Here is a 57671-nt window from a genome sequence, read left to right on the forward strand (position 1 = left end):
TCTTTAATCACTGTTGAAGGCGACAAAGCTTCAATGGAAGTTCCAGCACCATTCGCTGGTACAGTAAAAGAAATCAAGATTGCAGCGGGCGATAAAGTCACGACTGGCTCTCTGATCATGACTTTCGTTGTTGAAGGCGCAGCTCCAGCACCTGTTGCAGCTCCAGCACCTGTTGCAGCTCCTGCTCAAGCAGCGGCACCTGCGGCTGCACCAGCTCCTAAAGCTGAAGCTCCAGCGGCAGCAGCTCCTGCAGCGACTGGTGATTTCCAAGAAAACAACGACTACGCACACGCGTCTCCAGTTGTTCGTCGTCTTGCTCGTGAATTTGGCGTAAACCTATCTAAGGTTAAAGGTACAGGTCGTAAGAGCCGTATCCTAAAAGAAGACGTTCAAGCTTACGTTAAAGATGCGCTTAAGCGTCTTGAGTCTGGCGCAGGTGCAGCAGCATCTGGCAAAGGCGATGGTAGCGCACTTGGTCTTCTACCTTGGCCAAAAGTTGACTTCAGCAAGTTCGGCGAAACTGAAGTTCAGAAGCTTTCTAAGATCAAGAAGATCTCTGGTGCAAACCTACACCGTAACTGGGTAATGATCCCTCACGTTACACAGTGGGACAACGCTGACATTACTGAGCTAGAAGCATTCCGTAAAGAGCAGAACGCTATCGAAGCGAAGAAAGACACGGGCATGAAGATCACGCCACTTGTGTTCATCATGAAAGCAGCAGCGAAAGCACTTGAAGCGTTCCCAGCGTTTAACTCTTCTCTTTCTGAAGATGGCGAAAGCATCATTCTTAAGAAGTACGTAAACATCGGTATCGCAGTAGATACGCCTAACGGTCTAGTTGTTCCTGTATTTAAAGATGTGAACAAGAAAGGCATTTACGAGCTATCTGAAGAGCTAATGGCTGTGTCTAAGAAGGCACGTGCTGGTAAGCTAACGGCTGCTGACATGCAAGGCGGTTGTTTCACAATCTCTAGCCTTGGCGGCATCGGCGGTACGGCATTTACACCAATCGTAAATGCACCAGAAGTAGGTATCCTAGGTGTGTCTAAGTCTGAAATGAAGCCTGTGTGGAACGGTAAAGAATTCGAACCACGTCTACAGCTTCCACTGTCTCTATCATACGACCACCGTGTGATTGATGGCGCGGAAGGTGCTCGCTTCATCACGTTCTTGAACGCAGCGCTATCAGATATTCGTCGTCTAGTTCTTTAATAGAAGTCAGATGGTTGAGAGGCGGCACATTTAGCCGCCTCTACTAATAATAATTACCAAACAATTTGATTGCAGACCTTAGACTCAATAAGGTTTTCTCAAGCGAATTGTTGTCTAGCTCACAGGCTAAATTGATTTACTTTTCACACCATTAACATCTCTGTAAACTGATGTCGGTCTGAAAATAACTGTTTAAAACAAACTGACTTGAACATAGTGAATCAATACCCACTCAGCCTGTTAGGGATTATGACTACAAGAGGTCAAAATGAGCAAAGAAATTAAAGCCCAAGTAGTAGTACTTGGTGCAGGTCCTGCTGGTTACTCTGCCGCATTCCGTTGTGCAGACTTAGGTCTAGAAACTGTTCTTATTGAACGTTACAGCACTCTTGGTGGTGTTTGTCTGAACGTGGGTTGTATCCCATCGAAAGCACTACTACACGTATCTAAAGTTATCGAAGAAGCGAAAGCACTTGCTGAGCACGGCATCGTGTTTGGTGAGCCACAAACTGATATCGACAAGATCCGTAAGTGGAAAGAAAAAGTTATCAACCAACTAACTGGCGGTCTTGGCGGTATGGCTAAGATGCGTAAAGTTAATGTGGTTAACGGTTTTGGTAAATTTACTGGTCCTAACACGATTGAAGTGGACGGTGAAGAAGGCAAAACAGTGGTTAACTTTGACAACGCGATCGTTGCAGCGGGCTCTCGTCCAATCAAACTGCCATTTATCCCACACGAAGACCCACGTATTTGGGACTCAACTGACGCACTTGAGCTGAAAGAAGTTCCTGGCAAGCTGCTTATCATGGGCGGTGGTATCATCGGTCTAGAAATGGGCACGGTTTACCACTCTCTAGGTTCTCAAATCGACGTTGTTGAAATGTTCGACCAAGTTATCCCAGCTGCGGATAAAGATATCGTGAAAGTTTACACTAAGCGTATCAAGAACAAGTTCAACCTAATGCTTGAAACCAAAGTAACAGCAGTTGAAGCGAAAGAAGACGGTATCTACGTTTCAATGGAAGGCAAAAAAGCACCAGCAGAAGCTGAGCGCTACGATGCTGTTCTAGTTGCTATCGGTCGTGTACCTAACGGTCAACTTCTTGATGCAGAAAAAGCAGGTCTAGAAGTCGATGAGCGCGGTTTCATCAACGTTGATAAGCAAATGCGTACTAACGTTCCTCACATCTTTGCTATCGGCGATATCGTTGGTCAGCCAATGCTTGCGCACAAAGGTGTGCATGAAGGTCACGTTGCTGCTGAAGTTATTGCTGGTAAGAAGCACTACTTCGACCCTAAAGTTATTCCTTCAATTGCTTACACAGAGCCAGAAGTGGCGTGGGTTGGTAAGACTGAGAAAGAAGCGAAAGCTGAAGGCATCAACTACGAAACAGCGACATTCCCATGGGCTGCTTCAGGCCGTGCAATCGCATCTGATTGTGCAGATGGTATGACTAAGCTTATCTTCGACAAAGAGACTCACCGCGTGATTGGTGGTGCTATCGTTGGTACTAACGGTGGTGAACTACTAGGTGAAATCGGTCTTGCAATCGAGATGGGTTGTGATGCAGAAGATATCGCGCTAACTATCCACGCTCACCCAACTCTACATGAGTCTGTTGGTCTAGCGGCGGAAGTGTTTGAAGGGACGATCACTGACCTTCCAAACCCGAAAGCGAAAAAGAAAAAGTAATTTTTCTTGAAGATTGATAGTAAAAAACCGCTGATAATTCAGCGGTTTTTTTATACCTGACAGAAATAAAAAAGCTGATACCTGAGTATCAGCTTTACCAGTAGTGAGTTTTGATCAGTGGTCACGTTTGTAGATGCACAGCATATCCAAGTAACTTTGGGTTAGCTTAGACAGTGCATCTGTGTTTTGTACACGATTGGCTTGTACAAACAGCGAGTAACAAATGCCGTGGAACAGTGTCGCAAGATCGGCTGGATCATGCTGGTCACAGACTTCACCACGTTCAATCGCTTTGATAAACATGTTCTGTACTAGAAGCTGATTTGTGCGGTTAGTGGTGACAAACAGTGGCCATACTTCATCGCGCGTTGATGCACTCCACTCAAACCACACTTTTAGCCAGTGGCAATCATTGGCAACGAGGTTCACCATTGCCGATGTGAGGTTCTCTAGGTTATCTTTCGCGTGAAGATCTAAATCAATATTGTCCGATAGAAAATTCGAGAACTGACGCACGACATAGTTCAGAACGTCATCAACGAGATCTTCACGAGTCGGGAAGTAGTTAAATACGGTTGCGACTGAAACCTGAGCGATTTCAGCAATGTCTGCGTGACCTCCGCGTCCGATGCCACGACGAGCAAATACCTCCAGAGAAATCTCCATCAGTTGCTGTTTACGTTTTTGCGGAGACAGACGCGTGCGCGGTCTTTTCGCTATTGAGTCCATATCAATATCCTTGCCAATTGAGTTGTTTGTATTGGGCTTTGCCCTATTTAGTATTTTATTATTTGCTTAGAAGCATAATGAGTGTAATGGTGCATATAAAGAAGGTCAACGTTTTCAGTACACTTTATAACCACAATTGTTAATATACGTGCGGAACGTCATAGGGTTTAGTTGATGTGTGTGGCTTTTCTGATGCATGAGACTCTTTCTTTGTTGTTCCGCAATCGTTAAACTAGGCGCTTGAAAACATCAGCTACTATTTCAGAAATGAATGTTAGCCCACGCGATAAATGAGATTGGTATGAAACATACAGTAGAAGTAATGATTTCTGAGCAAGAAGTCAGCGAACGAGTGAAAGAGTTAGGCAAACAAATCAGTGAACACTACAAAGGCAGCGAGGATCTTGTTCTTGTTGGTCTTCTACGTGGTTCATTTGTGTTTATGGCTGATTTGGCTCGTGCGATTGATCTGACTCACCAAGTCGATTTCATGACAGCATCGAGCTACGGTAATACCATGGAAAGTTCACGCGATGTTCGTATTCTTAAAGATCTTGATGATGACATCAAAGGCAAAGACGTTTTACTTGTTGAAGACATTATCGATACAGGTAATACCTTGAACAAAGTGAAAGAGATCCTGACACTGCGTGAGCCAAAGTCAGTTGAGATATGTACTCTTTTGGATAAACCATCTCGTAGAGAAGTGGATGTCGATGTTAAGTGGATTGGCTTCGAAATTCCTGATGAGTTTGTTGTCGGTGTGGGTATCGACTACGCGCAGAAATACCGCCATCTACCATACATCGGTAAAGTTGTGCCTCAAGAGTAAATCAGTTCAGTAAGACAGATGCAAAAACGCCCGTGAAAGGTTCACGGGCGTTCTTTTTCAGGCTTAGTCGTTATCGGCAAAGAAGCTGCTGATCTGAATTGAGAATAGATTCCATCGCTTTTTGATATGAGGTTTCGACACTTTCCCTTGAGCTAGAACGTACCCCCAAGTACTGCAACTTACCATCGCCAATGCCGTAGACAACGCCATGAATCTCGACGTCTTGGCCGCGCTCCCAAGCATTTTGCATAATCGTTGAGTTCCCCAAGTTATACACTTGCTCCGCGACGTTGATCTCTCCGAGCTTATCAGCTTTATCTTCAGGTGCCATGCGATCTAGGTAGTCCCTATGCTTGAAGTACAAATCGCGAATGTGCAACAGCCAGTTATTGATCAGCCCCAGTTGTGGGTTGTCTATGGCCGCATTGACCCCGCCGCAGCCATAGTGTCCGCAGACGATGATGTGTTTGACCTTGAGTACGTCAACCGCGTATTGAACAACGGATAAACAGTTAAGGTCGGTATGGATTACCTGATTCGCAACGTTGCGGTGGACGAACAATTCACCAGAATAAAGCCCCGTTAAACGTTCAGCAGGTACTCGGCTATCAGAACAACCAATCCAGAGGAATCCGGGGTTTTGACCTTCTTCAAGTTTCGTGAAGTATTCTGGTCGCTCAGCTTTAATTGACTCAGACCATTTCGAGTTATTTTCAAATAGCTGTTTAATTTCCGGCATCTCGTTCGCAATCCTTAAAAAATTCTTGCACCACTATACACAATGTTACAATTTCGTTCCTATGATAATTGCTCGAAAAGGCACTCATCTGACGTGTTTGAGCGCTAAAAATCATAAACTTAGCACTCATCCTAACCAAAGGTTATAAAGTATGAGTTATGAGATGTAATTAACACTTATCTCTACTAGATAACATTTGGTAAAGTGATGAAAATAGCGACATTTCGCAGCAAATCGCTAATATTTCTCGTTATGTTTCGCTACAAAAAGAGTGGTTATTGGACTCAATTTTTGAGCCTGTATAGGGTAACCCAGAAAGTAAGGTGTCGTAGCCAAATTTTAAGCATGGAGCTGAGTTGTGTTTGGAAGTCGTTTTGAAGATATCAATCTCAAAGGAGATCTGTTTGGTGGTGTGACTACCGCCATCATCTCTTTACCATTAGCACTAGCGTTTGGTGTCGCCTCAGGAGCTGGCGCTGAAGCCGGGCTTTGGGGAGCCATAATGGTGGGGTTATTTGCCTCACTTTTTGGTGGCTCGAATACGTTAATATCAGAGCCTACTGGCCCCATGACGGTGATCATGACTGCCGTTTTAACCAGTATGATGGCGAAGTACCCTGAGACGGGGATGGCAATGACGTTCACTGTTGTGATGATGGCAGGTGCGTTTCAGATCTTGCTGGGTACGCTAAAGTTAGGAAAATACGTAACTTTGATGCCATATAGCGTCATCTCCGGGTTTATGTCGGGGATTGGCGTGATTCTGATTATTCTCCAATTATCCCCCCTCCTTGGTCACGCTGCACCTGCTGGTGGTGTAATTGGCACCTTATCTGCGTTACCTGATACGGTCGCCAATATGAAATTTAGTGAGCTATTTCTTGGCTTGCTGACTCTCGGGATCTTGTTTTTCTTTCCTAAGCGTTATCGTAAGTACGTTCCAGCTCAACTGGTCGCGCTTGTCGCTGTCACACTGCTTTCCGTCATTCTATTTGATACAGACTCGATTCGTCGTATTGGTGAAATTCCTGCAGGACTGCCTTCTTTAGTGATACCGCACATCGATGCGTCTATGTTTACAGAAATGGTCATTGATGCTTTGGTGCTCGGTACTCTTGGTTGTATCGATACCTTGTTGACTGCGGTTATCGGTGACTCATTAACACGGAAAGAACACGATTCAGACAAAGAGCTTCGTGGCCAAGGCTTAGCGAACATGATTTCCGGTTTGTTTGGTGCATTGCCAGGCGCTGGTGCGACTATGGGGACAGTAACAAACATTCAAGTTGGTGCCCGTTCGCCTCTGTCTGGCGTAATTCGTGCGCTAATGCTTGCATTAGTTGTACTGGTAGCCGGTGGCCTAACTGAGCCGATTCCGATGGCGGTTCTGGCGGGTATTGCGGTTTATGTTGGTTTCAACATCCTTGATTGGAGTTTTATCCAGCGTGCTCACCGAGTCAGTTTTGCCGGTATGGCGATCATGTATGGCGTAATGCTGTTGACTGTGTTTGTCGATTTGATTGTGGCAGTTGGTTTGGGGGTATTTATCTCAAACATCATCATCATCGAGCGCTTGAGTCGTGAACAAGCTCGCCAAGTGAAGGCGATCAGTGATGCGGATGAAGATGACGTACCGCTGTCTGACAGTGAACGCGGCTTGCTAGACATGGCCAATGGTAAAGTACTGTTCTTCTATCTTTCTGGCCCCATGATATTTAGCGTGTCGAAAGCGATTTCACGTCAGCACACCAGTATTTCTGATTACGAGGTGATGATTCTTGATTTGACCGATGTGCCGATGATCGATGTGACTGTAGGGCTAGCCCTAGAAAACGCGATTAAAGACGCGCAAGACGCTAATTGTGAAGTGTATCTTCTGTGTCCAAATGAGAAAACGCGCCAGCAACTAGAGAAGTTCCATGTGCTTGATTTGGTACCTGCTGCCAACACTTATAAATTCCGCTATGAAGCGCTTAAAGCGGCTATTCGTCATGTAGATACAGGTGAAGGTCAGTCAGAGCTAGTTTAGCCGCTAATTTTTAGAGAATGTCACTCCACGCCGCAGATGCTTCTGCGGCGTTTTTTTTTGAATAATTTTTATATTTCTAAAATATTCGAAAGGTTTAATTGTAATCATCGTTACTCAACGATAAACTAATTTGGTTAATTCAAAGAAACGATAGTTTGTTATGTATGCATTAGAGATTGAACAGCTGCGTAAGACCTACGCAGGTGGGTTTGAAGCACTGAAAGGCGTCAGCCTAAATGTGGAAAAAGGGGACTTTTACGCACTGCTTGGTCCCAATGGCGCGGGTAAATCGACCACTATTGGCGTCATCTCCTCTTTGGTCAACAAGACATCAGGTAACGTTAAGGTATTCGGTTTTGATATCGATAGCGATTTAGAACTTGCAAAGCAAAACCTAGGCTTGGTACCGCAAGAATTTAATTTCAACCAATTTGAAACGGTGAAACAGATCGTCATGCAGCAAGCGGGCTACTACGGGGTGTCTAAATCACTGGCGGAAGAAAGGGCTGAAAAGTACTTAACTAAACTCGATTTGTGGGAAAAACGTAACGAACGTGCAAGAAATCTATCTGGCGGAATGAAGCGCCGTTTGATGATTGCTCGAGCGCTTATGCATGAGCCGCAGCTACTGATTTTGGATGAGCCGACCGCAGGGGTGGATATCGAGCTGCGTCGTTCAATGTGGGAGTTTCTTAAAGAAATTAACTCTGAGCAAGGGATTACCATCATACTCACCACTCACTATTTAGAAGAGGCGGAGATGTTGTGTCGCAATATCGGCATCATCAGTAAGGGTGAGCTGATCGAAAACACCACCATGAAAAGTCTGCTTAACAAACTGCAGGTGGAGACCTTTATTCTTGATTTGGAAGATGGTGCCCCTGAACCAAGACTCGAGGGTGTCAACAAGCAGCAGTTTAGCGCGGGCTCGTTAGAGATTGAAATTGAGAAAACACAAGGGCTTAACGGTATTTTTACTCAGTTGACCGAACAAGGGGTGAAGGTGTTATCAATGCGCAATAAGGCCAACCGATTGGAAGAGCTGTTCGTTAGCATTGTGAGAGAGGGGATCGAATAACATGTATCAGTTGTATTGGACCGCTTTTCGCAGTTTATTAGCCAAAGAGATCAATCGCTTTACCCGCATTTGGGTGCAAACCTTGGTTCCACCTGCGATCACCATGACGCTATACTTCATCATTTTTGGCAGCTTGATCGGCTCTAGAATTGGTGAGATGAACGGTTTTAGCTACATGGAGTACATTGTTCCTGGCTTGATTATGATGTCGGTGATTACTAACTCATACTCGAATGTAGCATCATCGTTTTTCAGTGCTAAGTTCCAAAAAAACATTGAAGAGTTGCTGGTTGCGCCTGTACCCAACTATGTGATCATTTTAGGATTTGTGATGGGTGGTGTAGTGCGAGGTTTGCTCGTCGGCACCATTGTTACTGTTGTCTCACTACTGTTTGTTGATCTTCAAGTTGAGCACTGGGGCATAATCATCGCGACCGTATTTATGACCTCTGTCGTGTTTGCTTTGGGGGGCTTGATCAATGCGGTGTTCGCGAAGACGTTTGATGATATCTCGATCATCCCGACTTTTGTCTTAACGCCTTTGACCTATCTTGGTGGCGTGTTTTACTCCATCAGCTTGTTACCTGAGTTTTGGCAGGGTGTGTCGAAAATCAATCCGATTGTCTACATGGTTAACGCATTCCGCTACGGCTTTTTGGGGGTATCTGATGTTGGTATTGTCACTTCATTTGGTGTGTTGAGTATTTTCGTTGTCGTGTTGTACGCGATCGCGCACTACTTAGTGACTAAGGGAATCGGCTTAAGAAGCTAGTTGACGAGTTCATTTGAATCAAAAAAGGCTTGGTGCGCAGCACCAAGCCTTTTTAAACGATAGTAGGCGATTACTCGCTCTTTTCATCAGAGGTTGACGCTTCTTCCTCTTCTTTTGTTTCCACTGTCATCTCAACCACTTGGTTATCGATAAGACGTGCCTTGCCTAAGAATGCAGACATCAGAATCACGGCTTGAGTGGTTTCGGCTGTAATCGCTTGGAGCGTGCGAGCATCGCGGATAAAGATTTCATCAGGCTGGAGACCTGCGGCACGCAGCTGATCGCTGGCATCTTCAATCACAGAGGCGTAGTCATCACGACCACCGCGGATTGCACTGCTGATCCAACGCATGGTACGAGCCAATACTGGTGCGCGCTGACGCTCATCTAGAGTCAACAGACCGTTGCGAGAGCTCATTGCAAGGCCATCCATTTCACGAACTGTTGGCACACCAATGATCTCGATATCGAGCGCTAAGTCTTCAGTCATTTTTCTAATGACGGCTAACTGTTGAAAATCTTTTTCGCCAAAGCAAGCCACATCGGGCTGAACAATGTTGAACAGCTTGGTGACTATTGTTGATACGCCACGAAAATGACCTGGGCGTGATGCACCTTCTAGAATGGTCGATAAACCTGGAACATCAACCGATGTTTGTTTATCTAGCCCTTCTGGGTAGATGATTTCAGGCGTTGGGGTGAAGACCAATTCTACCGCCTCACCGCTTAGCTTGGTGAGGTCATCTTCTAATGTGCGAGGGTAGTTATTGAGATCGTCAGCACGCTCAAACTGCATTGGGTTAACGAAAATACTCACCACAACCACATCAGCGTGCTCGCGAGCTTTGCGTACTAACGTTAAGTGACCTTCGTGTAGGTTGCCCATCGTTGGTACAAACGCGATTGTTCGGCCATCTCTTTTATACTGTTTAATTTGCTCACGAAGAGCAGCAATTTCAGCAAAAGTTTGCATGAACATTATCCTCAGGCAATAGTGTGTGCGTCGTCAGGGAACGCACCGCTCTCAACGTCTTGTTTGTATTTGGCAACAGCTTTACGCATGTCTCCGGTTTCAGCAAGGAAGTTTTTCGAGAACTTTGGCATGTAGTTAGCGGCAATACCAAACATGTCGTGCATCACTAAGATTTGACCGTCTGTCACGTTACCCGCACCAATACCAATCACCGGCACATCACACACTTCTGTGATGCGAGCTGCGAGCTCCTTAGGGACACATTCCAGTAGGATGATTTGCGCGCCTGCCTCTTGGAGCGCTAGGGCATCGCGAACCATGCGATCCGCTTTTTCTTGGTCGCGGCCTTGTACCTTGAAGCCACCAAAAATGTTGACTGACTGAGGCGTTAATCCAAGATGAGCACAAACTGGTACGGCACGCTCTGTCAGCATTTTTACGGTCTCGACTAACCAGTCGCCACCTTCGATTTTCACCATATTTGCACCCGCACGCATTAGCTTTCCTGCGTTCTTACACGCTTGCTCAGGCGTTGCGTAACTCATAAACGGCATATCAGCCATTAGAAGGCAGTTTGGGCTTCCTGCGCGTACACAGCGCGTGTGGTAGGCTAACTCTTCTACTGTGACTGGCAGCGTTGACGATTCTCCTTGAAGAACCATGCCAAGTGAATCACCGACGAGTAGCACGGGCATTTCTTGGCTTTCAAACAGCTGCGCAAAACTTGCGTCATAAGCGGTAGAAGTGGCAAATTTACGACCTTCCTGCTTCCATTTCATCAGATCGCTAATGGTTATTTTTTTCATGATTTTTCCTTATAGGAGTTGGCTATGATTGCCAAATACGCAGACCGTTTTGCTCAACGACTTTAAGTAAGTCTTCCAGTCTGGTCCCACATGGGAGGGTTAAATTTGGTGCGATTTCGGCAAGCGGGTAGAGCACAAACTCGCGCTCTTTCATTCCATAGTGGGGAACGACGAGACGCTCCGAATCAATCACCTCATTGCCGTAAAGAATGATATCGAGATCTAAGGTTCTTGGGCCCCAGCGCTCTTCTTTACGGACGCGCCCTTGTTCTAGTTCAATGGCTTGTGTGCAATCGAGTAGCTCAAGTGGCGTTAATTCTGTTTTTATTTCAACAACGGCATTAATGTAGTCAGGCTGATCCTGCGGCCCCATGGGCGTACTGCTGTATAAGCTAGAGGCTCGTACAAACTCTGAGCGAGGCAGGCTTTTGAGCGCTTGAATGGCTTCATTCGCTTGAGTAACAGGATCGGCAAGATTACTACCAACCGCAATAAAGACGGTGTTTATCATGATGCTTTCGACTTTTTCTTGCGATACGTTTTACGGCGACGCTGTCTTGGCTTTTCATCGCTGCTGGCATCTAAATCAGCCACCATGGCTTGACGCATGTTGCGACCCGCATTTTGGAAGGTTTCCCACCATTTGGCGAGTTGCTGGGTTTCGCCTTGCTCAATTTCACCGCGCATTTCTAAGAAATCGAAGCCCGCACGGAACTTATTGAGCTCCATTAGGCGGAACGCTCGTTTACCATTACGGCGAGGCATGCGAAGTTGCAGTTGCCAAATCTCGCGGATGGTTGCAGTGTGGCGACGTGGAATGGCGATGGAACGAACTTGATCATCGAGAACCTGGTTGCTCGCTTCCATGATTGCATCGTAGTAAGCGAGTTTGCGTTTCTCCATCAACTGCTGCGCTTTTGCTTGTAGCGGATACCACAGCATGGCGGCGAACATAAACGCAGGGTTGATACGTTTACCTTCTTCGATACGTTGATCGGTCGAATCGAAAACCAAATCTAGCATCTGCTCAGTTGGTGAGTCGTACTCTTCAGTGAAGAACTCGGCGATGGTTGGGAACAGCTGTTGAAACAAGTTGTATTCACGCATCAGGTGGTAGGTTTCTAGACCGTGGCCTGATTGCAGCATCTTGAGTGATTCTTCGTAGAGTCGTGCTGGTGGAATATCGCGCAGTAAGACTGCCATCTCTTCGATTGGCGCTGCGGTATCTTCCTCGATGTCGAAGTCTAATTTTACCGCGAATCGAATTGCGCGCAGCATACGGACTGGATCTTCGCGATAACGCGTTTCAGGATCGCCAATCAGACGAACCAATTTGTCTTCAAGATCTTCGACGCCGCCTGCATAATCGTGAATTGAGTAGTCGGCAATGCTGTAGTACATCGCATTGATGGTAAAGTCGCGACGCTCGGCGTCTTCATCAATAGTGCCGTACACATTGTCACGGAGCAGCATTCCTTCTTTGGATTGCTGAGAAACGTTCTTGCTCGGTTCTTGGTGGTGACCGCGGAATGTGGCTACTTCAATGATATCGCGACCAAACATAATGTGCGCGAGACGGAATCGGCGTCCGATTAGGCGACAGTTTTTAAATAACTGGCGAATTTGCTCTGGCGTTGCGTTGGTCGCAATGTCAAAGTCTTTTGGTTGTTGGCCGAGTAGAAGGTCTCGAACTCCGCCCCCAACAAGATATGCGTCAAAGCCTGCTCCATGAAGTCTGTACAGCACTTTCAGTGCATTATCACTGATCTTCTTACGAGAGACGTTGTGCTCTTGGCGAGTGATGATATTCAGAGAAAGCTCTGGGTATATGTTCTTTTCGCTTGGTGTATCGTCGTTTTTGTTCATGTGCATCTGGCAATAATATGGTGAAAACCAACCTTGCTACAGGCTTAATTTGTGCCTAATAAGGCGAATTTGCGGCTAATAATAGCTTACGGCGAGCGGTTTGAGAATCTTGGTGTGATCTCGATCGATGCTGGCAACTGCTGCAAGTGCCAATTTTTAACGCCCCAATCAATGATCTCACTCACGCTCAGCTGTTTGATATCTTGTGGCATTTCAAAGCCTAAAAAGCGCATTGCGTCTAACAGAGCGGGCTTTGGATTGCGATTATCAATGGCTGGCGCATGATTCTGCTTGGACAACTTCTGACCATTGTCTCCTAGCGCCAGTGGAAGATGAAGATAGCTCACAGGCGCTTCGCCTAGCATATGATACAAGCTAATTTGGCGTCCTGTAGGTTCAATCAGGTCGGCGCCACGAACCACTTCCGTGATGCCTTGGTCAATGTCATCCAATACTACCGCAAGGTTGTAAGCAAATAACCCATCGCGGCGTTTTATAATGAAATCTTCATCTGCTAGGGCGGTTGGAATCGTCAGTTGACCGTGCTTCTCATCTTCAAATTGATAGATAGGATGTGTCATTTTTAGGCGAATGGCACAATTATCTGGCTGATTGAGTGTTAAATCACGGCAAGTGCCTTGATAAAAGCCACCCATTGCTTTGATTTGTTTGCGTGTACATTGGCAGTAGTAGGCTTGACCTGATTGCAGCCAGTGTTCGATTTGGTGCTGGTATAAGTCATGGCGTTGACTTTGATAAACGACTTCGCCATCCCAATGCAGTTGGTACGCTTCCAGTGTCTCAAGGATCAAGCTAGCCGCCCCGGGCATTTCTCTCGGAGGGTCAAGATCTTCAATTCGAACCAACCATTGACCTTGCTGTGACTTGGCTTGGAAGTAACTGCCTAACGCGGCAACTAAGGAGCCAAAGTGCAAAGGTCCAGAGGGTGATGGGGCAAAACGGCCAATGTAACTCATAGCGATTCACTAAACCAAAAAGGGAGCGAATGCTCCCTTTATAATTAACAGAATGGAGGTGATTAACCTTGCATTTGTTTCTCTTTGATCTCTGCAAGTGTTTTACAGTCGATACAAAGGTCTGCAGTTGGACGGGCTTCCAAACGACGAATGCCAATCTCAATGCCACAAGAATCACAGAAACCAAACTCATCTTCTTCGATTTTGTTTAGTGTCTTTTCAATCTTCTTGATTAGACGGCGCTCACGGTCACGGTTTCGAAGTTCAAGGCTGAACTCTTCTTCTTGAGACGCGCGGTCAACTGGATCTGGGAAATTCGCTGCTTCATCCTGCATGTGGTGAACAGTGCGATCAACTTCTTCCCTGAGCTGGTTGCGCCAAGCTGTCAAAATTTTTGTAAAATGAGCCATTTGCTCTGGTGACATGTATTCTTCACCAGCCTTCTCTTGATATGGCTCAACCCCTGCAATGGCTAGGATGCCTAGCGCTTTTTTCTTTGATTCTGGCATGCAGCATCTCCTACTAACACCTAGTCAACTGCGCTCGCAGTTAATTTAAGGCGGGTATCTATAGCAAAAAGAACTTATCGAGGCAAACTCTGAATCGTAAAGTTGTTGTCAATGTGAAGGTGACACCACTTTTTCTGTCAATTGATAAATTCAATTGCGTTGACCAGTTTCATCTCTGAGTTGGAAAGTTTGGCCTTGTAGCACAGGACTTCCACCCCTTGTTCTTGCGCAGTTTTCAGTAATTGTGAATATTTGGCGTCTATATGGTGTGCGGCAGACACTTTTTCAATACCCGAATGTAAAACAGTGAACAAAAGTACCGCTCTATGTCCACTTTGTGCCATTTCTGAGAGTTCTCTCAGATGCTTTTGGCCTCTTGTCGTGACAGCATCGGGGAAATAACCTTGCCCAGCAAGTTTTTCGTCCAGTAAGGTGACACTCTTAACTTCTATATAGCATTTTGGTTTATTTTCTGAATTGAGCAAGATATCGATTCGACTATTTTCATTGCCATATTTTACTTCTGTTTGAAGTTGATCATACCCTTGCAGCTCACCGATGGTACCTGATTGGATAGCTTCTACTGCCAATTGGTTCGCTCGTGCGGTGTTTATACAAATGCGATGCCCTTGTGCTGTTTCGGTCAACTCCCAGCTGTTGGGGTACTTACGTTTAGGGTTGTCGGAAGTGGAATACCACACGGCATTGCCGGGCGTAGCACACCCCGTCATCGCTCCGGTGTTGGCGCAATGAATGGTGCGCTCACTGCCATCAGGCAAGGTAATATCAGCGAGAAAGCGCTTGTATCGTTGAATAAGTGTGGCAGGTTCTAATGCGGGCTCGAACTTCATTTGGCACTGTTTTTATGTACAATAGTTGCCAACATTACACCACAAGGCTTTCCCATTGTCACAACTGCCTATTGAAGGCGTGATGCCTGAGTTACTCTCGGGTGTTCGCGACTGCGCTCAACTGATCCTCAAAGCGGCCCCCGGCGCGGGTAAATCGACCCATTTCCCCTTACAGCTCGTCAAGCAAGGGGTAATCGCGGGCAAAATCATCATGCTAGAACCCAGAAGGCTGGCGGCGCGTAATATTGCGCGTTATTTGGCTGAGCAATTGGGCGAGAGTGTGGGCCAGCGAATAGGATATCGAGTTCGTGGTGAAACCAAAGTGAGTGCCACAACCCAACTAGAGATAGTGACAGAAGGGATCCTAACTTGCATGATTCAGTCGGATCCTGAGTTGAACGGAGTGGATCTCATTCTGTTTGATGAGTTTCATGAACGCAGCATCCATGCCGATACGGCACTTGCGTTTTGTTTAGAGATTCAAGAAGCGCTGCGTGATGATCTTAAGTTAGTGGTGATGTCGGCAACGCTCGATCAAGCGGCGCTGTGTCGATTGCTTCCTGAGGCGCGTTATATCGAATCTCAAGGTCGAAGCTATCCGGTTGAGTTTCGCTATCAGCCTGGGAAAGCCAATGATCGCCTTGAAGAGCTAATGAGCAAGCAAATCGCTAGCTTAATGAATCAAGAGAGCGGCTCTCTGCTTGCATTTTTGCCTGGTGTGGCTGCGATTAAACGCGTGGAAGAAAGACTGGCTGGCTTGCCTCAAGACATTCAAATTTGCCCCCTTTATGGCCAGTTAAATTTTGCTCAGCAGCAAATGGCGATTCAACCCGCGGAGCCCGGCAAGAGAAAAGTGGTGTTGGCAACCAATATTGCGGAGACCTCGTTGACCATTGAAGGCATACGTTTGGTGGTGGATTCGGGGCTTGAGCGGGTGGCCAAGTTCGACCTAAAAAGTGGCGTAACACGCCTAGAGCAAGTTCGTATTGCCAAATCTTCAGCCGAGCAACGTGCCGGTCGAGCAGGGCGTTTGGAAGCGGGCATTTGTGTGCGCTTATATAGTGAGAGCCAACTCAATCAGCAGCCGGATGTGCCCCCTGCGGAAATTCTTCATTCTGATTTGGCAAACCTAGCGCTTGAGCTCACCCAGTGGGGAGCGCAGGATGTGAATGATTTGCTCTGGCTCGATACCCCGCCAAAAAGTGCCATTGAGCAGGCGCGCACCCTGTTGAGATCGTTGCATCTGCTCGATGAGAAGGGGCAACTGACCCAAACGGGATCGCTTGCGGTGACGCTTGGCGTAGAGCCGCGTATTGCCGCGATGCTCTCGACGGCGAAGGCTCACCAATGTATTGATTCTGGAGTGATGGTTGCGGCGCTGCTTGAAGAGCCCGAGCGTAATCAAGTCGATTTTTCTCACAGCGTTCATCGCTTTAAGCAAGGGAAACACGCCAAGCAACATCTGGTTGAACAGCGTGCGCGCACCTTGGCGAAAAAATTATCGGCAGACTTTTCGTTGTCGCGCTGTGATGAATCCTTGGTCGCAGTGCTGTTATCTACTGCTTTTCCTGATCGCATTGCCAAGGCTCGAGACAATCAAGTCGGACGCTTTCTACTTGCCAATGGCCACGGCGGAGAAATGCGCATGGAAGAAGGGCTATCAAGTTGTGATTATATTGTGGCGATTGAGCTGATGCGCAGCCACTCTGATTCTTCAACTATTTTCTCGGCGATCGAACTCGACATTCATCAACTTGAACAGATGTGCCCAGATGCGTTTATTGATCTGGATGTCGTTGATTGGGATGAACAAAAGGGACGCTTAGTCGCAGAGCGCCAGCAAAAATTAGGCAAGCTCATTGTTTCAAAAGTGGCGCTTCCAGAGCCATCAAACGAAAAAATGACGCAAGCTTTACTCAATTTTATTCGTCGTAAAGGCTTATCAGTATTAAATTGGACGCCAAAAAGTGTCGCGGAGCTAGAGCGATTTCGCTGTGCGGCGGACTGGCTGCCGGAACACAATTGGCCTCAATTGTCGGATGTCGCTTTGCTTGAGCAACTCGATGTTTGGTTAGAGCCTTATTTGACGGGTGTGAGCTCGGTCAAAGCTCTTGGGAAAGTGGATGTTCTGGCTGCATTGACGGCGTTTCTCGGTTGGCCGCTTAATCAAGAGATCGAAGAGTGGCTACCCACACATTACACATTACCGACAGGCACGAAGAAAGCGATTCGCTATCAACAAGGCCAAGAGCCTGTGCTCTCGGTAAGGATGCAAGAAGTCTTTGGTGAGCAAACTTCACCTCAAATTGCTCTTGGTCGAAAGACCATTGTGTTAGAGCTGCTGTCTCCAGCTCAGCGTCCTTTGCAAGTGACGCGGGATCTCGCCAGTTTTTGGCAAGGTGCCTATAAAGAGGTGCAAAAAGAGATGAAAGGGCGTTACCCGAAGCATGTCTGGCCTGACGACCCGGCAACCCATATCGCGACAACTAAGACCAAAAGACAGTTAAATCAGTAATCATGACCAAGAAAAACACCACCACGATCAGCAAAGCGAAAACGACCAAAAAGCCCGCTCGCAAGCGTGCCAGTACGACAAAAAAACGCACGCCAAAAGCCAAAGCTCAGCGAACATGGTTGAAAACCTTGTGGGGAATCAGTTGGAAGTTGGGGCTAGCAGGATTGGCCGTTTTACTGTTTGTCGGCATCTATTTAGATAGTGTGGTCAAACAGCGTTTTGAGGGGCAATTGTTTGACTTACCGACAGTGGTTTACGCGCGTATTTTACACTTAACACCCGGAGACGCGATTTCCATTCAAGAAGTGCGTAATGAGTTGGATGTGCTGAATTATCGAAAAGTGCGTCAACCTCGTTATCCCGGTGAGTACTCTTCGTCTTCGACCAAGATAGAGTTAATCCGTCGTCCGTTCGAGTTTACGGATGGACCAGAGCCAGATCGTCATGTGATGCTGCATTTCAATCAAGGCGAGTTAACGCGTATTGAGTCTCTCGAGCAAAAAGGTGACATGGGGTACCTTCGTATTGAGCCGAAAATGCTCGGTATGCTAGAGAAAAATCATGATGAGCAACGACTGTTTTTGCGTCGTGACCAGTTCCCTGAAGTGATGGTTGATGCGCTTCTCGTGACAGAAGACCGAAACTTCTACCAACATGATGGCGTGTCACCCTTAGCGATTGCGCGGGCATTGGTGGCTAACGTAAAAGCGGGTCGTACAGTACAAGGCGGCTCGACGTTAACGCAACAGCTAGCGAAAAACATCTTCCTTTCTAGCGACCGAACCTTGTGGCGTAAAGTTCGTGAAGCCTACATTGCGCTGATTCTCGATTATCGATACAGCAAAGATCGTATTCTTGAAGCTTATTTGAACGAAGTGTATTTAGGACAGAGCCGTGGTGAGGCCATCCACGGGTTTGGTTTGGCATCGCGTCTGTATTTTGGTCAGCCGATCCAAGAGCTTCGTATTGACCAGCTTGCGCTGCTAGTCGGTATGGTTAAAGGACCGTCGTATTACAATCCAGTGCGCTTTCCTGAACGAGCGAAAGAACGACGCGATCTCGTCCTGCGCTTGATGATGCAGCAAGGTATCTTGAGTGCCAATCAGTTTGAAATGGCTGCGGATAGACCGCTTGATATCCAAGACAATCCACGTATCGCGAGCCGGCAGCCTGCGTATTTCCAGCAACTTAAAATCGAACTCAACCAAAAAGTCGGTGATGCGTTTCAATCGGATGTCGGTCTGAGAGTGTTTACGTCGCTCGACCCTGTGTCGCAACAAGAGTTAGAAGCCGCCATTGCCAAGAAAGTCCCCGAGCTAGGTAAAGTTGCGGGTAAATCACTGGAGGGCGCGGCGGTTGCAGTGGATCGTCATACCGGTGAAATCCGTGCGATGGTAGGTGGTAAACGGACCGGTTATGATGGATTTAACCGAGCGCTAAATGCCAGTCGACAAATCGGCTCACTGGCCAAACCGGCGGTCTACTTAACGGCCTTAGAGCAGCCAGATAAATACAATCTCGCGACCACTTTGAATGATAAACCGCTGAGCTTAAAAGGCAGCAAAGGCTCCGTTTGGTCCCCTCGCAACTACGATCGAAAATTCCGTGGCGATGTTCCACTCTACATGGCGTTGGCGAAGTCACTCAATGTGCCGACGGTTCAGTTGGGTATGCAGCTTGGCATTCCGAGCGTCGTCGATACGCTAGAAAAACTCGGTGTGGACAGAAGCGAAGTGCGTCCGGTGCCCTCGATGTTTTTGGGCTCGTTTACCCTAACGCCGTTCCAAGTGGCGCAGATGTATCAAACGCTGACTAACTCAGGGCGTCGCGCTGAGCTTTCGGCACTTCGCTCTGTGGTTGATCTTGATGGTCAGGTGCTATTCCAATCTCTGCCGCGATCGTCGCAAACGGTCGATCAACAAGCCGCTTGGCTCACCACCTACGCGATGAAGCGTGGAGTTTTGGAAGGCACGGGGCGTTATCTCAATAGTCAATTTGGCTGGGCGGCTCTTGCTGGCAAAACTGGGACCAGTAACGATACTCGCGACAGTTGGTTTGTCGGTGTTGATGGTCGCGAAGTGACGACGATTTGGCTTGGTCGAGACGATAACAAGCCGACCAAACTGACAGGCTCAAGTGGCGCGTTGCGAGTGTATGCCGAATACCTGAAGCACCGCATTCCTGAGAAGCTAACACTACCTTGGCCGCAGAATGTTAGTACGGTAGGGTTCGCCAAATCTGCCCAAGGGAACTTGCAACTCGATTGTCAAAACTCGTTTAAATTGCCTATCTGGGATGCAAATGGAAAATTCAAACAACAGTGTGATGATCAACCTGCGCAATGGATAAAAAAACTATTCACATGGTAATCAGTGGGTTATAAGAATAGACTCGATTAACGCTCCATCACTTCATTAGCAAAAGGATTTTAGTGTGAAAAAACTGGCTATGTTGTTATTGGCTGGCTTGTGGTCAGTGTCTGCTTTGGCGCAGTCCGAATATCAAGAAAGCGAACACTCAGAACCGCGCACAAAAGTCGCGGTGGTGTTGGCGGGTGGTGGAGCAAAAGGTGCTGCGCATATTGGTGTCTTAAAGGCTCTGGAAGAGATGCGAGTGCCGGTTGATTTTATTACTGGTACCAGTATGGGCGCATACGTAGGTGGTTTGTACGCCACGGGGATGAGCGCTGATGAAATTGAAAGCTTCATCGATACGGTTGACTGGAACACTGGTTATCGCGACCGCGTGAACCGCAGTGAACGACGGGTGCGAGATAAAGAGTATGAAGACCGCTACCAACTGACCACCGATCTTGGTTTGCGTTGGGGAGAAATGCGGGCTCCGCGTGGTATTGTGCAAGGTCAGGGGATGCTCAAGATTTTGCGCGAAACAACGGGAAACTTACCGCCTTTGGTCTCTTTTGATGATTTAGCCATTCCTTATCGCTCTGTCGCAACCGATATTATCGAGCTGGAACCGGTCATTATCGGCAATGGTTATTTGGTTGATGCCATGATGGCGAGTATGTCGGTCCCAGGAGCACTCCCTCCGTATGAAGTGAATGGTCGCATGTTGGTCGATGGCGGAGTGACTAACAATATGCCTGTAGACGTTGCGCGTGAACTTGGCGCAGACGTTGTGATCGCGGTGGATATCAGCACCGACTACAAAGAAGAAGATGACTTCACTACTTTTCTGACTGTGGCGGATCAATTGTCCAACTATCTGGTTCGTAGCACGACCAACCGTCAAGCCGAAACCCTCACTGACGAGGATGTGTTTTTACGACCGGATGTGGGTGACATGGAGACCACCGAGTTCGATAAAATGCCCGAAGCCTTTCGCAAAGGCTACCAAGCCGCCATGCAAAATCGTGACCTGATTAAGCGCTACAGTTTATCTTCAGCAGACTACCAAAAATATGTGGATGACAAAGAAGATGCGCGCAGAAATCTTCGTTATGGCGATGAAATAGCCGTCGAAGATATCGTCATTAATAACAACAGTCACTACAGCAAAAAGTTATTGGAAAACCGCTTGGCATTGGAGCCTGGCAACACTTATTCAACGAAAGAGATTGAGCAAAGTGTGCAGGATTTGTATGCGCTCGATCGCTTTGAACTTGTCTCGTATCGTTATGATGAGGTAGACGGTAACGACACTCTGGTCATTGATGTGGATGAAAAATCCTGGGGACCAAACTACGTCAACTTCCGCTTTTTCCTTGAAGATGATTTCAGTACCGACAGTCAGTACTCAATTGGTATGTCGACCAATTTTACTGATTTGAATGTGCATGGGGCTGAGCTTCGAACCAACCTTGAAATGGGTACTGACAAGATGATCGAGGGAGAGCTGTACAGCCCGTTTCTCTCTGGACAGAAGACGTTTACCACATTTAAGTTGGCCTACACCAAAGAAAAGCGCAATGCCCCTTTCACAGGGTTTGAGGACACCTCGTTAGAAGCAACTGAAAACTATTTGCCCGTTTCTTACACCGAATGGGTAGCAGAAGCAGCCATCGGCTATCAGCAAACGCTATGGCGAGAACTAAAGTTTGGTGTCCGATACACCGATGGTGACGGTGAGCTGTCCAGTTTACCTTTATTAGGAGATGTAGAGTTTAAGCGGTTGGGGGCATTTGCTAATTATCGAATAGACACCTTAGACAGCTTTAGTTTGCCCACAGAAGGGATCTATTTAGATCTCAATTATCTGATATCTCGCGATAAAAGTGTTGGAACAACAGAGTTGGTGACGGATCAAAGAGTCGAAGACACATCGTATGAGATGAGTGGTGTGTTGAAGGCGGCGCACAGCTTTTCGAGACATACTTTGGTCGCAAATTTGGACATCGGTGTTGTCACCAGTAAAAACTCATCAGTACCGATTGATCCGCGAGAAATCGGCGGTTTCCTGCATTTGTCTGGTATTCCTCGTAATAGTTTGATCGGCCAAAACAAAGCCTTCGGTAGCGTGGTCTATCGATATCGATGGTTTGACAACGATTTTGGCTTGTTTACCTCACCGTTTTATATTGGCGCTTCCGCCGAATACGGTGGTGTCTGGTCGGATCCAGACTTGGACTACAATGACCTGCCTTTGTATATGGCAGGGTCTGTCTTTGCTGGTGTTGACTCACCCGTAGGACCCATTATGTTTGGTTATGGTCGAACCGAAAGAAACTATGATTCTTTCTACCTAATAATTGGCACAACATTTAAGTAAAAACGGGCTAAAGAGATGCACAATTGCGATTCTTAACTTGTGAGAATCAAAGGATTTAGTGCATAAAAATCATAAAACTTTAGTCTTAAGTTGCTATGTTGGTCAAAATGATGAGATTTTAATTTAACGTTAAATTTGCTATTCTACCGCCCACAGTTTGGCCTCTCTGGCGCTGTTTCTCACTCAGAACTGAATGAAAAATATGGCAAGGAGAGCCAAGTTTCCAAGGATGTTCACTCCCTTATATTTTTGAATAAATAGTAATAAGAGGGAGGAACCGCAATGAGAGGAAAAAGTCGTGCTTGAAGCCTACCGTAAACACGTCGCAGAGCGTGCTGCCGAAGGAGTTGTTCCTAAACCACTAGATGCCGAGCAAGTTGCAGGCCTTGTGGAACTTCTTAAAAATCCCCCACAAGGTGAAGAAGCGTTCATTCTTGACCTACTTGAGAATCGCATTCCACCAGGTGTTGACGAAGCGGCTTACGTAAAAGCCGGCTTTCTGACTGCAATCACAAAAGGTGAGGTATCGTCACCACTTGTGAGCAAAGAGAAAGCAGCCGAACTCTTAGGCACAATGCAAGGTGGTTACAACATTGAGCCACTCATCGCTCTGTTGGACGATGCAGCCCTAGCGCCTATCGCTGTGAAAGCTCTATCTCACACGCTACTGATGTTTGATGCCTTCTATGACGTAGAAGAAAAAGCCAAAGCAGGTAATGAGTTTGCTCAGCAAGTCCTACAATCTTGGGCGGACGCTGAGTGGTTTACCGCGAAAGAGAAAGTTGCCGAAAAGATCACGGTTAAAGTATTCAAGGTGACTGGTGAAACGAACACCGATGACCTATCGCCTGCACCAGATGCGTGGTCTCGCCCTGATATTCCAGTACACGCGAAAGCAATGCTGAAGATGGAGCGTGAGGGTATTACCCCAGACCAACCAGGCAGTGTTGGCCCAATTAAACAAATCGAAGAACTACAAAAAGACGGCATTCCATTGGCTTACGTTGGTGATGTTGTAGGTACAGGTTCTTCTCGTAAGTCTGCGACGAACTCAGTGCTTTGGTTTATGGGTGAAGATATCCCATTCGTACCAAACAAACGTACTGGTGGTATCTGTCTCGGCGGTAAAATTGCTCCTATCTTCTACAACACAATGGAAGATTCAGGTGCGTTACCTATTGAACTGAACGTTCAAGAGATGAACATGGGTGACGTGATCGACATCTACCCATATGAAGGTGTTGTCCGTAAAAATGGCGAAGAAATTTCTAGCTTTGAACTGAGCAAAGTACTGCTTGATGAAGTTCGTGCTGGTGGCCGTATTCCACTGATCATTGGTCGTGGTCTAACAAGCCGTGCTCGTACATCTCTTGGTTTAGGTGAAACAGACCTATTCGCTAAGCCGATTGATCCTACTGCATCTGACAAAGGTTACACGCTTGCTCAGAAAATGGTGGGTAAAGCATGTGGCGTTGAAGGCGTGCGTGCAGGTCAGTACTGTGAGCCTAAGATGACCACAGTAGGTTCTCAAGATACAACCGGTCCTATGACTCGTGATGAGCTTAAAGACCTTGCGTGTCTGGGCTTCTCCGCTGATCTTGTGATGCAGTCTTTCTGTCACACGTCTGCGTATCCAAAGCCAGTTGATGTAAACACACACCACACATTACCTGACTTCATCATGAACCGTGGCGGTGTATCGCTTCGTCCGGGCGATGGTGTAATCCACTCATGGCTAAACCGTATGCTTCTACCGGACACGGTAGGTACGGGTGGTGACTCGCATACTCGTTTCCCTCTCGGTATCTCATTCCCAGCAGGCTCTGGCTTGGTTGCGTTCGCAGCGGCGACAGGTGTGATGCCATTGGATATGCCTGAGTCAATTTTGGTGCGCTTTAAAGGTGAAATGCAGCCGGGTATCACGCTACGTGACCTTGTGCATGCGATTCCTTACTACGCAATCCAACAAGGTCTATTGACGGTTGAGAAAGCTGGTAAGATCAACGAATTCTCTGGTCGCGTACTAGAAATCGAAGGTGTTGAGCACCTAACCGTAGAGCAAGCATTCGAGTTGTCTGATGCTTCAGCAGAGCGTTCTGCAGCCGGCTGTACAGTGAAACTGTCTCAAGAGTCTATCGAAGAATACCTAAACTCAAACATCACTATGCTTAAGTGGATGATCTCGGAAGGTTACGGCGACCGTCGTACTATCGAGCGTCGTATCACAGCGATGGAAGAGTGGTTGGCAAACCCAGAGTTGATGGAAGCGGATGCGGATGCAGAATATGCACACATCATTGAAATCGACTTGGCAGAGATTGATCAACCGATCCTATGTGCGCCAAACGATCCAGATGACGCTCGTCTTCTGTCTGAGGTTCAAGGCACACAAATTGATGAAGTCTTCATCGGTTCTTGTATGACTAACATTGGTCACTTCCGTGCCGCGGGTAAGCTGCTAGAGCAGTGGGGTGGTTCACTCGATACACGTCTATGGGTCGCGCCACCAACGAAGATGGATCGCGATCAATTGACAGAAGAAGGTTACTACGGGATTTACGGCCGCGCTGGTGTTCGTATCGAAACTCCTGGGTGTTCGCTATGTATGGGTAACCAAGCGCGCGTGGCAGACAAAGCAACAGTAATGTCGACATCAACGCGTAACTTCCCGAACCGCTTAGGTACAGGTGCTAATGTTTATCTAGCATCTGCTGAGCTGTCAGCAGTAGGCGCAATTCTAGGTAAGATTCCAACGAAGGAAGAGTACTTGGAATACGCGAAGCAAATCGATGCAACAGCAGCAGATACATACCGCTACTTAAACTTCCACAAAATGGAACAGTACACTAAGAAAGCGGCACAAGTGATCTTCCAAGAGCCAGCATAAATTGAGCTAGTCTTGTAAGTGATTGATAAAAAGCGCTCACCTATCGGTGGGCGCTTTTTTATGTTGGGTTCGGTCGCGTCTCTATCGCGTCATCGTTCAGTAGTCTGTATACTGCCGCCCATTATGCAGGCTAGAAGGCAAAAGGCGTGTTATGGAGTTTGAATTCATTCGTAATACATTAATGGGAGAGTATTACGTCAAGTCGAGCATGGGGCATGAAATTGTCGGGCGTTGGTTGCAAGAAGAAGTTGGCAAGGATTGGGACAAGATAGCTCAAGTTGAACAGTTAACGGACCAAGCTCGGATGGAACCGCAAAAAGAACATCTACTGCTTGGTACCGAGATCAGCGTCAACATTCAGGGAGACGAGGTGATCGTTCAAGAGAATGTACTGACTCATGGTGATGAGATGGAGTCGGGGAGTGAGTTCGATTTTTATGACAGCGAAAGTACAGCAAGTTGTGGGTTGGAAGACTTTGAAGCACTCATCGAACAATGGAAAGAGTTTCTAACCACAAAGTAAATGCACAGCATTGGTGAGGTTTGACCACCTTGCTTTAATATTGGGAAAAGGGCGCACCATATCGGTGCGCCCTTTTTGCATTTCAGCAGCTGATTAAAGTTAAATTTCATATTAATCAATAAGTTAAAAAGTTGGCACATACCTTGGATTGTATAAGACAAAAGGAAGACAGCTTCAGAGAGGATGCGATGAAACTTATAAATGCGATTATCAAACCGTTCAAATTAGACGATGTACGTGAGGCATTGGCCGATGTTGGCATCGAAGGGATGACAGTATCAGAGGTTAAAGGCTTTGGTCGTCAAAAAGGGCATACAGAGCTTTACCGAGGTGCAGAATATCAAGTGGATTTCTTACCAAAAGTAAAACTAGAGATAGCAACTCAAGCAGAGAATGTCGATCGCGTTATCGAAGCGATATCTAAAGCGGCGCACACTGGAAAAATCGGTGATGGAAAAATCTTTGTATACGACTTGAGCCAAGCGGTACGAATTCGTACTGGCGAAATGGATGCAGAAGCGCTTTAACAGCGATAAGAATTCGAAGGACTGGAGACAATAAGATGGAATTAACGACAACAGTAACGGAACTACGTTACGCACTAGACACTTTTTTCTTCCTCATTTCAGGTGCGTTGGTCATGTGGATGGCCGCTGGCTTTGCCATGTTAGAAGCAGGTTTAGTACGTTCAAAAAACACCACAGAGATTTTAACTAAGAACATCTGCTTATACGCGATTGCTTGTACCATGTTCTTGCTCGTTGGCTACAACATCATGTACGTTGATAATGGTGAAGGCGGATGGTTGCCATCATTTGGTGCATTAATTGGCACTCAAGGCGAAGGAGCGGATCATTCACTAGAATCTGACTTCTTCTTCCAAGTGGTATTCGTTGCGACAGCCATGTCAGTTGTGTCAGGCGCGGTTGCCGAGCGCATGAAGCTTTGGTCATTCCTTATCTTTTCGGCAGTGCTAACGGCATTTATTTACCCAATGGAAGGTTATTGGACTTGGGGCGGTGGTTTCCTATCAGAAGCTGGCTTTAGTGACTTTGCTGGTTCGGGTATTGTTCATATGGCGGGTGCAGCTGCTGCGCTAGCCGGTGTTCTACTGCTGGGTGCTCGTAAAGGTAAATACGGTAAAAATGGCGAAATCTACCCAATTCCTGGTTCAAACATGCCGCTTGCAACTTTGGGTACCTTCATCCTTTGGTTCGGTTGGTTTGGTTTCAACGGCGGTTCTCAACTGATGGTGTCAGACTTCGAGAACGCAACAGCAGTCGGTCAAATCTTCTTGAACACTAACGCAGCCGCTGCAGCCGGTGCCATTGCAGCACTACTTGTTTGTAAAACAACTTGGGGCAAAGCTGACCTAACCATGATTCTTAATGGTGCGTTGGCAGGTCTTGTGGCTATCACAGCAGACCCTCTATCGCCTTCGCCGCTGTACGCTGTGGCAATTGGTGCGGTATCTGGTGCACTCGTGGTGTTTAGCATCATCGCCCTTGATAAGCTTAAGATTGACGATCCAGTAGGTGCGATCTCTGTGCACGGTGTCTGCGGTTTCTTCGGCTTAATGGTTGTTCCACTAAGCAACAGCGATGCGACTTTCGGTGCTCAACTATTCGGTGCGGCAGTTATCTTTGCTTGGGTGTTCGGTGCGAGCCTAGCGGTTTGGGCGGTACTAAAAGCGACCATCGGTATTCGTGTTTCGGAAGATGAAGAGATGGAAGGTATGGATATGCATGACTGTGGTGTTGGTGCTTACCCAGAATTTGTCACGGTTAAGTAAGAACTCTAAATGTGACGTAACAAATACTTACAAATAAAACTATCAAAAACCTGCTCTGATGAGCAGGTTTTTTTGTTTCGCATCATTGTTTTCTAAACTATGATGAATATAATAACGCAACTGATAAACGTTATCATTACGAATACTAAAGGATTGAACCAATGAAAAAACTGCTCACTCTTTCAGCATTAGCATGTGCAACAATTGCACCTTCAGCAGCAATGGCAGCAGAAGAAGTGAACGTATACTCTTACCGCCAGCCGTTCCTAGTTGAGCCAATGTTCAACGAGTTCACGAAAGAGACTGGTATCAAAGTAAACGTGAAGTTTGCGAAGAAAGGTCTAGCAGAGAAGTTGGCTCAAGAGGGCGAGTACAGCCCAGCTGACGTTATTCTTACGGTTGATATCAGCCGCCTAGCGGAGCTAACTAACAAAGATCTTGTTCAAGCAGTACAAAGTGACGTTCTAGAAAAGAACATTCCTGCACAATACCAAGACACTGAAAACGAGTGGTTTGCTCTAACAACTCGTACGCGCAGCGTCTACTCTTCACGTGACCGTGTTGGTCGTCTAGGTGAAGAGTTCAACTACGCAGATCTAGCTAAGCCTGAATTCAAAGGTAAAATCTGTACTCGTAGCGGTAAGCACCCATACAACGTATCTCTAGTGTCTTCAATGATTGCTCACAAAGGTGAAGCGGAGACAAAAGAGTGGCTAGAAGGCGTTAAAGCAAACCTAGCACGCAAGCCTCAAGGTAATGACCGTGCACAAGTTAAAGCTATCAAAGAAGGTCTATGTGACGTTTCTCTTGGTAACAGCTACTACCTAGGTAAGATGGTGAATGACGCTGAGCAAAAAGCGTGGGCAGATGCAGTTTACATCAACTTCCCGAACCAGAAGACAACAGGCACTCACGTAAACATCTCTGGTATGGCGATGGCTAAGTACTCTCCAAATAAAGAGAACGCAGTGAAGCTGATGGAATTCCTATCTGGTGACAAAGCGCAAAGCATGTACGCAGAAGTAAACTACGAGTACCCAGTTAAAGAAGGTGTTAAGCGCTCTGAGCTAGTAGCATCTTGGGGTGACTTCAAAGCAGATACAATTTCTCTAGACGAGATCGCTGATCATCACGAAGCAGCAATCAAACTTCTAGACGAAGTTAAATTCGACCTTTAATAGTCATTTAGCGGGTCAATAAACCTCGCTAGAATACAGCCTCAAGTCGCTCTTTTATCAGGGTTACTTGAGGTTGTTTGTTTTTATGGGTATAACTACCCCTAAACTATTAAAGGGATATGAGATGTATTTGCAACTGCATTTATGTTTCATACGGCCTCGTTGTAATTAGGCGATGAAAGAAAAAAATTACCTATGGAAAACCAGTAGTGGAGTGCTTGCTTTGCTACTGGTTTTGCCGATCTTGGCAATATTCACAACCGCAGTCGGTGAGACAAACGAACTGTTTTCTCACTTGATGTCGACGGTGATGCCCACTTATGCCTTTAACACGATCGTATTAGTGTTAGGGACGATGACATTGTCTTTGTTACTTGGCATTCCTTCTGCTTGGTTTATGGCAATGTGTCGCCTACCGAGCGAACGAGTTCTCCAGTGGGCACTGGTACTACCGCTCGCGATGCCCGGCTATATCGTTGGTTATATATTTACCGATTGGTTTGATTTTGCTGGCCCAGTCCAGATCCTATTGCGTGACTTAACAGGATGGGGGCCAGGAGAATATTGGTTTCCAGATATTCGAACTCTCACTGGCGCTATTATCGTCCTTTCGCTAGTTCTTTATCCCTACGTCTATTTGTTGTGCCGAGCGGCATTTATGGAACAAAACGTTTCACTACTCCAATCCGCACGTCTATTGAAATGTTCACCTTGGGAGAGCTTTCGCCGTATATCGCTGCCACTCGTTAGACCATCAATTGCGGTCGGTCTCTCTTTGGTCGCCATGGAAACGATTGGTGACTTTGGTACCGTAAGCTACTTTGCGGTAAATACCCTGACGACGGCGGTGTATGATACTTGGCTTGGCTACTCTAGCTTGACCGCGGCAGCGAAAATCTCTGCCATTATGCTGGTGGTTGTCATCTTACTTCTTAGTGCAGAGCGCTACAGCCGTCGCAAGCAAAAGTTATTTCAAAATCAATTTAGTAGTCGAGAAGATTTCCGTTACCAGCTCTCTGGTTGGAAAAAATGGTTTGCGTTGGCATGGTGCTGGGGCTTGGTCTCTATCGCGTTTATATTCCCGCTAGGTCAGTTGATTATCTATGCCTACAAGTACTTCGCGCAAAGTTGGACTGCTGAGTTTCGTGAGTATGCGTTGAACAGCTTATATGTCTCTTTGACCGCAGCGTTTTTTGGTGTTCTCGTCGCATTGATTGTGAATTTCTGTCAGCGTGTTAGCCCAGGAAGAAAAAGTCTTGCTTTCATGCGTTTGTCCTCGATGGGCTACGCTGTGCCGGGTACGGTGCTAGCCATTGGGGTAATGGTTCCCGTGCTATTTATGGATCATTTTGTCAACGATGTGGCTAAAATGATGAATTGGGGACGTCCTGGGCTCATATTCTCAGGCTCTATGTTTGCGATTATCTTTGCTATGGTGGTGCGCTTTTCTGCGGTGGCGATTGGTAGCGTCGAGAGTAGCTTGAGTAAAGTCTCCCCATCGCTGGATATGGCATCGAGAACCATGGGGTGCAACGCCAACACCATGTTATGGCGCGTGCATTTTCCACTCGTGCGCCGTGGCGCCTTGATTGCGGCATTACTGGTGTTTATTGAATCCATGAAAGAGCTAAACGCTGCACTGTTGTTGCGTCCCTTCAATTTTGAAACACTCGCCACCTATGTTTATAACTTTGCCTCTGATGAGCATTTAGAGCTAGCGGCGTTGCCGGCTGTGCTGCTCGTTTTGGTGGGTTTAGTCCCGTTAGTTATAGTTAACCGTTCACTGGAGCATTCACACTGATGAGCTGCGCATTATCGATTCGAGACCTCACGTGCAAATATGACGAACAAACCACAGTGTTGGAGTCTTTGTCGCTGGAAGTAGAGCAAGGCGAAATCGTCTGTTTGCTGGGTGCCAGTGGTTGTGGGAAGACAACATTATTGAAAGCCATTGCCGGTTTGTTGCCATTAAGCTCGGGAACCATGAGCTTAAACTGCATGCTGATTGATGATGGAAAAAACTGGCTTCCACCAGAGCAGCGTAACATTGGCATGATCTTTCAAGATTACGCGTTGTTTCCCCATTTAACGGTATCGCAAAATGTTGCCTTTGGTCTGCGTGATTTGCCGCATGATCAGCAACAGTCAAAAGTGAATGAGATGCTAGAGCTGGTTCATCTTGATGGTTATGCTGAACGCTACCCACACCAACTTTCCGGCGGCCAGCAACAGCGTGTGGCTATCGCTCGTTCGCTAGCGTACAAACCCGATCTGCTCTTACTCGATGAGCCATTTTCAAACATTGATACTCAAGTTCGTCATGAGCTGATTGGCGAGATCCGCAAAATCTTCAAAAAGCAGGGCGTGACGGCCATTTTTGTGACTCACAGTCGTGAGGAGGCGTTTGCCTTTGCTGACAAGATGGCGGTGATGAATCACGGTGTGATTGAGCAATATGGCACAGCGAGTGAGCTCTACTATCAACCCTCTAGCAAGTTCGTTGCTGATTTCTTGGGTGGTGGAAGCTACCTATCTGCGACTCGTGCATCAGAGTCTGAGTACGAAACGCAGTTGGGTTTGGTAGAAGCGATGGCGCAACAAGACATCTCTATCGGTGAGCATTGCGAACTATTACTTCGTCCGCAACATGTACAAATCAGTGCAGCAGAAGAGAGCAGTGTCACAGTGCTTGAGCAGCAATTTATGGGCGATCATTGTCGTTATGTGATTGATGCAAGCGGCCAGAAATTGATCGCCAGCTCTGCAGAACCGCTCACTATTGGTCAACAGGTCTCAGTGAAGGTTGAAACGCAGGGTGTCCTTGCTTTCTAGTTGCTAAGATAAAAAAGCCCAGCTCGAGAGCTGGGCAAGTGTTCTTCACCTATAGGGACGGAGTTTACACTCCGTTAAAGTTGCAAGAAGTTTTTCACTTGCTGAAGAACACATTCTGCAGTTTCTTTATCTTCCATTTCGGCAAAGATGCGCAGTAAAGGCTCTGTGCCTGAGAAGCGAGCAATGACCCAACCGCCATTCTTGAAGTAGACTTTTGCACCATCTTCATAGCTGACTTTATCGATCTCAAAGTCAAACTCAGGCAGCTGTTTCTCAACGTAGATTTTGTTGTACAGTGCCTCTTTCTCCGCTGGTTTGAACTTACAGTCTCCCTCTGCGGTATAGGCATAGCCGTACTTGCCGTATATTTCATCCAGCAACTCAGACAGTTTCTTGCCTGTAACAGAAATCATCTCGACCAACAAGCTCGATGCAAAAACGCCATCTTTGCCCTTGATGTGTCCACGAATGGTTAAACCGCCCGACGATTCACCACCAATCAGTGAATCGTCGGCTTCCATTTGTGAACTGATGTGTTTAAACCCAACAGGAACTTCGAACGATTTTTCACCGTGATCTGCAGCGATTTTATCTAAAATATGCGTCGTAGCGATGTTACGAACCACCGAGCCCGTCCAGCCTTTGTACTCTAACAAGTAGTAGTACAACAGAATGAGCACTTCATTTGGGTGAATAAAGTTGCCCTTTTCATCAATGATTCCGAGTCGGTCAGCGTCACCATCAGTGCCGATACCAATATCGTAGCCTTCGGCGGCGACAAGATGTTTGAGACGATAAAGCGTTGCTGCACTTGGTGACGGCATTAAGCCACCGAAGTCTGGGTTTTTACCGTCATTGATTACGTCAACATCACAGCGACCATTGATCAGTACCGTCTGCAGCGCGTTTTTCGCGACGCCGAACATAGGATCGATAAGAACGCGTAAGTTGGCCTTCTTGATCGCTTCAATGTCAATAAAGTCGATGATCGAGTCAACAAACTCGTTCATTGGGTTGATGATTTGAATCAGTTTGTCTTCAACCGCCTGTTCAAAATCAACGCTTTTTACCTCTTGCGCAGTTAGCGTAGCGATTTGTGACTCGATTTTTTGGGTGATGATTTCATCTGCGTCACGACCACCTTCAATGAAGACTTTAATGCCGTTGTAATCGGCAGGGTTGTGCGATGCGGTAATACATGCCGAGTACGCGCAGCCCATTTCCTTCGCTTTAAACATTACGATAGGCGTTGGGACAAATTTGTCGATAAAGCTAACGACAATGCCGTTTGCTGCTAGAACTTCAGCAAACCAACGACCAGCTTTATCAGAAAGAAAGCGTCGGTCATAGCCAATCACAAAGCCGCGATCAGCAACTGATTCGTTATTCGTGATGTTTGCGACTGCTTGAGCCACCAAACGTACATTATCTTTGGTGAACTCCTCACCAATAAATGCACGCCAGCCGCCTGTACCAAATTTGATCATGATTCGATCCTCGATAAGAGCGGCATCCCACCGCTTCTTAAATCTTTGCTAGCGAACCAATGCACTTATCAAACTCAAGTGCATCGGATAAATCACAAGGGGAGAAGCTCTCCCCTAAAAGATGATTAACCTAGAGTAACGATAACTTCGTTTACTGAACCTTCCGCTTGAACTGGCACCGATGCACCACTTACAGCTTCACCGTTCACGGTAATCGACTTAACGCCTTTGCTTACTGAATCAGGGTTAACCACTTTGATGTTGTACGTTGCACCTAGCCATTGACGAGTCACTTCGAAACCAGGCCAGTTCGTTGGAATACAAGGATCGATAGTCAGACCATCGAAGCCTGTACGCACACCAAGGATAAAGTTAGTTACCGCGAAGTAAGCCCAGCCAGATGTACCCGTTAACCATGGGTGGTTTGCACGACCGTGGTCTTGGTGGTCACGACCCATAATGAACTGAACGTATGAGTATGGTTCTGCAATACGTTTTTCGATGATGTCGTTCTGGTTGTATGGGTTTAGTGCATCATAGAACTTCATTGCACGGTCACCACGGCCTAACTTCGCTTCTGCTACCCAAGCCCATGGGTTTGGATGTGAGAAGATTGCACCGTTCTCTTTTACGCCTTGGTAAACGCGAGTTACGAAGCCGATATCATCGTTTGGCGTTGCGAATGATGGCGAGTTTAGGTGTAGGCCGTATTCAGAGAATAGGTTCTCGTCTACTGCGTCCATCGCTTTCTCACCGCGCTCTTGAGATACTGCACCAGAAAGTACCGCAAGTGTGTTTGACTCTAGGTGTACACGGCCTTCTGCTTGTTGCGCTGTACCGATCTTGTCACCATTTTTCGTCAGACCACGGATGTACCAACCGCCTTCGTCGTCCCAAAGATGTGTTTCACACGCTTCACGAACGTTTGCTGCCATTTCCGTGTATTTTTCAACGTCGGCTTCTTTACCCAAGTATTGCGCTAGGTCGATGAACTCTTGCAGTGCCCAGAAGTGTAGGAACGACACCATTGAAGATTCACCACCACCTAGGTTTAGACAGTCGTTCCAGTCTGCGCGCAGACCTTTACAAATACCGGTTTGACCTACGTACTCCGCAGAGAAGTCTAGCGCGGCTTTCATGTGGTCATAAACCGTTGCATCGCCACCGTCAGCGTAAGGGATCACTTCGTCAAAGAAGCTGTGCTCACCTGTTTCCATAACGTACTTACAGATGGTTGGAACTAGCCATAGGTGATCATCCGAACACGTGTCTTCGATACCGTGGATCTTGTCTTCATCAGAAGGTGTTGGAACTACGGTTGGTGATTTCGATGGTTTAACGTCAGCTTTCTCTGGATCGAACCAATCTGGATCGAATAGGTGTAGACCGTAACCCGCTTTCACCTGACCGCGTAGCAGGTCAACGATACGTTTACGCGTCATTGCAGGGTTAGCATGAGGAACTGAGATTGCATCTTGCGCTGTATCGCGGTAACCAAGACCAGTACGACCACCCACCTCGATGAACGAAGCAAAACGAGACCACACCACACAAGTCTCTGCTTGGTATAAGGTCCAAGCGTTGATCATGGTATCTAGACCTTCGTTTGGTGATTTCACTTGGAACTTGCCACAACGCTCATCCCAGTGTGCTTTGATACCCGCAAACGCATTATCAATTTCAGCAAGGTCTTGGTATTTCGCACGTAGACGCTCACCGTTGCCTTTACCGATACCTAGAATGTAAGCAAAGCGAACTTCTTGACCTGGTTGGATAGTAAATTGCTTGTGTAGAGAGCCACAGTGGTTGTAACACGTTTGTGCTGTGTTGAAACACTTACCTTGTTCTACCGCTAACGGGTTTGCTTCGTCACGGTACAGACCAAGGAAGCTGTCACGTTGACCGTCGTATGAATCTGGGTCAAAGGTTGATGCTAGGTAGTAGAAGCCTTCGAAATCGTTGGTGTTGTAGTACAGGTCGTACTCAATCACGCCTTCGTTGTATGAGGTGCCCGCAGAGTAGAGAGACATCTGATGGTTTTGGTTATCAGATTGAATGTGGCTGAATGAGAACTCAACAAATGAGAATGCGCTGATCGTACGTGGTTTATCTGAGGTGTTTTTAATCACCACATCCCAGATTTCTGCGTCTTCGCCTTTTGGTACGAACAGCGTTTTTTCAGCTTCAATACCGTTGTATTCACACTTAAATTTAGAGTAAGACAAGCCATGGCGAACTTCGTAGTTTGCTTCGTCTAGGCTTTTCGCTACTGGTTGCCAAGAGATTGACCAGTAGTCACCGGTTTCATCATCACGCAGGTAAACGTAGTGTCCTGGGCGATCGAATGTCGCGTTAGGACGGAATTTAGTAACACGGTTATATTCAGGTGAATTGTAGAAAGAGTATCCCCCAGCATTGTGAGAGATGACTGTACAGAACTTCTCTGTGCCCAAGTAGTTTGTCCATGGCGCAGGTACGTCTGGTCGAGTGATGACGTATTCACGATTGTCGTTATCGAAATAGCCGTATTTCATGTTAATTTCCTTTTTACCAAGCTACCACTTTGGTAGCCAAAACTTTAAAGCTAGTGAAAACTGTTAATGACGAGTCATTAATCCAGATGTTATTTCCAAGGTTGGCGATACTGGACGCCTTGCCGCTCAAGAAGTGGCAAGTGTCCTTTTAGCCGGGATAAATAATCTTCCCAATTACGTTGAGGCTTGTTTGTCCAACAGGCTTCTGCCATGGCCGTCAAACGAGGGAAGATCATGTAGTCCATGCGCTGTTGTGTGTTAATGATTTCGCACCAAAGCGCACATTGAATACCGAGAATGCGTTTTCTTACCGGATCGCTGTCCGGGATTTCTGCGAGAGGTTCATATCGATACGCGTTTTCTAGAGGGATGACGGCAGCCCAATCGACGCCAGGCTCTTCAGGAGAGTAATCTTGGGTCATATCGAGATACGTTGACTGACCTGGTTGGAGAATCACATCGAAGCCCTGTTTCGCACAATTCAGTGCGGCTTCTTCGCTCAACCACGAGTAAATGACGGTATCCTTGCTCACCTTGTTGCCATGTTGAGCTTCTTCCCAACCCACCATTCGTTTACCAAGAGTGCGCAGTTTTTTCTCTGCATAACGCAGGAGATGACCTTGCAACTCTTTTGCGCTCTGATAGTCGCGATCAGCCATGAGCTTCTGACATGCAGGGCTTTCAAGCCACACGCCATCAGGTACCTCATCGGCACCGATATGGATCCATTGAGAAGGGAATAGCTCCGCGACCTCTTCCAGAACGGTATCTAAAAACTCATAGGTACCCGGTAAACCTGGGTTTAGCACATTGTCTGTGTAGTGCTGTATGCTGCGAAACTGAGAGCGGTCCTCGTTATCTTGCAGTAGATGAGGTAAAGACTTAATCGCAGCTCGACAGTGGCCAGGAATATCTATCTCAGGGATCACCGTGATGCCGCGCTCCGCAGCGTAAGCAATCACTTCTTTCACTTGTTGTTGTGAATAGTACCCGCCATACACACTGTTTAAGTGGCTGTATTGAGGGACGATTGGTGTACCAGTCCCACGGTAAGCACCAATTTCGGTTAATTGAGGGTAGGCTTTGATTTCTAGTCGCCAGCCTTCATCGTCCGTTAGGTGCCAATGGAAAGTGTTGAACTTGTAGTGTGCAAGATGATTGATGAGACGCTTCACTCGCTCTATCGGATGAAAATGGCGAGCGCAATCGAGCATCATACCGCGGTACTTAAAGCGCGGGGTGTCGCAAATCTTGATATAAGGAATCGATAAACCTTGGTCCTGATTCACTTGAATCAGCTGCAGTAAGGTCGCGCTTGCGTGGACAAAACCGATACTTGAGCCTGCTTCTAGGCGAACACCAGATCCTGAGACAGTCAGCTGATATTCTCCCTCATCCAGCGTTGGGTTATTACGATATAAAATGTCACTCTGACCAATGGTTTGAACCTCAAAGTTAAACAGCTGGAAGAGTTCTTGTTGTAGCCAAGTCGCCGCCGTTTCGGCTAAAGAGGCTTGCAGTGTGATTTGGCTAGAGGCCGATAAATGGAAATGGCCATCATGCTGCTCTATATGATTTGGTTTTGGGATCAAGGCTAGATCGGAGGCAATGGTGTCCGGCAGTTCACTACGCTCTCGGTACGGAGAGGCCAATACGATAGGCGTTAGAGTCGCCGGGTAGGTAACTGTGCCTTCGTCTGTAGTAATGAGCGCGTCTTTAAGTCCATCAGTGTAAAAACGCAGTGGCGCAGTCCCAATGCTAAACTCGCAGTAGTAGTGTTGGTTAGCCGTCAAGATAGGTGTGTCGGGAGTAACGCGACAGAAACTGCCGACTTGTTCAACCGAACCATGCGTAAAGCTATCTGGCTGGATATAGCGATCGATGATGAACTGGAGCTGCCAGTTTGTCAGATCTTGATCGGTTAAATTGTGTACCGTTAAGCCAAAGCGGCAGAATTGTTTCTGCTCAGATAAAACGGCGAGTTCGACACGAAAGCTCATAGTTTCGCCCTTAATACAGGTTATGTTCGGGTTTCCCCGCAAACATGAGAGCACCCTCAATCGCATCAAACTGAGGTTCGACAATCCAGCTTTGAACAGGAGGGGAGAGCCACGCTTTAATTCGCTGTGCAATACTTCCCATTAGACAGATTCGCGTTGCACCCTTGCGATTAAGCGCGATGAGAAACATCTCTACATCGGCGGCTGTCTGCTTCAACATGCTGATTCCTAGCGAATCGCCTTGGTAGGCGTGTTCAAAAATTGCAGGTGAGAATTGACCGTAATCTCTAGGTAGAGCGCCTTTTGACCATTCAACGATTTGATCGATATCTTGATTGAAGTGATTCAGGACATGTTCTGCTAGCGGTGTTTTCTCGACGATGCCATCGGCTGCAAGCAAGACTTGTTGAATAAGACGTAAGCCCATGACAGCGCCACCGCCTTGATCGGAAATCGGAAATTCTCGGCCGCCCACAACATGTTGCTCGCCTTGTGCGAGGTAGATACCACATGATCCAGTGCCAGCGATCATAATGGCACCTTCATCGCCGTTGTGTGCACCAACACATGCACCGTAAGCATCGGTATTTAATACTAATGAAGCGAATGGATGATTGAGGGCCATAAAGGCTTGCCAAGCTGATTTTTGTTCTGCGCCTGCTAAGGCTAAACCCACGTGCATACGACCAAAGTGAGATTCATCTAACCCGCCTTGTTTTGCCGCTTGAGTAATTGCATCGACAATAGATGTCATTGCAACGTCAATCCCCAGTAGAATATTGGCGCTGCCACTTTTGGCTTCACCAATACAGTTTCCTTTTTCATCTCGAATTCGAGCTCGGCAAGAGGTGCCTCCGCCATCAATACCAACATAGTAAAGTGTCATCTATTTTTTCTCCTGTTGGCTGAAATGGTTGTACTGGGCGATGATGGCCAACAAGTACCAAGCGCCATGAGGAATCCACTGTTCGCCCCAGCGCCAGTTTTGCAGCATGTCGTCTTTCTGTCCTGGAGGGTTGAATGCGATATCTTCTTCATCCTCAAAGCCGCCAGTAATACCGTTGCAAACTCCACCCTTGGCGTTAAAGAAACCATATTGCGGTAAGTAGTCTGGGTTATTGTGGCCGTGTCCATCCAGCATGCACATGTGATAAGGGTTTAGACCGAGCACCCAGTTGATAGAATCTTGTGAGAAACGAAGCAATTGCTGGCGTGTCTGGATGTCATCGATGTAAGGCAATGCAAACAGGGCCATGGTAGAGAGTGAACCTAAACGAGCGTTTTCGCCTTGCCACCAGTAGCCCGTCTCGTTGTTGTGAGCGACAAAGAAAGCGTCTCGTTTCGACTCGTTGACCCCTTTTACATATTGACGCGGATAGCCAAACGGGTTTGCCGTCAAATGAGTAATGTTTAGTTCAAATTGAATACTTTGCGAGATGGTTGTTTGAACTTGTTGTTTAAGTGTACTATCGGTTTCAACCGCGAGGTAAGCGCAAAGAGCAATAACAGGCAGTCCTGCTTCTGCCGCATGGTAGTAAGGTCGAGACCCATCTTGATTGGCAGACCAGTAGTGGGCGAAGTTTTCATCTGACTGTTGACGCAGCTGAAGTTTCGCTGCCCAGTCTCGACATTCAGTTAGGTACTCTGACTTGTTCGTTGTTTTGTAAAGTTCTACAGCTGCGAGCAGCGCGCAGTATTCATCGATGATGTTTTCTTCACCATCGTTGAGGTATTGAAGGTTAAACTCGCGTAAGTGCCAGTAGCCTTTTTCGGCTGCTGTAAGGTAGTCTTGCGTCGCAAACTCGCCACTTTCTTCTAAACGAGCGGCAGCCGCCAGCGCTGCGATAGATGCCCCACCACCTTGTCTAAATGCCGCTTGGTAATCTTCAGATTTGTGTCCTTCCTGAGTGGCATACGCACAAATCTCGCGCTGTTTGATGTCTTTTGACCATTTATCAAACACCGTCATGTAGAAGAAACCTTGCTCATTTTGCATTCGTACAAGAAAGTCAGCGCCAAACAGGGCTTCTTCCATCATTCGTACTTTGGTGAATAGGGCTACATTCTCATCATGAGCAACCAATTCGAGGCCTTTGAGTAAGTTCCAAACAACGATAGGAGTCTGCTGAGGGTTCAGATAATTGGCATAAGATAAATGGCTCAGGTATTTACTGACATCGCCTGATGCGTCGTACCAACCACCGTGGACGTCAACATGAGTGTCGCTACCAAGAAGTGGAATGGTGTGGTCTTGCTTGTCAAAACGCCCACCACAACGTTGGGACTTAAAGTAGTGCAGAACATCCGATAGCGTGGTGTCGAAAAGAACGCCTGTTTCGATCTTAAAGATCTCAGAACGGAGATTATCGACACGCAGGTAGTAGCGTCCTGCCTGAGTAAACTGGGAGAAATCAATGCGAAAAAAATTCCCTTGGTGCCAACGAGCAACCTGCGTTCCGTTCTCAATGCTAAAGTTAGCAACTGTTTGATGGCTGTCAGCACACACCAATAGCGCAGTGGTAGTCGATAGGCGCGGCTTTCTGGTCATCAGTACAGCTTGCTTTGGACCAAGGGCTTCATAACCAATATGGTTAGTAAGTAGCAGCATTAAAATCTCCGAGTGGTGAATGAGTTATTATGATGTTATCGAGCCAAGACCTTTCGGGCTTGGCTCGTGGTCTTTAGTTTTCGTATAAGTAACAGCGAACAAAGTGGTTGTCTGATAGCTGAGTGACTTCAGGTAATTTCTCTTTACACTTGTCTGTCGCATGTTGGCATCGACCTGCAAATGGACAACCAAGGGATTGCGGAGTCCAGAGTGGAATCTCGCCTTTGTTGCCTTTCAATTTCTCATGAATTGACTTGCTTGGATCGGGTACCGCAGAAACCAATAGCTGTGTATAAGGATGCTGTGGATCGTGGATGATCTCTTCGGTGTCACCCCATTCCACCATATGTCCAACATACATAACCGCTAGGTCTTCGGCGATGTAGCGTGCCGTCGCAATATCATGAGTGATGTAGAGTAGAGACATCTCTTTCTCAAACTTCATCTCTTCCATTAGGTTAAGTACACCCGCACGAATCGACACATCAAGCATTGAGGTAGGCTCATCGGCCAACACAACTTCTGCACCTACCGCAATGTTGCGAGCTAAGTTGACGCGCTGACGTTGACCACCAGAAAGCTGATGAGGGAACTTTTGCGCTGTCTCTTTTGGCGGAATAAGACCCACTTGCTCGAGTAAGTCATAGACACGCTCTTCCTGCTCCTTTTTGTTGCGAGGATCGACTTTTTTGTGGATCAGCAACGGACGCAAGATATGGTGGAAGATGTTATGTGTTGGGTTTAATGAGCCAAACGGGTCTTGCCATACCATCTGGACACCTTCGCGGTACGCCATTAGGTCTGAGCGAGAGTCAATCGTTTGGATGTCACGACCCTTGTACTCAATAATGCCGTCAGTGGGTGCGTACATTTTCGCGATCATTTTGGCTGTAGTGGATTTGCCAGAGCCTGACTCGCCAACGACGGATAGACCGCGGCTTTTGTACATTTTGAATGACACATCGTTAATGGCACGCATCATTGGTTGGTTTAAGGAGTTACTGTTGATAGGAAAATCCTTAACTAGGTTTTTTCCTTCCACTAGTAGCTGGCCAAATTCTTTGCTCATAATTGTCTCCAGTAATCTTTTTTATTGTTTCTCAGTGAGTTGCTAGAGCTTAGTCTGAGCAATTGGGTCACCGTAAAGATGACAATTAGAGAAACGATTTGGCTCAATCTGTCTAAGTTGAGTTGGAACGCGTGTACATGCTTCATGGACGCGGTCACAACGTGCTTGGAATCGGCAACCTTGAGGGACTTCTAATAAGTTCAAAGGATTACCTGGTATACCGGTCAACTTAGTTTTAGGGCCAGTTAATGGAGGGAAAGAACTACCTAACCCTTTAGTGTAAGGGTGGTAAGGGCTTTCCAATATCTCTTTTGATGGGGCAACTTCAATCAGTTCGCCTGAGTACATGATGCCGATACGATCAGAGAACTCGACCATCAACGAAATATCGTGCGTAATAAACAAGATAGAGAAACCAAACTCTTCTTTAAGCGCATAGATTTTTTGCAGGATTTCGCGTTGAACAACCACATCCAGAGCCGTGGTTGGTTCATCCATAATGATCATCTTAGGGTTCAGTGCGAGCGCAATCGCAATCACTAAACGCTGGCGCATACCACCAGAGAACTGGTGTGGGTAATCATTTAGACGGCTCGGGTGAATGTCTACGATCTCCAGCAGACCTTCTGCACGTTTTAGTGCTTGCTCGCGGGTCATGTTCGTGTGACGCATGATTACGTCACAGAACTGATCTGCCATTGTAAGTACTGGGTTTAATGCATTCATGGCACTTTGGAATACCATCGACATCTCACTCCAGCGGAACGCTTGCATGCGCTCATCGCTGTATTTGAGGATATCTTCACCATTGAAGATAACCTCACCACCAGTGATAAACGCGGGCGGCTTATGTAGACGCATCAGTGAGAAGGCAACGGTTGATTTACCACAGCCAGATTCACCAGCTAGGCCAAACACTTCACCAGGGGCGATATCAAAGCTGACATTGTTACAAGCTCGTACATCGCCAGCATCAGTAATGTAATCCACGCAAAGGTTGCGGATAGAAATAAGTGGTGCAGTCATAATTATTTATCTCCGCTCCAAAGTGCATTTTGAGGTGGTAGGTCTGGCGTACGTTCTTTCTTGTCTTGTTCAGCTAGCTTCTTCCAACGCTTCATACCTTTGTGTGAACGAAGTTGCGGGTTAGCAATTTCATCAACGGCGAAGTTAAGCAGAGCGAGACCCGTTACAAGAACAGTAAGAGCCAAACATGGAGCAAGTACTTCCCACCAAGCGCCGATTAGCATTGCTGACGATGTTTGTACGTTGTACAGCATGATGCCCCAGCTGATGGTACTTGGGTCGCCAAGACCTAAGAATGAGATAATGGATTCCATACCAATTGCGTACATAACAGAGCCGATGAAGCTTGCACCTACGATAGGGATAAGGTTTGGTAGAATCTCAACAAAGATGATACGGAAAGACGATTCGCCCAACACTTCTGCTGCTTTAACAAACTCTTTCTCTCGTAAGGCGAGAGTTTGCGAGCGTATTACCCTCGCTCCCCATGCCCAGGAGGTACAGCCGATGATAATGGCAATGGTCAGTGGCCCTGCCTCACCGATAAAGGCTGCGAGAACAAATAGGAGTGGGTACTGAGGGATAACCAGCATGATGTTCATTGCTGCAGTGAGCACATCGTCAACACGGCCGCCGAAATAACCTGCTGAAATACCGATTACCGTGGCTAGGAAACAAACCGTAATACCTGCGCCGAAGCCAACACCTAGAGAAATACGCGCGCCGTGAACAAGTTGCGACCAAATGTCGCGACCCATACGGCTAGTACCCAAAACATGGTCTGCTTTTTTAGACATGATCATGGTACGACGGTCTGTAGCTAGATTTTGTGCGACCCAACCATCCGGGTTCGCTTGTGCTGATTTGACAACAAAGCCTGGGTATTCATGTGGATTACCTGTTCTCTTATCTGGAGCATGCTTTGAAAGCACTGGCGCGAAAATGGCCATCAGTAAGAAAAGAGAAACAATTATTAGACCGATACGAGCGTAGGCATTGCCTAGAATTAGCTGAAATAGTTGTTTCATAATTATTTACCTCCCTTGCGCAGGCGAGGGTCTAGAACGACATAAGCCATATCTGCAATTAAGTTAAATGACAGCATGAACAGCGTCATAATGATTAATTGGCCTTGAAGCACCTGGTAGTCACGAGCATGTATCGCGTTCAGTAGTACGGTACCTAAACCTGGGTAGTTGAAGATGATTTCAACGATAAGTTGACCACCAATTGCCATACCTAGCGACATAGAAAGTGCAGTGACACTTGGAAGCAGTGCGTTGCGTGCTGCGTAGTTGAAGACTACGCGGTTTTCACTGAGGCCCTTACCTTTTGCCATCGTGATGTAGTCTTCAGCGAGAAGGTTGATCATGTTGTTACGCATGTTAACCAAGAAGCCACCAATCTGAACGATAGACGCACAGAACAAAGGAAGAACGGCGTGGTAAGCGACATCTTTAATAAATGCCCAACTTGTCCAATCTGGCACTGTACCTGCGGTGTATGCATAACCGGTTGGGAACCATTTCAAGCCAATTGCGAAAATGAATAGCGCTAGCATTGCAATAACAACTTGAGGAACTGCCTGAATAATCAGCATGCCCGGTGTAACAAATGCATCGTATTTGCTACCACGTTTCCATGCAGCAAAGATACCTAGGATAGAGCCTAGCGAGAATGAAAGAATTACCGCTGTACCGGCTAGGAATAGTGACCAACCAAAGGCACCACCAAGCAGTTTGTTTACTGAAAGCGGGTAAAACTGAATTGACGTACCTAGCTCCCAGCTAAGCACATTTTTCATGTAGGCAATGTACTGAACGAAAAGGCCGCCATCGACAAAACCTAGAAGTTCTTTCATTGCAGCAATACGTTCTGGTGTTACTTGAACTGAAGCGTTCGCAAACATCATGGTGACTGGGTCACCTGGCATTGCTCGAGGAATAATAAAGTTTAATGTCGCAGCAACTAATAATGCGACCAAATAGAACGACAAACGTCTTAAAAAATAACCCATAACTCACACCTTACTCACCCAGATTTTCCCTGTTTCTGGTTTCAGGTCGCTCTAGCGAAAACAAATTTTAGAGCGAACAATCCCCTGACGACTGGCGCCATTTGACAAACTTATGAAAGAGTGGGGGATTTTGCGGCATACGGAATGTATGCCGCATAGTTAGAACAACTACTTATTTAACTGGTTTTAGGTCCAGTACGTGTAGTAGACGCTCTGGGATACCAGCCCAAATGTTTGGACGGCCTTTTGGATTTTCTTCGTTCCACCAACCAGTGAATCGAGTTGTATTGTATTGGTACATGTAAGCACCAGACATTACAGGGATTGTCACTTGGTCAGAAGCAATGATTTGCTGGATGCCGTGAGCGATATCTAGCTGCTCTTGCTTGTCAGCTGTCTTGTAGAAGCTGTTTAGAAGACCATCTAGCTTATCGTTCTTGTAGAAGTGCATCGCGAAACGAGGCATACCATCACCAGACTGAAGTGCTGAGTTGTATGCACTGTTCCAGTAAGTGTGTGGATCTGCACCGTGGAAGTAGTTTGTGTAAGCTACGTCGTACGTACCTTCAAGCATTGCTTGGTTGTACACAGAGAAGTCTGGAGTACGAGCTTTTGCTTTGATGCCTACTTCTGCAAGTTGCTCAACTGCAAGTTGAACCGTGTTGTTGAAGTCTGTCCAGCCGTTTGGCGATTGGATTAGAAGCTCGAATGACTTACCTGATGGAGTGTCTACGAAGCCGTCTTTGTTGACGTCTTTGAAGCCAGCTTTCTTAAGTAGCTCTTTAGCACCTTCAACGTTGTACGTGTTGAAGCCTTTGTACTTGCTGTGAGTCTTTTCATCAGACCAAGTTTCGAATGCGTAACCTAGACCTGAAGCGAAGTCATTCACTGTACCGCCACCGTAGAACGCGATGTCGATGATAGTTTGACGGTCAAGAGCCATAGAGAACGCGCGACGGAAGTCTACGTTAGTTAGCGCTTCGTTCTTCGCTGCATCTGGGTTCTTGAAGTTAACAACGAACGCTTGAGTACCTGCTGGCGGGTACCAGTACTGGTGGTTAGGGCTAGCTGCTGCGTAAGTACGGTCGATGTCAGGAATGAATGATGAAGTCCAGTCCATTTCACCGTTAACAACTTTACCTAGGAATTGGTCGTTGTTCGCGATTTGTGGAACGCGTAGACAGTCAACATCTAGGTTGTCTGCATCCCAGTAGTTCGGGTTTGCACACTGGATGTAAAGTTGTGCTGTAAATGTGTCGATCTCTGTGAAAGGACCAGAACCTACAGGGTTTTCGTTAGTGAATGATGCAGGATCTTTGATGTCTTTCCATACGTGCTCAGGTACTACAGGTACTTTTGCAATTTCGTAAGGAACATTAGAGTTCGCTTCAGTCAGACGGAATTTAACTTGGTAGTCGTTTACTTTTTCTACGCCAGTTACCCAAGAGTTGATACCACTTTGGTCAAGTTCTGGTTTTTCCTTAACAAGGTTGAAAGAGAACACTACGTCATTTGCATCAAACGTTTGACCATCAGACCATTTCACGCCTTTACGAATATCGAAAGTTACGCTCATTAGGTCATCAGACATCTTGAAGTTTTCAGCAAGACGGAATACAGGCGTGTTACCGTGCATTTCGTTGAAAACAACAAGCGGCTCGTAGATGAAGTCCGTTGTAGTGTGTAGGTTCGTTGCACCCAAGAATGGGTTAAAGTTACGAACGAAGGTTGTAAACTCTTTAGGGTGTACAGTCAGTTCGCTGCGCTCAGCTGCAGTCGCTACTGAAGCGAATCCAGTTGTTGCTGTTGCAATAATTGCTGTTGCTAGTGCTGTTTTTTTAATGTTGGCAAGCATAGCTGTTCCTTACTATTTGCTTTCATTTCACTTATGGAATGGAATGTCATCAATTGATAAACACTCTCTAAGGCCTACCTCTACTTTGGATTGCAATCCGGAGGAGATGCACAATCTTTAGAGTGGCCTGTAGGCCTTAGGCACAGTAAGAAAACACTTTAACGTCAATTTTCGCAATTGGATTTCCCGTTAAAAACGTAAAAAGTGCCATGTTTCTCGTCAATAACGTTAATAGTGCTCAAACTAGAAGCATCTTGTACAAATTTTGTTGCGTGATCTGACTCGCAGTGACTTTCCGTATAGTATTTGTATGTTAGTGCTCACTTAGGCTTTGGCCTTTATAATTTATGGTTGTTCTACGAAGTGTGGCGATGTGAGATCTTAATCACTTATGGTTTGTAGTGTTAATTAATTGGATTAAATAAAATCTGCCGTATTGTTGTGACTGGCTTCTCAATATAGATTGTTTTTACGTCAATTGGGCTTTGAACGCGATAATTTTTATAGGAAACATAAAATAATCAGCATCAAAATCGCAGAGAACCTGGCTTGTTTTACGGGGCGTAAAAAGAGATTTTTGTGTGTAGGGGTAACGGCTACTAGCAACAAAAAAGCCTGCTAAGTGCAGGCTTTAATCTTATGTGTATCGCTAGGCTAACTTGTCAGTAAGTGTTGTAGCTTATTGCGCAGCCCTTCAATATGAGCGCGTTGTGGGCTTTGTTCGTTACAGTGCTCCAGAATGTAATCTAGAGAGCTCAATACCGTTCTCCAACGAGGGGTTTTAGGTAGGGTTTCGATACGCAAGTATTTATCAAGCGTTCGGGTTTGAAGTGTGCTCCGGTCAAGATAAACGCGCCACAAACCGCTCTTCTCTGCAAAGGCAAATTTGGTTTCTCCTGTAACGCTTTCCCAGTACTCCAACGCGTTAGTCATTGCATCGACCAATATTTCACGCATCACCTCTTGTTTGGGTTTGCTGTCTGAAGAAACCTTATCCGCGAGACGAGTGAACTCGCCACCGAGCTCTTTGAGCTCTTGCAGCTTGGCTTTATCACCATCGAAAGCATAGCTTGATAGGGCTTCAATCGCCGTTTCAAGGTTATTGATTCGACTGGCATTGATGCTTCCACCGACATTGAATATATAAATGGAGCGCAGTCCAGAGCCTTCTGGTAGCTTGAGAATGTCTGTAGAAAGGTGCTGTCTAACATCTTCAACATACACGTCTATCGTTCCGCAGTAGTGATCCTGAGTGATATTGAGGAATTTCGGTGCGATAAGCTCTTCGGCCGATGAACGCTTAAGTTGCTCCGTTGAGCGCTTGAATAGCTTTGAAGCTGCCTCGTTGGCAAAACGTATTTTGTTGTCCTCACGAACACAAATAATGGCTTCAGGCGCGGTTTCAAGCTGTTCAAGAAGTCGCCCTTGCGTTTCAAGCAGACTCGCTTCGACTAAAGCACGCTGCTTGAGTTCTAGTTGTAACTGTTGGTTTTCAATCCTGCGCTGTTCGGCTTTACTCGCGGTTAGGTGCGCGCGAATACGAGCGGCTAGCTCCTGTTTATTGAACGGCTTAGACAAATAGTCGTTCGCGCCCGCCTCGAAGCCACGAAGACGGTCGTCGGCCTGATTTAGCGCGGTTAGCATAATGACAGGCAGCTGCGCGTGATCGTAATCTTGGCGGAGTTTCTCACACACTTGATAGCCACTCATGCCTGGCATCATAATATCGAGTAATACCAGCTCCGGCTTCTCTGCTTCCAGTTTTTCGAAGGCTTCTAAACCATCTTTGGCTGTCTGAACACGGTAACCTTCTAATCTGAGGAAACTATCCAAGACCCGTAAATTGACAGGTTCATCGTCCACAACCAGCAACAGCGGCCCATCAGGGTTCACAGGCACGTTGGTCACCTCGGCAAGTTCAATGTCTGCGCTTTCTGGTGCTTGGAAATGTGGGCTGTCGAATTGACTCGCTGAAGCAATTTGTTCTTCTGTTGCTATCGGCAGCGTAAAGCTAAACGTGGTTCCAACCATAGGTTGACTGCTGACATACAAAGAGCCTTTCATTAGCTCAATGAGTTGTCGGCTAATCGATAGTCCTAGGCCAGCTCCTTGTCGGTAGCGACTGGCATCGTTGCCTGCTTGAATCAGCGGCTCAAAGATGTGGTCGAGCTGGTCTGCAGGAATACCCTGGCCAGTATCGACGACTTGAACGCGAATGTTGTTGTCAACCACAGTCGCGGAAATAACAATTTTCCCTTCTGAAGTGTATTTGATCGCATTGCCAATCAGGTTGTACAGGACTTGCTCAAGACGCTGAGGGTCCGCACTCACCCAAACCGGTTCTTCTGGCACTTGATTGATAATGCGCAGTGGCTTGTTGCCAAGCAGATGAGAAGAGAGCTCAAGTACCAAGCGGGTTGAGCCAGATAAATCGACCGCGCTGGTTTCGATATCTAAGTTGCCATAACGCATTTTATGATAGTCGAGTAAGTCATCGACGAGGGTCGCCAAGCGTTGACCGCTGCTGATGATGATATCGAGCTGGTACTTGTGATCGGCGGTAATGGGGCCATTCGCGCCTGAAATGAGTGCTTCAGCGATCCCCACCATACCGTGCAGTGGTGTACGCAACTCATGAGAGGTCGTCGCGAGAAACTCATCTTTCAGTTTGTTGGCTAACTGCAACTCATCATTCTGTTTTTGGATAAGCTGTAAGTTGCTCTCTAGCTCTTCATTTTGCTGTTTGATCAATTGAATTTTTTCACGAATGGAACGCTGCATCCGTTCAAAGCTTACAGCCAAACGTCCAATTTCATCTTTTCTTTCCATGTTGATCATGTCTGCATCCATATCTCCAGCTGAGACTTTTTCTGCAGCCCACGTCAATTTTAGCAATGGGGAAGTAATAAAGTTGGATAGGTAGTGAGACGCCATGACCACGAGTACAATCGCAATCAGCATGGCGGCAACAAACAGTTTTTCGAGTTGGTGAACGCGCGCGAAGGCGACACTTTCTGGTACTTCAACAACCAACGCCCAATCAATGCCTTTTAGCGATACTGGGCTGTATGCAGCGATGGTTTCTTCTCCGGCAGTGTTGGTATAAGTCCCGACGTTGGTCAAACCGTTCAGCGCGAGAGTGACAACTTCGTTACTTAATTCGATATCTTCTTTTTGATAAGCCAATGTTCGTGACTGGTAATCAGGTCCCACCAATAACGTCTTCATTGAGGCAATATTGTTGGTGTCTGAAATCAGTTTGGTGATGCCATTGTTAGGCAAGCGGAACATCGCGTAGCTGTGCAAATATCCTTGCTGAATAATCGGTGCTCCCAGCCAAGCCACCGACTTTCCTTGTTCTTGAGTGAAGTCGGAAATCAATACTGGGGTGAAGTCTTCATTCGCTTTGCGTTTTTCTGTAACCAAATCGCGCAATTTCTTAAATGATTGACCTAAATTGGCGTCCTTATAGCGCCCAGTAAGTAGGTTAGTACCGAAATTGTCATATTTGAAGATTGAATAGGTGACATTACCATCTCTATCGACCAACAGAATATCGTCAAAATCGGAGCGCTTCAAAAGCTCTAGATACGCCCAGTGGTAGCGTTTGTGCAGTAGGCGATAACGCTCTGTACCGTTGAAAATGTTCGATTGAGGCAGGATAGACGTTTTGATTTGATCGCCAGATCCTTGAATGTAACGCTTTTGTGCATATTCGCGCGCACTTTCAATATCTAGCCCCAAGCTTTGGAAGGCATTGACTAAGCCGTAAAAACGTCCGCCACTGGCATACGCAAGCTCGGAGCGGACAAAACCCATCACCTCGGATTCTTTAGCATACAGGTAATCCACCACTTGTTGCTGCTTGCTATCGCGCACAGAGACAAGGTGCGACGTGCTCTGCTCTTGTAGATCGGTGGTGTGAGATTGTAAGAAAAAGATAGCTGTAATAGTCAGCGGCGTAATGCTTAGCGCAAGAAACGCGAACATGAGCGTATTCTGAAGACGCTTGAATCTTTGTTTGCGATACAACTTAAACATGATGAAAATAGACTTTCCGTGGCAATGCGGCTCTCAAGCAGAGAAGGGTCTAGGTGTGAAGGGACCATGCTGCCTGAAGAGCAAAGTGAAAAACGTTGATTCCTAATCTGACAAAATTAACGAGTTTTTTTACTTTGACAAGTAAGTCGCATTTAAAGCGTGGAGAAAGGCGCAAATTTATCGGTAATTATTTATAAAAGCCCCAGTTATGGTCGAGTAACTGGGGCTTAGAGACTATTTTTTAGCGTGGTAAATGGTGAACTTGTTGGTCTTATTTAGCGTCTCGCAATTACCATACGCTTGTTCAATAATGGGCGGGTATTTCAAGAAACTGTTGGCAACGATAAAGAGCTCACCTTGTTTCGTTTGTTGTTTAGGCGCTGTGGCGAGTAAGGTTTCGGTTGCACTGTAGCTAGTGTCCAGACCTGCATGAAAGGGCGGATTACTAACGATAAACTGATAGTCATCACTGGTGTCAGAATACACGTCCGAGGCAAACACCTTACCTGATAGTTGGTTTGCCGCTAAGGTCGCTTTACTCGACTCAACTGCGAGCGCGCTGATGTCACACATTTCGAGCTCGATCTCTGGGTTAAGTGTCGCCATTACTGATCCAATCACACCGGCGCCACAACCGAAATCTAGCACTTTTCCTGTCAATGCTGGCAAAGTATCCAAGAGCAACTGACTGCCCACATCAAACTGGCCATGACTGAATACACCAGGTAGGCTTTTTATGGTTAAGTTGTGCGCTTTGTAGCTGACTTGGTAGCTCTTGAACCAGTCAGACATCACAAAGGGTTTTACCTGTTCAGTGCATTTTCCCCAATAGAATGAGCATCGACGTGCGGAGTCAAACTTGGTAATTGGCCCATAAGGCTTAAACATCTTTTCAATGCTTTTTATGCCAGAGCGGTTTTCTCCGACTACGACGATTTCTGTCTCAGTGCCAAGTTTAGCCATCAGCATTGCGAGTAGGTAATCTGCTTCTGCTTTTGCTTTTGGCCAATAAAGCAGCACCATGTCGGCTTGAGTCTCTTGAGTAAACTCTGCACCAAATACACGAGTAATATGATCGTATGGTTCGAGCTGGCGATAGTAACCATAGTTGGTGGTGAACACACTCACGGATTCACAATGTTTGGCCAGTTCGACAGGAAACAGATCTTCGGCTTCGCCAGCGACAAGCACGTGCTTTCCTGCAAAGTAAGCAAGTTGGCGCTCTGCGATTTGACTCGGTGCGATATAAGCAGACATAGAGGGACTCTACCAAGAATTAAAGACGGGGGATTTTCGCATAATCCCCCGTTGATACCAACTGGTAGCGGTTAGTTTTGATCTTGTCGGTCGAGGAAGTCTTTGAACTCTTCCTCGTAGATATTGAACAAAACCATGGTGACAGCGAAGATCAAAGGGCCATAGATAAGGCCGATTAAGCCAAATAAATGTAAGCCGCCCAACAGTGAGAAGAAGATCATTAGGGTGCTCATGCCAGCGTTACCGCTGCCCTGCATCAGTAGCGGGCGAAGTAGATTATCGATTGAGCCAACGATGGCAATGCTCCAAATGGCAAGGAAGATGGCCCAAGTGCTATCACCGGTTAAATAGAGGTAGACAGTTGCAGGGATCCAAATTAGAGCGGTCCCGACCACAGGGATGAAAGACGCAAAGCCCATCATAGTGCCCCAGAACAGTCCTGGGAAACCGGCTAGCCACATCCCAACTCCCCCCGCAATACCCTGCGCGATAGCGGTTAAAAATGAGCCCATCACAGCAGACTTTGATACTTGCTCTACTTCATCAAGCAGCTTGTCTTCTTGGCTTCGAGAGAGTGGCAAGATATGACGAATGGCGCTGATGATCTTATCGTGATCGCGGAGCAAGAAGAAAAGAACGAACAACATCAGGAAAAAATCCATTAAGAAGTTGGTTGCATCACCCAAAATCTTTGCACTGATACCGACGAGATTACTGCCGAATGTCGTGGCGAATTGGCCAACTTTTTGGGCAATTTCTTGTGGTTCAACGGTATCAAATGGCAAGTAGGTGTTAACCAACGATAGACCTTTCACCACCCAAGGGTGTTCAAAGAGGGTTTGGATCCCACCATGCGTAACCCATTGGTACACATTTTGCGAAAAAGCCGAGCCTTGTTGCACGATTGCGGCAAACACAAACAAAAGTGGCACAACAATAATGAAGGTTAAAACCACACATGAGAGTAAGGACGAGATATTAGGATGGTTTGGTAGCTTCTTTTCGATCCACTCATGAATAGGAAACATGAGTAGAGAGATAATGAATGCCATAACGATAGAGTTGATATACGGTTCGACCAATAGAAAACAGGCAAAACCAGCAGCCAAAAGAGCGGTAATGAGGACCCAATGGCTGGAGGTGATTTTCACTTTATCTGACACGATTTTGTCCAAAGGTTTGACGTTGTATCAGTATAATGGCTTTAAAACAGGCAGTTATCAACGAAGAATCAAATGAGTATCAGAGGTGAGTCAAACTATGGGGTGCTGTAATAATGATAAAGGTTGTGAAAAGCAGCAAAAAGCGAGGCGCATGATTCCTTGGTTTCGCATCGTTTTACTCGGCTTAATTGTGTTGGTTGTTATTCATTGGCAATAAAAAAGGCTGCAAAAGGCAGCCTTCATAATTTGCTTATTGCGATTACGCTTCTTTAGCTAGGATGGCAAAACAGCGATCTGCGGCTTCCAATGTCGCTTCAATCTCTTTGCTGCCATGAGCAAGAGACGTAAAACTTGCTTCGAAAGCAGAAGGTGCCAGATAAACACCGTGGTCTAGCATCAGGTGGAAGAAGCGCTTGAAGCGTTCGATATCACACTTAGTCACGTCTTCGTAACTGGTAATGGTTTCTTGGTCGGTAAAGAAGAAACCGAACATGCCACCAACTTGGTTAACCACCAGTGGGATACCATGGTTATCGGCTAGCTCTTTAAAGCCATCAGCCAGCTGTTTTGTTTTAGAAGCAAGACGTTTTTCGTTGCCTTCTTCTTTCAAAAGGTTCAGACAAGCAAAACCAGCAGCCATAGCGACCGGGTTACCTGATAGTGTACCTGCTTGGTAAACTGGACCAGTTGGTGCAATGTACTGCATCACTTCTTTGCGACCGCCAAAGGCGCCAACAGGCATACCGCCACCAATTACTTTACCGAGTGTTGTTAGGTCTGGCTTGATGTTGTAGTAACCTTGAGCGCCACCTAGTGCAACGCGAAAGCCCGTCATGACTTCATCAAAGATCAGTAGAGCACCTTCTTCATCACAGATTTGACGTAAGCCTTCATGGAAACCTTCTACAGGAGGGATACAGTTCATGTTGCCAGCAACCGGTTCAACGATGATACATGCGATCTCGCCTTTGTTAGCCGCAAATAGCTCACGCACCGAATCTAGGTCGTTGAAAGTAGCGGTAAGTGTGTGTTTAGCAAAATCTGCAGGTACACCCGGAGAGCTTGGTTGACCTAGTGTTAGGGCTCCAGACCCCGCTTTTACTAGCAAGCTGTCGGCATGGCCGTGGTAACAGCCTTCGAATTTCATGATTTTGTCACGACCAGTGAAGCCACGAGCAAGACGAATCGCACTCATGGTCGCTTCTGTACCAGAGCTCACCATGCGGATTTGCTCCATTGACGGTACTAGCTCAGACACAAGCTCAGCCATCGCAATTTCCATTTCAGTCGGTGCGCCAAAGCTAAGGCCACGCTGAGCGGCATCAATCACGGCTTCACGGATGACCGCATGGTTATGACCGAGAATCATTGGTCCCCAAGAACCAACGTAGTCGATATACGCTTTACCATCAGCATCAAAAATAAGAGGGCCATCTGCGCGCTCGACAAAAATTGGAGCGCCGCCAACGCCGTTAAAAGCACGCACTGGAGAGTTGACACCGCCAGGAATGGTTTGCTGTGCTTTCTCGAATAAGTCTGCTGATTTGGTCATGGGATATCCTCTTTTGATTGCTCGGACCAATTTGGCTCGCATTGTACCTGTCGATTCCCGTTCAATAAAACGCTTTGCAGCACATTCTGAGTACTTTGGCACCAAATAGCAGGTAATTTGGCTAAAAAAACGCTTCCCATGTGGCGAATACTTGAACGCTTCACTCAGGTATTAGATAATCCCGATATTAATACTAAAGATGATGTTCCAGATAGTGGCAGAAGATGCGCTCTGGAAATTCACCACTGAGAGAGGTCATCGTGAGCGAAGTAAACATACCACTAACATTTTCAGATGCCGCCGCTAAGCGTGTGGGGGCGTTGATTGCTGAAGAAGAAAACCCAAACTTAAAACTGCGAGTTTATATTACTGGTGGCGGTTGTAGTGGTTTTCAGTACGGTTTTACATTTGATGAGAGTGTCAATGAAGGTGACACCACGATCGTTAATAGCGGCGTTACCCTAGTGGTTGATCCGATGAGCCTGCAATACTTAGTTGGCGGTCAAGTTGATTACACCGAAGGGCTAGAGGGTTCCCGCTTCTTTGTTAATAATCCAAATGCGACAACCACTTGTGGTTGTGGCGCTTCATTCAGCGTTTAAGCTGTATTGACTAGCGTTTTCTAAAGGCTGCATCTGCAGCCTTTTTTAGTTGAGTTATTAATCCAGAAACTGAGATCTAAGCTAAATTACTGTCCAAGTGTAATTTATTTTTAACTGGTTACTTTATATCCTGGTTTGAACGCCCTGATGGCGAAAATAAAAGCAAAGGATTGTTATGGCTAGTTTCTCATTTACCCGCTTTATTGCTGCTCGTCCCTACATCGTCTCTATAATCATCGTTCTGATCCTTTCGTTTTGGCTTGGCTTAGGCGCGATAAAGGCCGAAGAATCAGGTCCAGAGAAATCATCACAAGAAGTGCCGCTTGCTAAAGTCGCTTTTCAAACCTTTAATGCTCAAAAAACGTATAAATCTATCGAATTGTATGGGCGCACCGCGCCGAATAAAGAGGCTAAGTTGGGGGCTGAAATTGCCGGTAAAATCATCCAGCTAAAAGTGGAAAAAGGGCAAAGTGTCGAACAAGGCCAAGTGATTGCATTGATAGACAAAGGCGATCTTGATATTCAACTAGAGCGCGCTAGAGCAATGCTCAAAGTGCGCGAGAAAGAGTTTAACGCAGCCAAATCTTTAAAAGATAGAGGGTTACAAGGTGAGGTTGCCTATACCAATGCTCAGGCGGCACTCGTAGAAGCCAAAGCAATGGTAAGTAATGCAAAAATTGCGTTGCGAAACACCTCAGTAACCGCTCCATTTTCCGGAATTGTCGAACATCTATTTATCGAGCGTGGTGACTTCGTTGGCGTGGGCGATCCTGTTGCATCGTTGATCGACCTGAGTCAAATCATCATTGAAGCGGATGTCAGTGAGCGACATATTCAAGATTTAACGCTTGGGCAAAGCGCTCGGGTTCGGTTTATTGCGGGTGAGAATACGGCAGGTCAAGTGCGTTACATTTCTCGAGTCTCTTCACCATCGACCAATACGTTTCCGATTGAAATTGTGCTCACTAATCCTGACCAACGTATCCCAGCAGGGATCAGTGCGGAAGTAGAACTGAATCTCAAAGAAAAGCTAGCGATTAAACTCACGCCTGCCATGTTAGCGCTGGACGATTCTGGCAATCTAGGCGTAAAAACTCTTGTTGAAGAAACCGTCCATTTTGTCCCTATCCAACTCGTGAAGGCAGAACAAGATGGGGTTTGGCTCACTGGACTTGGTGAGCAGGTGAAGATCATCACCACAGGACAAGGTTTTGTTCGCGAAGGTGATCGCGTCATTGCCGTTGAACAATCGTTGTAACTAGGAGGTCGTTATGTTTGCATTAATTGATGCGGCCTTGTCGCGCACGCGGACTATGCTGGTGTTACTCGTCTTTGTTCTGATCGCCGGCGTGTTAACTTATATCACGATTCCCAAAGAATCGAGCCCAGACATTACCATTCCGATTATCTACGTATCGGTTGGTCACCAAGGTATTTCCCCAACGGATGCTGAGAGATTACTGGTTCGCCCCATTGAACAAGAGCTAAGATCGATTGAAGGTGTCAAAGAGATGACCTCAACGGCATCTGAAGGACACGCGTCTGTGATGCTTGAGTTTAGTGTTGGTGTTGATCTTAACAAAGCGATGGCCGATGTCCGTGAGGCGGTTGATCTCGCCAAACCTAAACTGCCTGCAGATAGTGATGAACCTACCGTTAATGAAGTCACTCTTGCATCGGAAGAGCCCGCGTTAACCGTTGTTCTATACGGTACGGTCCCAGAGCGAACCATAGTTCAAATTGCACGAGAACTGCGTGATAAGCTTGAGGGCTATCGTCAAGTCTTAGAAGTGGATATCGCTGGGGATAGAGAAGATATTGTTGAGATCATTGTCGATCCATTGCTCATGGAGAGCTACGGTCTTGATCAGGCTGATATCTATAACTTAATTGCCCTTAATAACCGTGTTGTCGCAGCGGGTTTTGTGGATACCGGTTATGGACGTTTTTCTGTCAAAGTCCCATCTGTTTTCGATTCGTTAAAAGATGTTTTAGAGTTGCCCGTCAAAGTGGACGGCAAACAAGTCATTACTTTTGGCGATGTGGCCACGGTGCGCCGAGCGTTTCGAGACCCAGAGAGCTTTGCCCGTTTAGATGGTAAGTCGGCGGTAGTGCTGGATGTTAAAAAGCGGTCCGGTGAAAATATCATCGAGACGGTGGAGCTTATTAAAGCTGTTATGCAGGGCGCTCAGGAGCGAGAAGATTGGCCAAGTAACTTATTGGTTAAATACACCTGGGATCAATCTGATGACGTTAAGATGATGCTTAACGATCTGCAAAACAATATCCTGTCTGCGATCATTTTGGTTGTGATCGTCATTATCGCGATATTGGGTGTCCGCACGGCGCTTTTGGTGGGTATCTCCATTCCGGGCTCATTCTTGACGGGGCTTTTAGTGCTGTCCGTGTTTGGTTTGACGGTCAATATCATCGTGCTTTTCTCGCTGATTATGGCTGTTGGTATGCTGGTGGATGGTGCGATTGTTGTGACGGAGTTTGCCGATAGGCGAATGCAAGAAGGCACGCCAAGGCGAGAGGCATACCGAGACGCGGCGAAACGAATGGCTTGGCCGATCACCGCTTCCACTGCGACAACACTGGCGGCTTTTGCGCCCTTGCTCTTTTGGCCTGACATCACGGGCGAATTTATGAAGTATTTGCCGCTGACACTGATTGCTACATTGGCCGCATCTCTTGCGATGGCATTGTTGTTTGTCCCCGTTCTAGGCAGCTTGATTGGTAAACCGCAAAATGTCACGCGTCAACAGCGCGAAAAAATGCTCGCACTGCATGATGGCGACTACACCAAAGCGACTGGGATAACGAAACTTTACTTCCATACCCTAGATATCGCGATACGACATCCGTTCAAAATTTTGTTGAGTGCAATATTGCTCGCTATCGCGGTTGGCTTTACTTATGCAAAAGCGGGG

General features: G+C 46.7%; 42 protein-coding genes (2 of these 42 cut by a window edge). 19 read left to right on the forward strand and 23 right to left on the reverse strand.

Annotated features, from left to right (window positions below; genetic code table 11):
• Window positions 1-1215 carry the 3' portion of a pyruvate dehydrogenase complex dihydrolipoyllysine-residue acetyltransferase gene (gene aceF, locus RJ47_RS19360; protein WP_039486303.1) on the forward strand. The gene continues 708 nt to the left of window position 1, outside the view, so the window shows 1215 of its 1923 coding nt (coding positions 709-1923); its start codon lies off the left edge, out of view; the stop codon is at window positions 1213-1215.
• Window positions 1216-1483: 268 nt separating this feature from the next.
• Complete coding sequence (gene lpdA, locus RJ47_RS19365; RefSeq protein ID WP_005475672.1) at window positions 1484-2911, forward strand: dihydrolipoyl dehydrogenase; 1428 nt, start codon at window positions 1484-1486, stop codon at window positions 2909-2911.
• Window positions 2912-3025: 114 nt separating this feature from the next.
• Here lpdA and RJ47_RS19370 read toward each other — a convergent pair whose 3' ends face one another.
• Window positions 3026-3640 carry a LuxR/HapR/OpaR family quorum-sensing transcriptional regulator gene (locus RJ47_RS19370; RefSeq protein ID WP_005475688.1) on the reverse strand — a complete coding sequence of 205 codons (615 nt, stop codon included), beginning with the start codon at window positions 3638-3640 and terminating at the stop codon, window positions 3026-3028.
• A gap of 301 nt (window positions 3641-3941) precedes the next feature.
• Here RJ47_RS19370 and hpt point away from each other — a divergent pair, with 301 nt between their 5' ends.
• Window positions 3942-4472 carry a hypoxanthine phosphoribosyltransferase gene (hpt, locus tag RJ47_RS19375; RefSeq protein ID WP_038137618.1) on the forward strand — a complete coding sequence of 177 codons (531 nt, stop codon included), beginning with the start codon at window positions 3942-3944 and terminating at the stop codon, window positions 4470-4472.
• A 70-nt stretch (window positions 4473-4542) separates the two neighbouring features.
• On the opposite strand, the gene can is transcribed toward hpt, so the two are convergent.
• Window positions 4543-5211: a carbonate dehydratase gene (can, locus tag RJ47_RS19380; RefSeq protein WP_039486305.1), complete on the reverse strand. Its 669-nt coding sequence runs from the start codon at window positions 5209-5211 to the stop codon at window positions 4543-4545.
• Between the two features lie 358 nt (window positions 5212-5569).
• Between can and RJ47_RS19385 the strand changes: the two genes are divergently transcribed.
• The 3 genes from RJ47_RS19385 (at window position 5570) to RJ47_RS19395 (ending at window position 9090) form a co-directional block, all read left to right on the forward strand.
• The gene (locus RJ47_RS19385) at window positions 5570-7240 is read left to right on the forward strand and encodes a SulP family inorganic anion transporter (RefSeq protein WP_039486307.1); all 1671 of its coding nucleotides are present in this window, start codon (window positions 5570-5572) and stop codon (window positions 7238-7240) included.
• 160 nt (window positions 7241-7400) lie between these two features.
• Window positions 7401-8318 (forward strand): ABC transporter ATP-binding protein, encoded by a 918-nt coding sequence (locus RJ47_RS19390; protein ID WP_039486309.1) that lies wholly within the window; start codon window positions 7401-7403, stop codon window positions 8316-8318.
• 1 nt (window position 8319) lies between these two features.
• Entirely contained in the window at window positions 8320-9090 is a 771-nt protein-coding gene (locus RJ47_RS19395; RefSeq protein ID WP_005475692.1) for an ABC transporter permease, read from the forward strand.
• Window positions 9091-9160: 70 nt separating this feature from the next.
• Here RJ47_RS19395 and panC read toward each other — a convergent pair whose 3' ends face one another.
• From panC to sfsA, 7 genes are all read right to left on the reverse strand, one after another.
• Window positions 9161-10063, reverse strand: a complete 903-nt coding sequence (gene panC / locus RJ47_RS19400) for a pantoate--beta-alanine ligase (protein ID WP_038191306.1) — start codon at window positions 10061-10063, stop codon at window positions 9161-9163.
• Between the two features lie 11 nt (window positions 10064-10074).
• Window positions 10075-10869 (reverse strand): 3-methyl-2-oxobutanoate hydroxymethyltransferase, encoded by a 795-nt coding sequence (gene panB, locus RJ47_RS19405; protein WP_039486312.1) that lies wholly within the window; start codon window positions 10867-10869, stop codon window positions 10075-10077.
• A 22-nt stretch (window positions 10870-10891) separates the two neighbouring features.
• The gene (gene folK / locus RJ47_RS19410) at window positions 10892-11377 is read right to left on the reverse strand and encodes a 2-amino-4-hydroxy-6-hydroxymethyldihydropteridine diphosphokinase (RefSeq protein ID WP_039486427.1); all 486 of its coding nucleotides are present in this window, start codon (window positions 11375-11377) and stop codon (window positions 10892-10894) included.
• Window positions 11377-12741, reverse strand: a complete 1365-nt coding sequence (pcnB, locus tag RJ47_RS19415; protein WP_039486315.1) for a polynucleotide adenylyltransferase PcnB — start codon at window positions 12739-12741, stop codon at window positions 11377-11379. The genes folK and pcnB overlap by 1 nt, the downstream gene beginning before the upstream one ends.
• A gap of 80 nt (window positions 12742-12821) precedes the next feature.
• Window positions 12822-13712, reverse strand: a complete 891-nt coding sequence (gene gluQRS / locus RJ47_RS19420) for a tRNA glutamyl-Q(34) synthetase GluQRS (protein WP_039486318.1) — start codon at window positions 13710-13712, stop codon at window positions 12822-12824.
• 62 nt (window positions 13713-13774) lie between these two features.
• Window positions 13775-14221: an RNA polymerase-binding protein DksA gene (gene dksA, locus RJ47_RS19425; protein WP_005475686.1), complete on the reverse strand. Its 447-nt coding sequence runs from the start codon at window positions 14219-14221 to the stop codon at window positions 13775-13777.
• Window positions 14222-14358: 137 nt separating this feature from the next.
• Window positions 14359-15072, reverse strand: a complete 714-nt coding sequence (sfsA, locus tag RJ47_RS19430) for a DNA/RNA nuclease SfsA (protein WP_039486320.1) — start codon at window positions 15070-15072, stop codon at window positions 14359-14361.
• 55 nt (window positions 15073-15127) lie between these two features.
• Here sfsA and hrpB point away from each other — a divergent pair, with 55 nt between their 5' ends.
• The 10 genes from hrpB (at window position 15128) to RJ47_RS19480 (ending at window position 31527) form a co-directional block, all read left to right on the forward strand.
• Window positions 15128-17587, forward strand: a complete 2460-nt coding sequence (gene hrpB, locus RJ47_RS19435) for an ATP-dependent helicase HrpB (protein WP_039486322.1) — start codon at window positions 15128-15130, stop codon at window positions 17585-17587.
• A gap of 2 nt (window positions 17588-17589) precedes the next feature.
• Entirely contained in the window at window positions 17590-19956 is a 2367-nt protein-coding gene (gene mrcB, locus RJ47_RS19440) for a penicillin-binding protein 1B (protein ID WP_039486323.1), read from the forward strand.
• Window positions 19957-20035: 79 nt separating this feature from the next.
• Window positions 20036-22315: a patatin-like phospholipase family protein gene (locus RJ47_RS19445; RefSeq protein WP_052237994.1), complete on the forward strand. Its 2280-nt coding sequence runs from the start codon at window positions 20036-20038 to the stop codon at window positions 22313-22315.
• Window positions 22316-22613: 298 nt separating this feature from the next.
• Window positions 22614-25202 carry a bifunctional aconitate hydratase 2/2-methylisocitrate dehydratase gene (gene acnB / locus RJ47_RS19450; RefSeq protein WP_039486326.1) on the forward strand — a complete coding sequence of 863 codons (2589 nt, stop codon included), beginning with the start codon at window positions 22614-22616 and terminating at the stop codon, window positions 25200-25202.
• Between the two features lie 151 nt (window positions 25203-25353).
• Window positions 25354-25725 carry a YacL family protein gene (locus tag RJ47_RS19455; protein WP_038137600.1) on the forward strand — a complete coding sequence of 124 codons (372 nt, stop codon included), beginning with the start codon at window positions 25354-25356 and terminating at the stop codon, window positions 25723-25725.
• Window positions 25726-25913: 188 nt separating this feature from the next.
• Window positions 25914-26252: a P-II family nitrogen regulator gene (gene glnK / locus RJ47_RS19460; protein WP_038137591.1), complete on the forward strand. Its 339-nt coding sequence runs from the start codon at window positions 25914-25916 to the stop codon at window positions 26250-26252.
• A 35-nt stretch (window positions 26253-26287) separates the two neighbouring features.
• Entirely contained in the window at window positions 26288-27517 is a 1230-nt protein-coding gene (locus tag RJ47_RS19465) for an ammonium transporter (RefSeq protein WP_038137588.1), read from the forward strand.
• A 161-nt stretch (window positions 27518-27678) separates the two neighbouring features.
• Entirely contained in the window at window positions 27679-28695 is a 1017-nt protein-coding gene (locus RJ47_RS19470) for a Fe(3+) ABC transporter substrate-binding protein (RefSeq protein WP_038137585.1), read from the forward strand.
• A 175-nt stretch (window positions 28696-28870) separates the two neighbouring features.
• Window positions 28871-30496 carry an ABC transporter permease gene (locus tag RJ47_RS19475; protein ID WP_039486328.1) on the forward strand — a complete coding sequence of 542 codons (1626 nt, stop codon included), beginning with the start codon at window positions 28871-28873 and terminating at the stop codon, window positions 30494-30496.
• Window positions 30496-31527: an ABC transporter ATP-binding protein gene (locus RJ47_RS19480; protein WP_039486330.1), complete on the forward strand. Its 1032-nt coding sequence runs from the start codon at window positions 30496-30498 to the stop codon at window positions 31525-31527. The genes RJ47_RS19475 and RJ47_RS19480 overlap by 1 nt, the downstream gene beginning before the upstream one ends.
• Before the next feature lie 74 nt (window positions 31528-31601).
• Here RJ47_RS19480 and RJ47_RS19485 read toward each other — a convergent pair whose 3' ends face one another.
• The 14 genes from RJ47_RS19485 to hemL form a co-directional block, all read right to left on the reverse strand.
• Window positions 31602-33014, reverse strand: a complete 1413-nt coding sequence (locus RJ47_RS19485) for a phosphoglucomutase/phosphomannomutase family protein (protein WP_005474260.1) — start codon at window positions 33012-33014, stop codon at window positions 31602-31604.
• A gap of 125 nt (window positions 33015-33139) precedes the next feature.
• Window positions 33140-35548 carry a GH36-type glycosyl hydrolase domain-containing protein gene (locus RJ47_RS19490; RefSeq protein ID WP_039486332.1) on the reverse strand — a complete coding sequence of 803 codons (2409 nt, stop codon included), beginning with the start codon at window positions 35546-35548 and terminating at the stop codon, window positions 33140-33142.
• 89 nt (window positions 35549-35637) lie between these two features.
• The gene (locus RJ47_RS19495; RefSeq protein ID WP_039486335.1) at window positions 35638-37548 is read right to left on the reverse strand and encodes a beta-N-acetylhexosaminidase; all 1911 of its coding nucleotides are present in this window, start codon (window positions 37546-37548) and stop codon (window positions 35638-35640) included.
• A gap of 10 nt (window positions 37549-37558) precedes the next feature.
• Window positions 37559-38434, reverse strand: coding sequence for an N-acetylglucosamine kinase (locus tag RJ47_RS19500; protein ID WP_038214601.1), 876 nt, complete (start codon window positions 38432-38434; stop codon window positions 37559-37561).
• Window positions 38435-40156 carry a glycoside hydrolase family 9 protein gene (locus tag RJ47_RS19505; RefSeq protein WP_039486336.1) on the reverse strand — a complete coding sequence of 574 codons (1722 nt, stop codon included), beginning with the start codon at window positions 40154-40156 and terminating at the stop codon, window positions 38435-38437. It abuts the gene before it with no gap.
• Between the two features lie 73 nt (window positions 40157-40229).
• Entirely contained in the window at window positions 40230-41225 is a 996-nt protein-coding gene (locus tag RJ47_RS19510; RefSeq protein WP_005474333.1) for an ABC transporter ATP-binding protein, read from the reverse strand.
• 42 nt (window positions 41226-41267) lie between these two features.
• Window positions 41268-42251: an ABC transporter ATP-binding protein gene (locus RJ47_RS19515; protein WP_005474318.1), complete on the reverse strand. Its 984-nt coding sequence runs from the start codon at window positions 42249-42251 to the stop codon at window positions 41268-41270.
• A 2-nt stretch (window positions 42252-42253) separates the two neighbouring features.
• The gene (locus RJ47_RS19520) at window positions 42254-43279 is read right to left on the reverse strand and encodes an ABC transporter permease (RefSeq protein WP_038137568.1); all 1026 of its coding nucleotides are present in this window, start codon (window positions 43277-43279) and stop codon (window positions 42254-42256) included.
• 2 nt (window positions 43280-43281) lie between these two features.
• Window positions 43282-44268 (reverse strand): ABC transporter permease, encoded by a 987-nt coding sequence (locus RJ47_RS19525; RefSeq protein WP_005474325.1) that lies wholly within the window; start codon window positions 44266-44268, stop codon window positions 43282-43284.
• A 172-nt stretch (window positions 44269-44440) separates the two neighbouring features.
• Window positions 44441-46123 (reverse strand): ABC transporter substrate-binding protein, encoded by a 1683-nt coding sequence (locus RJ47_RS19530; protein WP_039486338.1) that lies wholly within the window; start codon window positions 46121-46123, stop codon window positions 44441-44443.
• Window positions 46124-46777: 654 nt separating this feature from the next.
• Window positions 46778-50164, reverse strand: a complete 3387-nt coding sequence (locus RJ47_RS19535; protein ID WP_039486340.1) for a response regulator — start codon at window positions 50162-50164, stop codon at window positions 46778-46780.
• Between the two features lie 234 nt (window positions 50165-50398).
• Entirely contained in the window at window positions 50399-51421 is a 1023-nt protein-coding gene (rsmC, locus tag RJ47_RS19540; protein WP_039486342.1) for a 16S rRNA (guanine(1207)-N(2))-methyltransferase RsmC, read from the reverse strand.
• Window positions 51422-51492: 71 nt separating this feature from the next.
• Entirely contained in the window at window positions 51493-52584 is a 1092-nt protein-coding gene (locus tag RJ47_RS19545) for an AI-2E family transporter (RefSeq protein WP_039486344.1), read from the reverse strand.
• 259 nt (window positions 52585-52843) lie between these two features.
• Complete coding sequence (hemL, locus tag RJ47_RS19550; RefSeq protein ID WP_005474311.1) at window positions 52844-54136, reverse strand: glutamate-1-semialdehyde 2,1-aminomutase; 1293 nt, start codon at window positions 54134-54136, stop codon at window positions 52844-52846.
• Between the two features lie 260 nt (window positions 54137-54396).
• On the opposite strand from hemL, the gene erpA reads away from it, so the two are divergent.
• The 3 genes from erpA to RJ47_RS19565 all read left to right on the forward strand — a co-directional run.
• The gene (gene erpA / locus RJ47_RS19555; protein ID WP_038137912.1) at window positions 54397-54738 is read left to right on the forward strand and encodes an iron-sulfur cluster insertion protein ErpA; all 342 of its coding nucleotides are present in this window, start codon (window positions 54397-54399) and stop codon (window positions 54736-54738) included.
• Window positions 54739-54913: 175 nt separating this feature from the next.
• Complete coding sequence (locus RJ47_RS19560) at window positions 54914-55996, forward strand: efflux RND transporter periplasmic adaptor subunit (RefSeq protein ID WP_039486346.1); 1083 nt, start codon at window positions 54914-54916, stop codon at window positions 55994-55996.
• Window positions 55997-56009: 13 nt separating this feature from the next.
• On the forward strand, window positions 56010-57671 hold the 5' portion of the coding sequence (locus RJ47_RS19565; protein ID WP_039486348.1) for an efflux RND transporter permease subunit. The gene runs 1455 nt beyond the window's last position; 1662 of the gene's 3117 nt are visible here — the first part of the coding sequence; it begins with the start codon at window positions 56010-56012; the stop codon falls past the right edge of the window.

It is taken from the genome of Vibrio sinaloensis (assembly GCF_000808535.1).
GTDB lineage: Bacteria > Pseudomonadota > Gammaproteobacteria > Enterobacterales > Vibrionaceae > Vibrio > Vibrio sinaloensis_D.

Excerpts from the sequence above, each read along its gene's own strand:
- lpdA (WP_005475672.1), top strand. The coding sequence starts at position 1,484 with ATGAGCAAAGAAATTAAAGCCCAAGTAGTAGTACTTGGTGCAGGTCCT.
- RJ47_RS19370 (WP_005475688.1), bottom strand. The coding sequence starts at position 3,640 with ATGGACTCAATAGCGAAAAGACCGCGCACGCGTCTGTCTCCGCAAAAA.
- hpt (WP_038137618.1), top strand. The coding sequence starts at position 3,942 with ATGAAACATACAGTAGAAGTAATGATTTCTGAGCAAGAAGTCAGCGAA.
- can (WP_039486305.1), bottom strand. The coding sequence starts at position 5,211 with ATGCCGGAAATTAAACAGCTATTTGAAAATAACTCGAAATGGTCTGAG.
- RJ47_RS19390 (WP_039486309.1), top strand. The coding sequence starts at position 7,401 with ATGTATGCATTAGAGATTGAACAGCTGCGTAAGACCTACGCAGGTGGG.
- RJ47_RS19395 (WP_005475692.1), top strand. The coding sequence starts at position 8,320 with ATGTATCAGTTGTATTGGACCGCTTTTCGCAGTTTATTAGCCAAAGAG.
- panC (WP_038191306.1), bottom strand. The coding sequence starts at position 10,063 with ATGCAAACTTTTGCTGAAATTGCTGCTCTTCGTGAGCAAATTAAACAG.
- panB (WP_039486312.1), bottom strand. The coding sequence starts at position 10,869 with ATGAAAAAAATAACCATTAGCGATCTGATGAAATGGAAGCAGGAAGGT.
- pcnB (WP_039486315.1), bottom strand. The coding sequence starts at position 12,741 with ATGCACATGAACAAAAACGACGATACACCAAGCGAAAAGAACATATAC.
- gluQRS (WP_039486318.1), bottom strand. The coding sequence starts at position 13,712 with ATGAGTTACATTGGCCGTTTTGCCCCATCACCCTCTGGACCTTTGCAC.
- dksA (WP_005475686.1), bottom strand. The coding sequence starts at position 14,221 with ATGCCAGAATCAAAGAAAAAAGCGCTAGGCATCCTAGCCATTGCAGGG.
- sfsA (WP_039486320.1), bottom strand. The coding sequence starts at position 15,072 with ATGAAGTTCGAGCCCGCATTAGAACCTGCCACACTTATTCAACGATAC.
- mrcB (WP_039486323.1), top strand. The coding sequence starts at position 17,590 with ATGACCAAGAAAAACACCACCACGATCAGCAAAGCGAAAACGACCAAA.
- RJ47_RS19445 (WP_052237994.1), top strand. The coding sequence starts at position 20,036 with ATGTTGTTATTGGCTGGCTTGTGGTCAGTGTCTGCTTTGGCGCAGTCC.
- RJ47_RS19455 (WP_038137600.1), top strand. The coding sequence starts at position 25,354 with ATGGAGTTTGAATTCATTCGTAATACATTAATGGGAGAGTATTACGTC.
- glnK (WP_038137591.1), top strand. The coding sequence starts at position 25,914 with ATGAAACTTATAAATGCGATTATCAAACCGTTCAAATTAGACGATGTA.
- RJ47_RS19465 (WP_038137588.1), top strand. The coding sequence starts at position 26,288 with ATGGAATTAACGACAACAGTAACGGAACTACGTTACGCACTAGACACT.
- RJ47_RS19470 (WP_038137585.1), top strand. The coding sequence starts at position 27,679 with ATGAAAAAACTGCTCACTCTTTCAGCATTAGCATGTGCAACAATTGCA.
- RJ47_RS19475 (WP_039486328.1), top strand. The coding sequence starts at position 28,871 with ATGAAAGAAAAAAATTACCTATGGAAAACCAGTAGTGGAGTGCTTGCT.
- RJ47_RS19480 (WP_039486330.1), top strand. The coding sequence starts at position 30,496 with ATGAGCTGCGCATTATCGATTCGAGACCTCACGTGCAAATATGACGAA.
- RJ47_RS19485 (WP_005474260.1), bottom strand. The coding sequence starts at position 33,014 with ATGATCAAATTTGGTACAGGCGGCTGGCGTGCATTTATTGGTGAGGAG.
- RJ47_RS19490 (WP_039486332.1), bottom strand. The coding sequence starts at position 35,548 with ATGAAATACGGCTATTTCGATAACGACAATCGTGAATACGTCATCACT.
- RJ47_RS19495 (WP_039486335.1), bottom strand. The coding sequence starts at position 37,548 with ATGAGCTTTCGTGTCGAACTCGCCGTTTTATCTGAGCAGAAACAATTC.
- RJ47_RS19500 (WP_038214601.1), bottom strand. The coding sequence starts at position 38,434 with ATGACACTTTACTATGTTGGTATTGATGGCGGAGGCACCTCTTGCCGA.
- RJ47_RS19505 (WP_039486336.1), bottom strand. The coding sequence starts at position 40,156 with ATGCTGCTACTTACTAACCATATTGGTTATGAAGCCCTTGGTCCAAAG.
- RJ47_RS19510 (WP_005474333.1), bottom strand. The coding sequence starts at position 41,225 with ATGAGCAAAGAATTTGGCCAGCTACTAGTGGAAGGAAAAAACCTAGTT.
- RJ47_RS19515 (WP_005474318.1), bottom strand. The coding sequence starts at position 42,251 with ATGACTGCACCACTTATTTCTATCCGCAACCTTTGCGTGGATTACATT.
- RJ47_RS19520 (WP_038137568.1), bottom strand. The coding sequence starts at position 43,279 with ATGAAACAACTATTTCAGCTAATTCTAGGCAATGCCTACGCTCGTATC.
- RJ47_RS19525 (WP_005474325.1), bottom strand. The coding sequence starts at position 44,268 with ATGGGTTATTTTTTAAGACGTTTGTCGTTCTATTTGGTCGCATTATTA.
- RJ47_RS19530 (WP_039486338.1), bottom strand. The coding sequence starts at position 46,123 with ATGCTTGCCAACATTAAAAAAACAGCACTAGCAACAGCAATTATTGCA.
- RJ47_RS19535 (WP_039486340.1), bottom strand. The coding sequence starts at position 50,164 with ATGTTTAAGTTGTATCGCAAACAAAGATTCAAGCGTCTTCAGAATACG.
- rsmC (WP_039486342.1), bottom strand. The coding sequence starts at position 51,421 with ATGTCTGCTTATATCGCACCGAGTCAAATCGCAGAGCGCCAACTTGCT.
- hemL (WP_005474311.1), bottom strand. The coding sequence starts at position 54,136 with ATGACCAAATCAGCAGACTTATTCGAGAAAGCACAGCAAACCATTCCT.
- RJ47_RS19560 (WP_039486346.1), top strand. The coding sequence starts at position 54,914 with ATGGCTAGTTTCTCATTTACCCGCTTTATTGCTGCTCGTCCCTACATC.